Origin of the sequence: Aeribacillus composti (assembly GCF_007827555.1) — a bacterium.
Lineage (GTDB): Bacteria > Bacillota > Bacilli > Bacillales > Aeribacillaceae > Aeribacillus > Aeribacillus composti.
This window is the reverse complement of record NZ_VISS01000002.1, coordinates 1-57,671: the sequence shown is the minus strand read 5'-3', so window position 1 is coordinate 57,671 and position 57,671 is coordinate 1. Positions and strand designations below refer to the sequence as shown.

Genomic DNA, 57,671 nt, shown 5'->3' with positions numbered 1-57,671 from the left:
GTCTTTGTTAATATCCGGATGATATTTTTTGGACAGCTTGCGATAGGCTTTTTTAATCTCCTCTTTTGTTGCGTTCTTACTAACTCCAAGCACCTCATAGTAATCACGCTTCGCCATATATTCACACTCCCGATTTCTCACATAGAGTAAATTTTAACATTGACAAACGGAAGAAAGCAACTGTTAACCGCCTTTACTGAAAAAAGTCAAAGTCAAGACATGCCTGACTTTGACTTATCCATTTTCAGATTAAAACATTTTATTTGTCATCTACTTCTTTATATTCAGCGTCAATGACATCATCGTCATTTTTATTTTTGTTTTCAGAATTATTTTGTTGATTATTTGTCTGTGCTTGTTTAGCCGCTTCCTCATAAAGTTTTACAGAAAGGTTTTGAACGATTTCTTGAAGTTCTTCTTTTTTCGCTTTTATTTGATCGAAATCATTTTTATCAATCGCTTCTTTTAATGCGTCTTTTATTTCGTTTGCTTTTTTCACTTCTGCTTCGTCAACTTTTCCTTGCAGCTCTTTTAATGTTTTTTCTGTCGTAAAGACAAGCTGGTCAGCTTCATTTCTCAATTCTGCCTGTTCTTTTCGTTTTTTGTCAGCTTCAGCGTTTTCTTCCGCTTCCTTAATCATGCGCTCAATTTCTTCTTCGGATAATCCCGTGGATGATTTAATTGTAATTTTTTGTTCTTTTCCAGTTCCTAAATCCTTAGCACTTACGTTCACAATTCCGTTTTTGTCGATATCAAACGTTACCTCGATTTGCGGCACTCCTCGCGGCGCAGGCGGGATATCTGTTAATTGGAAGCGTCCTAATGTTTTATTGTCAGCAGCCATCGGACGTTCCCCTTGCAGAACGTGAATATCGACCGCAGTTTGGTTGTCAGCAGCAGTTGAAAAGATTTGCGACTTGCTCGTTGGGATCGTAGTGTTCCGTTCAATCAGTTTTGTAAACACTCCGCCCATCGTTTCAATTCCAAGCGATAATGGAGTAACGTCTAGGAGCACAACGTCCTTCACATCACCTGTGATGACACCGCCTTGAATTGCAGCACCTAACGCAACGACTTCGTCCGGGTTAACGCCTTTATGAGGCTCTTTGCCAATTTCCTTTTTAATCGCTTCTTGAACAGCAGGAATCCGAGTGGAGCCTCCGACTAAAATTACTTTATCGATATCGTTTTTCGTTAAACCAGCGTCGCTCAATGCTTGGCGAACAGGACCCATAGTTTTTTCTACAAGATGCGCAGACAATTCTTCAAATTTTGCCCGCGTTAATGTCACTTCCAGATGAAGCGGTCCTTGTTCACCTGCAGTAATAAACGGCAAAGAAATTTGTGTTGATGTTACGCCTGATAAGTCTTTTTTCGCCTTTTCCGCAGCATCCTTCAATCTTTGCAGAGCCATTTTGTCTTTGGAAAGATCAATGCCATTTTCTTTTTTAAATTGATCTACTAAATAGTCAATAATGACTTGGTCAAAGTCATCACCGCCGAGATGGTTGTCGCCCGCTGTTGCTCTTACTTCAAAAACACCGTCCCCAAGTTCAAGAATGGACACATCAAATGTACCGCCGCCCAAGTCATAAACTAAAATGGTTTGATCTTCATCCATTTTGTCAAGACCGTAAGCTAAAGCAGCTGCAGTCGGCTCATTGATAATCCGTTCAACTTCAAGACCGGCTATTCTTCCTGCATCTTTTGTTGCTTGGCGCTGAGCATCGTTAAAATAGGCAGGAACAGTAATGACAGCTTTTTCTACTTTTTCCCCTAAATAATCTTCTGCATACGATTTTAAATGCTGCAAAATAATAGCAGAAATTTCCTGCGGCGTATATTTTTTTCCGTCAATCTCCACTTTGTAGTCAGTTCCCATGTGGCGTTTAATAGAAATAATTGTATTTGGATTCGTGATCGCTTGGCGTTTTGCAATTTCACCTACTTGACGCTCGCCGTTTTTAAATGCAACAACCGACGGTGTCGTCCGGTTTCCTTCTGGGTTTGGAATCACTTTCGGTTCGCCGCCCTCCAGAACCGCTACACAAGAGTTCGTTGTTCCTAAGTCAATACCGATGATTTTACCCATATATCACAACCTCCTGCTAATTATCATATGTAATTACTCATTAACCTTTACCATAGATGGTCGAATAACCCGGTCTTTCAGTTTGTAGCCTTTTTGCAGCTCTTCCACAACAACATTGGATTCGAAATTTTCGTCTTTCACTTGCATTACCGCTTGATGAAGGTGCGGATCAAACGGTTTCCCAACCGCTTCGATCACTTCAACTCCTTCATTTTCAAGTGCTTGAAGGATCTGACGGTAAACCATTTCCATGCCCTGCAAAACGGATTTTGTTTTTTCATCCTCTGCCTCAATTTTCAACGCCCGTTCAAAATTATCAATTGCAGGCAAAAGATCTGATATTAAACTTTGCGCACGATATTTTTGCTGTGCTTCCATATCAAGCCTGCTGCGCCGGCGAAAATTTTCAAAATCGGCCTGAGCTCTAAGCATGCGATTTTCCATTTCCTCCAGCTTTGCCTCAAGCTCAGCGATCTTTTCATTCGCTTTCACCAATTCCTCTTCAGCATTTGAAGAAGATTGGTCTTCACCATTTTCCTCTTGGCTGCCCTCTTGGCGCAATTCTTCTTGATCAGGCATTTCTTCTTTCTCGTTTTCGGCTTTCTCGTTATTGTATTCAACTTCTTCTTGGATTGTTTGTTCTTTTTCAGTCTGATCGTTTGCCATCATTTCACCTCCCTTAAAGTGCAAAGGAAAAGGGATGGAGAATTCCCCCATCCTATCCTTGATATAGCTTTGTTAAAACTTGTGATAAATCTTTCGAGAAAAATTTTAAAAGGCTGATGACCCTTGAATAATCCATTCGTTTCGGGCCAAGCACCGCGACTGTGCCGATTTGCTTCTCGCCAATTGAATAGGTGGCAGTAATTAAGCTGCAGTTTTCCATAGCAGATATTTTATTTTCCGTGCCAATTTTCACCGTAATGCCTGACGGGTTTGTCTTTAGCAAATCATACAGTTCATCTTCTTGTTCTATGAAATCTAAAAATGTTTGAATTTGAGAGACATCGCGGAACTCCGGCTGGCTCAAAATATTCGTTTTTCCTCCGAAATATATTTTTTCGTGACCTACATTCAGCGTGCCAGTAATCAATTTTAATAAAATATCATAATTTCTAATATGCTTCCGTAAAATGTTTGCAATTTCCTTGTATATTTTATCCTTTAATTCGCTTAGAGGCACGCCGGCAAGCTTTTCATTTAAAATATTTACGATTTTTTCCAGTTCGCTCATGTCTATTTTTTCGGGAAAAGTAATCATTTTATTCTCAACATGGCCTGTGTTAGTTACAAATATGGCAACCGCCTTATCTTCGTTAATTGGAACGATTTGCAAACGTTTGAGTCGGTTCTCCGAAACTTTCGGACCTAAAACAATCGCTGTATAGCTTGTAAGCTCAGATAAAATTTGAGCTGATTTTTGAACAAGCGTTTCTAATTCATATATTTTCTCGGCGAAAATGGATCTTATCGCCATAATTTCTTTTTTCGTTAATTTTTTTGGTGACAATAAATGGTCGACATAGTATCTATACCCTTTTTCGGACGGCACTCTGCCTGATGACGTATGGGTCTTTTCAATCAATCCTAATTCTTCCAAGTCCGCCATTTCATTTCGGATTGTAGCCGAGCTGAACGTAATCGATTCCTTTTTCGATAAAGAACGGGAGCCAACCGGCTGAGCATATTGAATAAAATCATCAATTATAATTTGCAAAATTAATAATTGACGATCTGTCAGCAAGGAACATCACCTCTGTTAGCACTCATATTACTCGAGTGCTAATTCTATGATAAAGTTATCAAATGAAAGAAGAATTGTCAATTAACTAACTGCGAGAAATGCTTGAAATACTTCATTGCCTAAAAGCATTCCTTTTCTTGTTAAAAAAAGATGTGATGCACTTTCAGATAAAAGACCTTTTCTTAATTGTTCTTCAATTTGCGGGCCAAATACTTCCCCAACATCTAATCCGTATTTATCTTGGAACCGTTTTTTGGAAACCCCTCTGATCGTCCGCAATCCAAGAAACATTTCTTCCTCCATCATTTCTTCTTTTGTCAGCATATTCTCCGAAACAAAAGCCGTTCCATTATTTTTATAAATCATTTCAATATATTTTTTCAGCGGTCGAGCGTTTTCCCGCCGGATCCCGTCCAAATAGCTGTGTGCTCCAGCTCCAAATCCATAGTAATGGTTATTATGCCAATACGTTAAATTATGTTTGCTTTCAAAGCCTTTGCGTGCGAAATTGCTTAATTCATACTGATGGTATCCGTGCCGTTCCATTTCATTCATAACGGTCTCATACATAAACGCCTCTTCCTCTTGAGAAGGAAGCAAAAGCTTTCCTTTTCGCATTAAATTATAAAACACCGTTTTCGGTTCTACGATTAGCGAATAAGCAGACATATGCTGGACCTCTAATGAAAATGCAACGGAAAGAGTTTCTTTCCATTCTTCTATCATTTGGCCGGGAAGACCGTACATAAGATCTATGCTAATATTTTCAAAGCCTAGCGATCTTGCCCGTTCAACTGCTTGAAATACTGTTTCTTTATTATGAGTCCTTCCAATTTTTTTCAGCAATGAATCTTGAAAGGCTTGCACTCCGATGGATAGGCGATTGACTCCGGCGTTTTTCAATACAGACAGCTTTTCCATCGTTAATTGATCTGGATTGCATTCAACTGTAAATTCAACTACGGATTGCATCGGCAAAGTTTGATGTATGCTCTCCATTAAATGATCGAGCTGTTTGGCTGACAGGGAAGTAGGCGTACCGCCGCCGATAAATATCGTTTTTAATTCTTCATTTAATACTTGATCCTCCATTGCCTTTATCATTTCCAAACGCAGTGCTTGCAAATAGTCATCAACAGGCTGGTTTTGTAAAAAAAATTTATTGAAATCACAGTAGTGGCATATTTGTTCGCAAAACGGGATATGAATATACGCGGCTTCAGCCATTTTTCATTCTCCTGCCTTTCCAAAGCGCTAATGCCGCAGCAATGGCTGCGGCACTCGTCAACATCATTTTTGGTTTTCATCCATTTTCAGCACAGCCATGAAGGCTTCTTGCGGCACTTCGACAGAGCCGACTTGTTTCATTCGTTTTTTTCCTTCTTTTTGTTTTTCAAGAAGCTTCCGTTTACGCGACACATCTCCACCGTAACATTTTGACAACACATTTTTACGTAAAGCTTTAATCGTTGAACGTGCGATGACCTTGTTTCCAATTGCAGCCTGAACAGGAACTTCAAATTGCTGCCTTGGAATAAGCTCTTTTAATTTTTCAACGATAGCTTTGCCGCGTTCATAGGCGCTGTCACGATGAACAATGAAGGATAAAGCATCGATTTTCTCCCCGTTTAAAAGAATATCCATTTTCACAAGTTTTGAAGGTTTGTAGCCAATGAGTTCGTAGTCAAACGAAGCATACCCTTTTGTGCTTGATTTCAACTGATCAAAAAAATCATAAACGATTTCCGAAAGGGGGATTTCATAAACAATATTGACTCTCGTTTCATCCAAATATTGCATATCTATGAATTGGCCGCGTTTTCCTTGGCAAAGCTCCATCACCGCACCAACATAGTCGTTTGGAGCCATAATCCCGGCTTTCACATAAGGCTCTTCTATTCGGTCAATTTTTTGCGGATCCGGCATGTTCGAAGGGTTATCAACTTGAACCATGCTGCCGTCTGTTAAATAAACATGATAAATAACGCTAGGCGCCGTCGTAATTAAATCAATATGAAATTCCCTTTCAATTCTCTCTTGGATGATTTCCATATGCAGCAGACCTAAAAAGCCGCAGCGAAATCCAAAGCCCAGCGCTTGCGATGTTTCAGGTTCAAATTGCAATGCGGAGTCATTCAGCTGCAATTTTTCAAGAGCATCACGTAAATCGTTGTATTTTGCCGTATCTATTGGATACATCCCGCAAAAGACCATCGGATTTAATTTTCGGTACCCCGGCAGAGGCTCGGCAGCCGGATTGACAGCGCTAGTGATCGTATCACCAACTCGTGTGTCACTAACATTTTTAATGGAAGCCGTTAAATAACCGACGTCGCCAACCGTGAGCTCCTGTACAGGATGCGCTTTTGGCTTGAAAACACCGACTTCCGTTACTTCAAATTCTTTCCCCGTCGCCATCATTTTTATACGGTCTCCGACTTTTACCGTACCATCAAAAATGCGTATATAAGCAACAACTCCACGGTATGCATCATACAGAGAATCAAATATAAGCGCTTTGAGCGGTGCGTCTGGGTCACCTTGCGGAGCTGGGACTTTTTGAACAATTTGTTCTAAAATTTCTTCGATGCCGATTCCTGCTTTTGCTGATGCCAACACAGCCTCAGAAGCATCAAGCCCAATCACGTCTTCAATTTCTTGTCGCACTCGTTCAGGCTCAGCGCTCGGCAAGTCAATCTTATTAATAACAGGCAAAATTTCTAAGTCGTTGTCAATCGCTAAATAGACGTTCGCCAGCGTTTGCGCTTCGATCCCTTGCGCCGCATCCACAACTAAAATGGCGCCTTCACAGGCAGCCAAGCTTCTCGAAACCTCATACGTAAAATCAACATGTCCAGGGGTATCAATTAAATGAAAAATATATTCATTCCCGTCTTTCGCTTTATATGATAACTGAACCGCATTCAGTTTAATTGTTATACCTCTTTCGCGTTCAAGATCCATCGAATCGAGCAGCTGCTCTTTCATTTCCCTTTGGGTAACAGCAGCTGTTTTTTCCAGAATCCGGTCAGCTAGTGTTGATTTCCCGTGATCTATATGAGCAATGATGGAAAAATTGCGAATTCTCTTCTGGCGTTCTAATTTTTCTTCCCTTTTCATATTTTTGTCACCACTCCTACTAGCCAACTACACTAGCTTTGATTATATCAGTAGAAAATTGGAGATTCAATGAAAATTTATTCTGTGATTGAATACGCAAAACAGGGATCAGAATGACTGTCTGAACCCTGTTTTGAAATAGACTAGACCTGCGGATTGCTTCAAGTCTTTCTTTTAAATTTGTTTAGGTGTATGCTTCAATCAGCTCCAATATTCCTTCAATGATCGCTGATGTTCCTTTTTGCACTAGATTCGCAAGCGATTTTCCAATTTGAGAGAAGAAATTGAATGCCTCTATTTTTTCAAGCTGCTCCTGCTTTTTTTGTAAATCGTGGCTTGTCACTTGATTTCCCAAAATCGTGGCTTCCAGTTTTCCGTCGTCCTTTTGCTTTAGTTGAACGGCTTCGACTGTCTCTTCCGTCTCATAGCCTCTCATTTGTTGAATGCCATGGCTCGCTTGCTGTATGCCAATTATTACTCCTAAAAACATAATGAAGGTTAGAAGCAGACTTTTGGCCATAAACTTCGCCATCAAACATTCCTCCTTTCAAGCCGTCACTCGTTCTGAACGCTCCCGCTCACCTTTTCTGCCTGCCAATAATATTCGCTAAATATGTTTGCAACAGCTTCGACAGTTCTGCTGAGTTCTTCCATGTTATTATCAACTCCCCCGAATTCAATCAGCAGCGAATTCTCTGATAAGTCTTGATTGTAAACGCCGTTAACTCCTTCGCCTTTTTTGGAAAACACACCACGGCTTAAGCCCGGATATTTCTTTTCAAACAATTTGTGCAAATTTTGTGCAATTTTTTTATTTTTATCAGCATTTGGATTATTCCCACCAATCACAAATGCAATTTTGGCATAACTCTTTCCATTAATCGTAATGGTTGTTTTATCCCTTTTTTGTGAATCACGGTGGATGTCGAAAATGTATTGAAGATCTCGATTCGATGCCAATGCTTCTTGAACAACAGGTCTTGATGCATCATATGATTTGTAATATTTCCATTTTTTCTCATTTAATACAGTTTGAAAATTCGTTTTGTCCACAACCGCTCCTATTCCTCTTTCTTCAAGCTCCTGTCCAAACTTTTCTCCGACTAATGTGACATTCGCCTTTGAATGAAAAGGAGATTTTGCCCCATTTAATAAAGGATAATAAGATTCGGTCGTGTGAGTATGATAAATAAATACGACTTTTTTTCCATTTGTTGTTAAGTTAGGAGACTGTTTTGGCTTTTCCTCGCCTTCCACATCTTCAAGCTTGTCAATCGAAGCTTCCCTTTCCTCTAAAAGCACTTCTGTCGGGGGAGCGGATTCAATCGGCATGTTCGTATAATTCGTCCCTTCTCCAGCCACAATGATGTCGCCATCGAACAAAGTAAACCCTGGAAGCTCCCGTCCGAGCAAGCTGCGCGGATCATCAGGATTTATGCTTGTCGTTAATTGAAAAAGGACGGAAGAAACTGAAAAATCCGGTTTACTTTCTTCTAATCCTTGAGAAAAATAATGGTTTTCAAAGTTTAATAAATGAAGAAACATTCTGCCGTTTATATTTCCCGTGATTTCATGAATAGAACTAGAGGCGGGACGATATTCAATCTTAATCGACGTCAAAAGCCCTGTAATGAAAAACATAAAAATGATTAAAAAAAATCCCGCTAAGATGATTTTTTTTAAGCTTGTCCTATCAACTGTTACGACCATTCTGCGATGCTTCATGAAAATCCTCCTCCAAGGCTTGTCTACAAAATATGTATGACAGCACTGGGAGGAATAGAACTTTTACTTTGTTTTTAATGTGTGTAAGCCCCGGTATTTTCCTCATTCACCGCGGAATGGAGCGCCATGTTTAAACCGCTCGCAAGCACATTCGCCATATCTTCAATAAACATATCTACTTCTTTTGGTGTTACCATTAAATTATGTCCAAGTGGACTCAGCACTTCATGAATCAGCATTCTCTTTTCATTTTCTTCCAGGGTACCGATTATCCCTAAAAACTGCTTTCTCTCTTTTTCCTCAGGCAAATCTTCATCCGTCAGCTTCTTTTTTTCAGCAAAGCTAAACCAAGACGGAGCCAACGCATTTTTTGGGCGATTTCCTTCCCGCATTTCTCTGCCGAGATGCTTTAATATAAAATCAATCGTATCACTAGTTATCGTTACAGCATCAACTACTGTCGGAATTCCGATTGATATAACCGGAACGCCTATCGTGTCCACACTCAATTCTTTTCTTTTGTTTCCTACGCCGGATCCAGGATGGATGCCGGAATCGGCAATTTGTATTGTGCTGTTTACACGCTCTATTGATCTTGCAGCTAATGCATCAACGGCAATAATGAAGTCAGGTTTTGATTGTTTTACAACTCCCGTTATAATATCAGATGTTTCAATTCCCGTTAGCCCCATCACTCCTGGTGCAAGGGCGCTGACAGGTCGATAGCCTTCTTTGACGTTTTCTGGTTCAAGCTGAAACAAATGTCTTGTGACCAATAAATTTTCACATGTTAAAGGGCCTAAAGCATCTGGAGTGACATTCCAATTGCCAAGACCGACCACTAAGCAGCTTGCATCTTTAGAAATTTGCAGCTGTTCCAAAAAAGAACTGAAATGCTTTGCAAACATTTTGATTACTTTTTCCTGCAGTTCGGTATCTTTATTGCGGATTCCCTGCACTTCCAGCGTTAAATATTTGCCTTTCTTTTTGCCGATTGTCTCAGCACCTTTATCCGTAATGTCCATATGGACAATTTTCATACCGTCTTCCTCTTCTTCTTGAACGATGACCCCTTCCATTTCTTTCTTTTTTTCAAGAGCCAAATCTCTCGCTTCAAGCGCCAAATCCGTTCTGATTGAATATTTGCTTAAATCAAGCGCGTTGTTCATCATTGTCACCCCAAGTTCATTTTTATCTATTTTTTCCAAAGTCATTTCATTTCATCCCATTTCTTAGCTTCAAAGGGGGAATTTCATTTACATTAGTATTGCAAAAGAAAAAACCGTTTGATAGAATAACTTTTGTTCTATATCCAAAAAAGAATGCGGCAGCTTTGATTTTATATAGTCAGTAGGAGGTGAAACAATGGCTAACATTAAATCCGCTATTAAACGAATGAAAACAAATGAAACACGCCGTGCCCGCAATACATCAATGAAATCGGCTATGCGTACAGCAATTAAAAAGTTTGAAGCGTACGTTGTAAATAAAGATGTTGAACAAGCAAAAGAAGCGTTTAAAGTAGCTGCGAAAAAAATTGATAAAGCTGCTTCCAAAGGAATCATTCATAAAAATGCAGCCGCTCGTTTCAAATCACGCTTAGCTAAAAAATTAAACAGCTTATCAGCATAAAAATAAAAGCAATCATCAAGCTTTTATCCCGCTTGTTGATTGCTTTTTTTCTTGCTGAAACAGCTTCAGCAGCAAAAACTCTAACGCTAATTGTCTATCTTTTTTTCCTGTTTTTATTTCAAAATCTGTCTCCGCAAGAGCTTTTATGATGCTCTGCAATTCACTGGCAGAAAACTGCTTCTCCTGTTTTAAAGCCAGCTTAATGCGAAACGGATGAACCTTTAAGGATGACGCCATCCGATCCTGTCCGTAACCGGATTTCGAAAGCTGCTTCACTTGATATAATAGACGGAATTGTTGTGTAAGGAGGCTTAAAATTTTAATCGGTTCTTCGTTTATTTTTAACAAATCATAAAAAATTTTAAAGGCTTCTTCTGTTTTCTTTTTGACGACGGCATCAATTAAATCAAAAACATTTTGTTCAAGCGAGCGTGCAACGAGCTGCTTGACCATTTCTGCAGTCAACTTATTTCCGCTTCCAACATATGCACATAATTTTTCCATCTCTTTATCTATGATCATTAAGTTGCCAGATGTTTTTTCCATAAGCTCATCGATCGCTTCTTTTTCCATCGCCACATTTTCTGCTTCCGCTTTTTCCTTTATCCATTTGACTGTTTCCTCTTCTGAAAAGGAATTCATTTCAACTACTGTTGCCGCTTTCTTTATTTGTTTTGTCAGCTTTTTTCTTTCATCAATTTTTTCATGTGGAAGCAAAAAGACAAAAACAGTAAACGGGGCAGGATTTTCTACATATTGTTCAAGTTTTTTAAGATTATGCTCCACTTTTTCTTTTTTCTTTTCGCTCGTCAAAAAATAAGGATTTTTCACAACAACCATCCTGCGTTCACCTAAAAACGGCATCGTTTCCCCATCTTCAACAGCCGTTTCTATATTTGTTTCTTCCATATCATAGACGGAATAATTAAATTCCCGTTCGTCTTCACTAATTGCCTCGGTTAACAATTTGCGAATTGTTTCATTTAATAAAAATGATTCTTTTCCATAAAATAAATAAAGAGACTGAAATTGTTTCTTTTTAAATGAATTCCATAAATCGACAATCATCTTAAGATTCCCCTAAAAAATGAAGTGTGCTTCATTCATCATATATGGAAAAAAATTTTTTCGCAACACTTCAACATAATGGAGAATTGGCAGCGAAGCCAATCCTCCGATTTATATGAACGTTTTTTGTAAGCCCCGGGACACTTACAAAAAAACGATTACCCATTCATATATTCTCCCTTTCGAAAAAGAATATAGTTGTTAATCGTTAACATGAATCATTTTTAAGAATGTAGATTTTTTTGCTGAAATCGCTTATACTACTTATGACGATGAGGAGGGGTATAGATGAACGAATTTGAACAAAATGTAAGCAAACGTAATGATGCTGTTGATTCTGCCGTCGGTTTTATTGTTTCTTTTGGCTTTTTTGCCACATTGTTTATCATTGCAACAGCGATTAAATTGATCGGCTCGTAAAGAGAGAGGCTGCAAACGGCAGTCTCTTTCTTTTTGCTCCTTGTACAATCCGGACCCAGCCGTCCAATCATCTCTCCATTTTCAAGCTGTCAAAACTGCCCTATTTTGTTAATGTATCGTATGGCGGGTAGAATAAAAAGGTTCCTTGAGACTTTCGATATTTGTATTGGACAGCACCCATTTGATCTGTACGAAAAATGGATACGTTTTGTTTTTTTAATCGATTCAATACTTCTTGATGAGGATGTCCGAAACGATTGTTTCTTCCTGCTGAAATGACCCCGATCTTCGGATCAATTGTTTGTAAAAATATATCGCTAGTCGAAGTTCTGCTTCCATGATGCCCGATTTTGACCACATCCGCAGTCATTTTTGGATATTGTTTAATCATGTGCCGCTCTCCGCTTTCTTCAAGATCACCGGTAAACAGCCAGCGCAACCCGCCTATTTTTGCCATTAGGACGAGAGAATCATTATTTTTAGAATCCGATTTTGTGAAAGGAGAGAGAACGTGGAAAGCTGTTCTGCCTGTGATCCGATCTCCTGCTTCTAATTCAAATATTTCAATTCCTCGATTTTTCGCTTCTTTTACTATTTGCTTTTCAAGCTCTTCTCTGGAAAAATATTTTGGAATAACCAATTTGTTTACTCGAAATTGTTTGATTAAGGTTAATGACTCGCCGATATGGTCATAGTCTCCATGAGTTAAAAACAAAATTTCAATTTCCTCTACCCCTTTCGACTGAAAATAAGGGATCAGGACGTCCAATGCGATGGAAAACGGTTTTTTTCGCATCTGCCAGCTTTCTTTTTCAAATACAGCCATTCCTCCTGTATCAATTAAATAACTGTTACCTAAGCCGGGCTCTCTAATAAAAATGCTGTCTCCTTGTCCGACATCAAGAACTGTTACTTCTCCCGGCATGGTCATTTTTCCTGCTATCAAAAGCAATGCAGTGAGCAAGCTGCTGCACAATATCGGTTTTCCCCATTTTTTCATCGGCTTATGCTCCATTTGAAAGAAAACAGCAATAAAAATGACGCATTGCAGCAAAAATAAATAAACAGTCGGTTTTCCAGTTGTTATCATGAAAAAAGGCAAATTACTGAAAAATAATGCTGTTTTGGACGACAAAGTAAAAGAAGTGTGAAGAAGGGAAACAAATATTGAACCGATGGAAGAAGAAATTACGGTTAAAATGAGGGTGATCATGGTAAGCGGCAGCAAAAAGAACGTGTATAGCGGCACAAACATAATATTCATGATAAAGCTCAATAGAGAAAATTGATAAAAATAGTAGCATATAATCGGCAGTGAAGCAGTTTGGGCAACAAATGAAACTGCTGCCAACAATTGCAATGAATTCCTGCATTTTTGGAAGATTTGTCTTGATAAAATTAGTGAAAATGTGACTGCGTAAGAAAGCTGAAATCCAAGATGAAAAACTTCATACGGGTCAAGAAATGTCATGAGAAGAAAGCTGAATGAGATTGAATCAGAAAGGGGCATATTTTGTTTAAAAAGTGTTCCTCCCATGATCAGTGCTGCCATAAGAGAGGCGCGGACGACAGGCGGAGCTCCTCCTGTTAACAATGCATAAAAGGGGAGGAAGCAAATCAAAATCATAATGGTTTGTTCTTTTGAAATGCCCAGCCGCAAAAGGAAGAAGTAAAGTGAGGCGATTAATATGCTTACGTGAAGACCTGAAATCGAAAGAATATGAACAATCCCTAGCTTTCGATAAGCGGCAAGATCTTCTTCTGGAATATTGTTCTGATAGCCTACCGTCAAAGCAAGGACGAAGCCGGCTGTTTTTTCTGGAAATTTATGATGAATCCATTCAATCATTTTTTGCCGGTAATTTTCCAAATGATCTTTCCATGACGGCTTATATGTACAATGCCCGATTTTGTCGAGCTTATACAGCCAGTGAATTTGCTGAAAATACAAATAGCGCTTATAATTAAACGCATTTTCATTTGTGTTATTTTTCGGTTTTTCAAGCTTTCCTGAAAAATTGCATATATCACCTGGCCGTATATTATTTGTATTTTTCATCTCTTGTTTTGTTTTCAATGTATAACGGGCCGTCAGCTTTTCTCCCTGATTCGTCTCGACCGCAAATGTCATCAGATCCCCGTCGATTTCAGGAGAGGAGATTACCTTTCCTTTTGCTGATAACATGCCTTCGTGATAATTTGTTTTATTTTGTTGATCATACCAATGAAAATATGGAAGCATGAACAAAAACGAGCAAGAAACGATGAAAGCTAATTTCCTTTTATGTTGAAGCCATAAGAAAAAAAGAAGTGCAGCAAAAATGAAAAAAGGAAGAAGGGAAGGAAAAGAGGTAGCGGAAACAATCGCCAACAATGCGGAAATCGCGACATATGCCCACTGGCCTCTCAAAAAAATAACCTCCTTTTCGATTAGATCAGCCGAAAAGTTGACGGGCTTGTTCATTCCATTTTTTCAAGTCCGTTTCTGATACGCCGAGATGTTTTAAAGCATTTAAAAGCTGCTCAACATATTCGCGCTTTTCTTCATTTTTTAAATCCAAAGTCGTTTCATCGAATGCGACTTTTTCTATATGAACACCTGCTTGTTCAAATAATTCCATTGCATATGGATGATTTTTGTAATCTTTTGCATAGTATACACTTTGAATACCCGCTTGAATAATCGCTTTTGTGCAAGCTAAGCATGGAAAATGCGTGACGTAAATTTCCGCTCCTGCTGTTGCCACTCCAAATTTGGCGCATTGCAATATCGCATTCATCTCCGCATGGATCGTTCGAACACAATGGTTATCAATCACATAGCAGCCTTCATCAATACAGTGAACTCCTCCTGCGATCGAGCCGTTATATCCCCCCGCAATAATCCGTTTATCGCGGACAATCGTAGCACCGACAGCAAGTCTTGTACATGTGCTTCTCAGCGCAAGCAAATGGCTTTGCGCCATGAAATAATGATTCCAAGAAATTCGATCCACTTTTACCCCTCCGAATTTTGTAAACATTCTTTTTCAGTTTATCGACAAGTCTTCATGTTCGTCAACGCTAATCTCATTTTTGATCTTTTCAAACGTTTTTTCTCCTATACCGGTAACCTCCAGTAAATCCTCTTCTTTTTGAAACGGCCCGTTTTCTTCACGGTGTGCGATAATTGCTTCCGCTTTTGCAGGGCCGATTCCCGTTAATTTTTGCAGCTCTTCCTTTGTCGCCGTATTAATATTGATTTTTTCTTTCTCTTGCGGTCTTTGTAAAGCATCAGCATTTGCGCCGCTTTCATCGATAAGAGCATTTTCGTCAATTTTTTCGCCTAGCTTTGGCACATAAACAACCATACCGTCTGTTAGCTTTCTGGCCAGATTCACACGATTTCCGTCTGCCTGGTCATTCATTCCTCCAGCTTTTTCGATTGCTTCAAACACCCTGCTGGATGACGGCAATTCATAAACACCAGGCTTACGAACAGCCCCCTTTACATCAATAAAAATCATCGTCGTCTGTTCGTTACGGCGCTCATTCTCTTCTTCGTCATCATCTTCTCTGCTTTTTTGCATCGGCGTTCGTTCATCCGTTTCCAGCAATGGTTCATCGGAAACTTCGATCTCGTTTGAATCACGCCAGTTGTTGATGATAAAAAACAAAATGGCAGCGAAAATGATTAACAAAAAAACCCCATACTTTTTTATAAAAAGGAAATGGTTCATACACATGAATTCCCCTTTCTAAATATTCATTCATAAAATAAGGCAGCAGAACATATCGTGTAGGAGAACAATGTTAAAAAAAGGAGGGGTGAAAAGTGAAAATAGGGTTTATAGGAACCGGCAATATGGGGCGTATTCTCATTGAAGCTTTTTGCGAGGCAAAAGTATCAACACCCTCATCGTTGTTTATAACGAATAGAACGATTCAAAAGGCATATGCCATCAAACGGAAATATCCTGAAATACATGTTTGTACATCAAGTATAGAGGTCGTTCATCAAAGCGATTTCATATTTCTATGCGTTAAGCCTTTAGATATACACCCCCTTTTAAAGGAACTGAAAACTGGTTTACAAGAACATCAATGTTTAATTTCCATTACGAGCCCGATTTCAGTCGAGCAAATCGAATCGGCTGTTCCATGCCAAGTAGCCCGAGTCATACCAAGCATAACAAACAGGGCTAAAGCGGGAGCTGCTTTGCTGACATTTGGAAATAGATGCAGCGAACATACAAGAAATATCATTCTTTCCATGTTTGAAAAAATATCAAAGCCAATCTTAATAGAAAATAACATTACCCGTGTTGCATCTGATATCATCAGCTGCGGACCGGCTTTTTTCAGCTTTTTGCTACAAAAATTTATTGAAGCTGCTGAGGCGGAAACAGACATTTCGAAAGAGGATGCGGTTCAATTAGCAAACGAGATGATGATCGGCATAGGCAAGCTGCTTGAAAGCGGGTATTACACGCTTCCGACATTGCAGGAAAAAGTGCACGTAAAAGGGGGAGTTACCGGAGAGGGGATTAAAGTGCTTGAAAATGAACTAGGCGACATGTTTCATCATTTATTTCAAAGCACCCATGCAAAATTTGATGAAGATTTACAAAAAGTGAGGCATCAATTTGACAATGAATAATATTCTGCAGGGCTCATGAAAATTCCTGCTAAAATGAAAAAAACCATCGAAAAAAAATTACATTCGATGGTTTCAACTTTTTTTCGCAATATAAAATATTCGTTCCGCCTGCTCGATGTCCGGGCTTTGAAAAATTCCATCCGTTATGTCAACGATCGTAAAGCCGCACTTTTCCAACATATGTCGGTACTCAGAAATTGAAAAAGTTCTTTGATAATGGTCTTCATCCAACCGTACATAATCCGTTCCATTGTTCACAAAGAAGGTTAATTCATGAATGACACTGTTTGGATATTCACCGTCAAAGCATTTCCAAATATAGCTGACATCCTCATCATTATCAGCGAATACAGCATGTTTAAATATTTTCTCCATTTTATGAACAGAATGGGCATCAAACAGAAATAAGCCGTTTCGGTTCAAGTGGTCGTATACGGCTTGAAACGTTTTGACCACATCCTCTTCCTTCAACAAGTAGTTGATGGAATCGCAATTTAATAACACCGCATCAAAAGGCTTGTAGCCTTTAAGCTCCCTCATATCTTGTTCAATAAAGAGCGCATCAAACCCTTTTTTCATCATCTTTTCCTGGGCAACGGCGAGCATTTCTCCGGAGAGATCGACACCTGTTAGCTCATACCCAAGCTCTGCCATCCTATACGATATTTCTCCTGTTCCACAAGCTAAATCTAGCACCCGGTTCCCGCCGTTTCCATATCGTTGAATCGCTTGATGCAAAAATTGCGCCCATTCATCATAAGGAACATCTTTCATTAATCGGTCGTACACAGATGCAAAATGCTTATAAATCAAGCTAACCACTCGCTCACTTCTTCGCGCGGAGCATCTCCCCATAATTTTTCTAAATTATAATAGCTTCTTTCATCCCTATGGAAAACATGAGCAACGACATCTCCTAAATCAATGAGAACCCATTTTGCCTCGTCAAACCCTTCGAGACGCTTGACGGGAATTCCGTTTTCCTCTGCTTTCTCTTTCATTTCTCTGGCAATTGCTTGCACATTTTTTTCGTTATTCGCATGGCATATCATAAAATAATCAGCTATTAGAGAAATTCCTTGCATGTTTAATACTACGATATCTTCTGCTTTTTTATCGCTGCCTGCTTTAACAGTTAAAGCTAGAATATCACGCGAATTCATCCACTTCACTCCTTCAATTTTTCATTACGAGCGCATTATAAGTTTTAAACGTTTCAGGGTAAATCGGCTGCTTTTTCTTCATTAAAAATGCAATCGTATTGGATATCGACTGAACGAGCGCTTCATTTAAATCTTTTTGTGCCAATTCCCTGACTTCATCGACTCCGGGGAAGCTTCTACCCGGTTCAATATAATCAGCTAAATAAATCACTTTTTCAAGAAGAGTCATGTTTTCTCTTCCGGATGTATGGTAGCGGATCGCATCTAAAATTTCTTTATCAGAAATGCCGACTTCCTTCTCGACTAAATAGGCGCCAACAGGTGCATGCCAAAGTTCTGTATTATATTCCAGCAAGTCCTTCGGCATATTTTGTTCAATAATAATTTTTCTCATTTCATCTTTTGGCCGAAATTTGGCATAATCATGAAAAATAGCTGCTAATTCTGCCTTTTTCACATCGGCGCCGTACCGCTTTGCCAAACTGATGGCTGTCTCCATTACGCCTAAAGTATGTTGATAACGCTGTTTCGTTATCGCCTTTTCCACAACTGCTAACGCTTTTTCACGTTCCATATAATCGATTCTCCCCTATATATTGAATAACTTTTTTGGGCAGAAGATAGTCCACCGCTTGTCCGTTTTTCAATCGCTCTCTGATCATTGTAGAGGAAACATCAAACTGAGGAACTTCCACCTCTTTTACGAAAAATGTGCTCTCATTCGAGTATCCGTTACGTTTCACGCCGACAAATTGCACCATATCCATCAATTCCTCTATTCGATGCCAATGAGGCAAATTTTCAATCATATCTGATCCAATAATAAAATAAAATTCTTCGTTTGGATATCTTTCTTTCAATATTTTCACTGTGTCATACGTAAAAGACGGACCCTCTCTTTCAAGTTCAATTAATTGGACTTGAAAAAATGGATTTCCTTCAATTGCTCTTTTCAGCATATTTACCCGGTGGTGTGTTTCTGTCACCGGCTCCTTTTGTTTATGGGGTGGAATATTGTTCGGCATAAACCATATTTTGTCCAGATTAAGAGAATGAAGAACCTCATTGGCCATTAATAAATGTCCGTTATGGGGCGGGTCAAATGTCCCCCCAAAAATTCCGATTTTACCCAATTTTTCCGCACCATCCGTTCGTTTATTCAGGCAAAATGATTTGTTTTTTTTCTTTTGATTCTTTATATAAAACAATGACATTTCCGATGATTTGGACGAGATGGGCATTTGTCCCATCAACAAGTGCTTGAGCAACTGCTGCTTTGTCTTCATCACAATTTTTCAGCACGTTCACTTTTATGAGCTCTCTTGCTTCTAAACAATCGTTCACCTGCTGAAGCAAATTTGAATTTACTCCGCCCTTTCCAATTTGGAAAATCGGGTTCAGATGATGTGCAAGAGAGCGTAAAAAACGTTTTTGTTTTCCAGTTAAAGTCATGATTTTCCTCCTAATTTTTCATATACGAGCTTTTTCATTCGACTGACATCAGGTTCCACATTCGTCCATATTTGAAACGCACATGCCCCTTGATAAACAAACATTCCTACTCCGTCAACAGTTTTAAGGCCCAGCTTTTCAGCCTCTTTTAATAACATCGTTTTCAGCGGATTATAAATGATATCAGCAACGACAGTTCCGCCATGAACGCGTCCGGTTAATTCAATCGGCTTTTCTTCGATATTCGGCTTCATCCCGATGGATGTCGTTTGAATGATGACATCATATTCATTGGACGTTTGATCGAGTTGTTGGAATGAATAAACGTTTCCTTTTGTCTCATAGCTGCAGTTTTCCTTTAACAGATGAGCCCGCTCTGCTGTTCTGTTTACAATATCAATGAACGCAAAGCCTTCTTTCGCCAGCGTTGTATAGATCGCCCGAGCGGCTCCGCCCGCCCCGATCAGCAGCACTTTTAAATCTCGGGGATTGGTATTGTCAATATGCTCTTTCAATGACAGGTAAAATCCGTATCCGTCTGTGTTAAAACCGATTAATCTCCCGTCTTCGTTTTTTACTGTATTTACCGCGTGAAGCAATTGAGCCGATTCATCCAACTCATCAAGAAAAGGAATGATTGACACTTTATGCGGAACCGTTACATTAAACCCCTTTATGCCAAGAGCCTTCATCCCTTTTACCGCTTGTTCAAGCTCTTCCCCTTTTACTTGAAATGCGTGATAGCGGGCATTCATATTTAAGTAATCGAAAGCATCGTTATGAATGAGAGGGGAAAGCGAATGACCGATCGGGTCGCCTATTACTCCGTAAACTTGCTCCATTTGAAATCCTCTCCACCTTTTTGTTTTTATATTAATGAATGACGGACGCCCACATGTACATCTTTAGGTGCATAAGCAACAACTCTTTTCGGTCCATCGTGGATCGTTACCCATCCAAGACCTGAAAACACGATATCTTTCTTTTTTCCATTTATAGTGAATTCGTGCGGGACAAGTTCTGGAAAGGATTCGACTGCTTCTTTTCTAGGAGGGGTTAAAAGCTCCCCTAAATGTGTTGCATATAAATGATCCGCCTTCTCCAGTTTTGTTCGATGAATGTCAATGCTGTTCGGAATATAGCACACAATGGAGGAACGTCCTCCCTTTATATAATCCAGTCTTGCCAATCCGCCGAAGTATAAAGTTTGCCTTTCATTTAACTGGAACACTCTAGGCTTAATTTCTTTTTTCGGCGATAGAAGCTTTAGGTCGCGCTTATCAATAAAGTGCGCCATCTGATGATCATTGATAATGCCTGGTGTATCGTATAAAACTGCGCCGTCATCTAACGGAATTTCAATTAGATTGAGCGTTGTGCCGGGATAATGGGAAGTTGTAATGATATCCCCTTCTCCCGTAACCTCCTTCAAGATTCGATTAATAAAAGTTGATTTCCCAACATTTGTACATCCAACAACATACACGTTTTCTCCGTTGCGATAATGATCTATTTGCTCTGCCGCTTCTTTAATGCCATGTCCCTTTTCTGAGCTGATTAAAAGCACATCCAATGGCGTTAATCCATACTCTTTTGCTTCTCTCTTCATCCAACGAATAACCTTTTCTTTTTTCACCGATTTTGGAAGGAGATCAGCTTTATTGCCGATTAAAATGACTGGATTGTAGCCGATAAAACGCTGTATGCCGTTGATCCAGCTTCCGTTAAAGTCAAAAATGTCGACAACCTTCACAACAAGAGCTTTCGTATTGCCAATGCCGTGCAAAATTTTTAAAAAGTCCTCATTTGTTAACGAGACATCTTGAATTTCGTTATAATGTTTCAGCCGAAAACACCTTTGGCAGATCGGCTGTTCTTTCTCAAGAGCAGCTTTTGGAGCATATCCAATTTCAGATGGATCTTCCGTTTGAATTTTTACTCCGCACCCGACGCAAACCTTCTCATCCAAACTCATCACTCCTCCCAATGCAGCATGCCTTTCTGTTTTAACAATTTTAAAATTTTCCTTTCAATTTTCCTGTTGATCCGGGTCCAAAAGCCGTCAGTAGACGATACAGGCACAACTAAAATCGTATGAAAACCGCAGAGATTCCCTCCGAGAACATCTGTCAGCAGCTGGTCGCCGATCACAACAACTTCTTCTTTTTTCAGCCCCATCTGCTCAGCCGCTTTTTTAAACGCTTTTGCACGGGGTTTTCCCGCTTTCGAAATGAACGGAATATTCAGCGGTTCAGAAAACGAACGGACGCGTTTTTCGTTATTATTTGAAACAATTGTCACTTTAATCCCGTTCTGTTCCATCATTTCAAACCAATTTTTCAATTTCGGAGTTGCGTTCGGCCTGTCCCATTCTACTAAAGTATTATCTAAATCGGTAATAATACCTTTTATACCTTTTTCCTTTAAAAAATGAGGATAAATATGAAAAACGCTTTTCGCATATTCTCCGGGTAAAAACCTTTTCAGCAAATTGAACACCTCTTAATTCAATAAATAGACTACTGTTAAACTATTTTTCATCATACCGAATTTCGAGTTTACTTTCAAAACAATATTGTTTTCACAAAAAAATTCGACAATTTTTTAACATATTCAACAGCTGTGGATAATTTTATACACAATATCCACCTATTCATATCAATCTTTAGTAAAGTATATAAACAAACTACCCACAGCTTTTCCACCGAAGGCTGTGGATAACAGAACGGTTGTTCTCTATTAAAAAACATGGTAAATTTATGGTAATAAATAAAGGAGGTGCTTTCTCCATAACATGATCGCTTCTATGAAAAATTTATCGGACGAATTTTTAATTGAATCTTACTATAAAGCAACCGAAATGAGGCTTAGCAAAGAATTCATCGAATTAATAGAATTGGAAATAAAGCGCCGCTCGCTCTCTCACTTATTAAAAGCATCATCTTAGCGGTGTCTTTTTTTTTTGCTTAAAATACCTACCCCTGAGGCGCATGGCTGCATGTTCCACAGCCGCTAAACTCCTTTAACAGATAATCGTTGATGTCAATCCACAATGACTTAATACCTTTCAACTGATGATCTCCGATACCAATCCATTTTTCTTCACTGTCTCATTATAACTAAAACTCAGCTGTTTTCCATACTCTTTCCCCCTTTTTCATGAAGGACATACAAGGACAAAGCCGCAATCACATACAATTTAATAATACGTAATGCGGGGGTGAAAAACATGTCTGGAATTTTGACTGCACTAAGCTATTTTATAAAAGAATTGGTTTTTCTCGTTTCATATGTAAAAAACAATGCTTTCCCTCAACCGCTTTCCCCAAATGAAGAAAAAAAATATCTCCGCCTGATGGCCGAAGGAAATGACGAAGCAAGAAATATATTAATTGAACATAATTTGCGCCTTGTCGCTCATATTGTCAAAAAATTTGAAAATACAGGTGAAGACTCGGAAGATCTCATATCCATCGGCACAATTGGTTTAATTAAAGCGATTGAAAGCTATTCCGAAAACAAAGGGACAAAGCTTGCTACATATGCCGCAAGATGCATTGAAAACGAAATTTTAATGCATCTCCGTTCCTTAAAAAAAACAAAAAAAGATGTTTCCCTACACGATCCTATTGGCCAAGATAAAGAAGGAAACGAAATCAGTTTAATAGATGTGCTAAAATCAGAAAATGAAGATATTATCGACACGATTCAATTGAATATGGAGCTGGAAAAAATTAAGAAATATTTATCGATTCTAGACGAAAGAGAAAAAGAAGTCATTATCGGGCGGTTTGGATTGAATACGCAGCAGGAAAAAACGCAGCGTGAAATTGCGAAAGAGCTCGGCATTTCGAGGAGTTATGTTTCCAGAATCGAAAAAAGGGCACTTATGAAAATGTTTCATGAGTTTTACCGAAATGAAAAAGAAAAAAAGATGTCAAAAGAATAAAAGGAAAAGCATTTTCAACGAGATTTTGTGCGAAATTTGCGAGAGTTCCTGAATGATTTACTCGCGTAAAACTGCAAAATTCATTTTAAAGTGGTGGCTTTCCGATATGTGACATCCCATAAAAACTCAAAATTAACCTTGTTGCAGGTTTTCCAGCGCATTGGCGCAAATCGAGATATAAAAACGAATCTCAAAATTGACCGATTAATAAAAATCGCAGAAAGCGAATCCTCTGTTTGACGTAAAATGGTGGTAACATGATTTGACAGGATGCGAACGTTACGGTTGAGAGCCCATTACAACTGCTTTCAATCTGTAAAAAGGCAACCTTTATTGCAGCGCTAGTTGCTGTTTTCATATGAAACAGAACAATGCCGCCTTCATTCACCTAATGTTTTATCAAAAAAGAGGGGCTCAAAAGAGTCAGCTATACTGACTTTTTTGAGCCCTTTTTCAAGAAATGATTAAGATTGCAACTTATCAAGCTTTTTTTGATATTTCGATGACAATTTAAAAAATAGAATAGAGCTGGCTAACATCATCGTTGAAGTTCCGATTAGCATTATTTCTTGTATATTTGTCCGAGGTGAATGATTAGGAATCCATATTCCGATGTATAAAAAGGTTCCGACAGCTAGCAGAACGAGAGCAAAATGCTTATAGTCTTCTATTAATTCTTTTAATTTTTTCTCCTCCATGATATCACCTAATCGAATTAGTTATTCTATATTATAAAAGAATAACATATCGATTCGGGCTAATAGGCTTGTAATAGTTTCCATTTACATTCAACTTAGTTCTTCAATCATTTTCAGAACCAATTCCGATGAATTGAAAGCCGCTTTGTCTAAAAATTGTTCAAAGGAAATGTTCGACTCTTTTCCGGCGATATCTGAGAGCGCCCGGATGATGACAAAAGGTGTTTGAAATTTGTAGCACACTTGCGCGACAGCAGCAGCTTCCATCTCAACAGCGTACAAATGGCTGAATTTAGACCGGACAAAAGCTACTTTATCGGGGTCGTTCATAAAAGAATCCCCCGTTGCGATCGCCCCTTTTACCGTCTGAATTCCTGAAATGTCTTTTGCTTTTCTTTCAGCGATTTCAATCAGTTTTTCATCGGCCTTAAAGGATGGAGGAAGCCCGGGAACTTGACCATATTCATACCCAAAAGCCGTCACATCTACATCATGATGGCGAACCTCTGTGGATATGACAACATCCCCTACGTTTAAAGACTCATGAAATCCTCCGGCGGAGCCGGTATTGATCACATAATCCGGCTGATATCGCTCCAGCAGCAAAGTGGTGCTTACGGCTGCATTCACTTTTCCAATTCCTGATTTTAATAAAATCGTATCAGTTTGATTGTATTTCCCAATCATAAAACTGCAGCCTGCAATCTCCTCTTCTTTTGTACAATCCAATTTCTCGCGCAGGATGCGAACTTCTTCTTCCATTGCACCAATGATTGCAATTTTCATATTCCAACATTCCTTTCTATCATGAATAGCTATAAAAATCATAAAAAAAGATCCCTCAAGTGTTTGACAGTCAGCTTTTTACACATGAGGGTCTTTTTTGCTTTTCAGTCTATTTTAATACTTCAACTCTAGTCGGTTTCCAGCCCTCTCCGTCTATCCATGTAATGGATACTCTATATTTTTTTCCGTCTGCTTTGTTTTGAATCGTTCCTTTCGCATCATTCGGGCTTCCGTTATTGCCGATCCAAAGGGTCTGCATATTTTCAAGAGAAACACCTGTTGCATAGCTTAATGCTTTCTCCATTTCCTTCCAATCTACAGATGACTTTTTATAAGTCGTAACGTGCTCACCTGTCTGGACTGTTCCGATCGGTTTCCAATTTGGATTTTCAATGATTTGTTCAACATCGGAACCCGCTTCTCCTTCAGTTACTGTTGCACCTTCAAAAGGATCATCGCTCGATTCCTTTTCTTCATTTGCTGATTGTGTATTTTCGTCCTCTTCCTCCTTAATTTCATTACTTTCATTCTGTTCAGCTGCTTTTTCTTCTTCCCGCTGATCGTTAGATTGTTCAGCTGTCTCTTCTTCGATATTTTTAGATGAGCTTGATTGCTCTTTTTGTTGTTCACTGTTGGAATTCGCTTGTTCAGTACCGCCTCCCAAAAAAAGCTGAGAAGCAATAACGAGGATGAGTAAGGCGACAATTCCAATTAAAATATTTAAAATCAAATTCGTTTTTCGTTTTTTATCCCGAATTTCATAACGAGAACCCGCCATTCCCCGTCAACTCCTTTGTTTCTCCAATCTTTGAGTTATTATTTTAACATACTTTATTCTTCATTAACATTATAAATCTGTTCAACCATTTCGTAAAAAACATCATTTGTCTTTGCTCTACCGCTCGTTTTGTTCATATCAACAACAACTAAGGCATATTTCGGATGTTCCGCAGGAAAAAAACCGGCAAACCATTTATGATATAATTTTTTTCCATTGTCGTTCAATGTTCCCGTTTCGGCAGTGCCTGATTTGCCGGCTACTTTAACAGGCAAGCTTTGAAACGCTCTGCCGGTTCCATCAGGATGAGCGACTACTTGAAGCAGGAGATCCGTTAATTTTGATGATGTTGCAGGGGAAATTTTTTCTCCTTTCATCAAATGGTTCTTGAATGTATACATCGTTTCTCCGTTTTTATATAAAATTTTATCCACGACTTTCACTTCTCTTTTTTCTCCTCCGCGAGCAATTGTAGCCATCATATTCGCGACAGCTAGAGGAGTAACCTTTACATTTTTTTGTCCGATGGAGGTTTGTGCGATGGCCTTTGCTGACTTTTTGTCGCTGTCATCTCCCCAAATCGTTCCTCTTTGCTCCCTTGGAAATTGTTTAAATTGATCGTAATGGTATACTTTTCCCGACCAGCCTGAGAAGCTGAGAAGGCCAAGCTTTTCTGCGTATTCTTCAATTATATTGCTCTTTTTTTGTATTAATTCCTGACCGATCGTAGCAAACGCATAATTGCAGCTTTTCGCAAAGCTTTCTTCAAACGTAAGCGTTCCAGCCCGCTTTTCTTCCTCTTTTTCTGTTTGGCCGTAGACATTCCGGTCACAATTAAATGTTCTTTCCGGTTTGATCATGTTTGTGTCGATCGCTGCTGCAGCGATAACGGTTTTAAAAACAGAACCAGGAAACATTGCCGAAAGCATTTTATTTTCATATGTTTTTGGATCATTCCGGTCCAGATCCGGTTTGGAGGCCATTGCAACTACTTCGCTGTTTTCAATGTCTAACAGAACGAGGCCGCCTTCATTTATTTGATGTTTTGTTAAAATTTGTTCAGCTTTTTCTTGCAAATGTTTGTCAATTGTTGTTTGAACGGCAATTGGGTAAAATGGATTGGAATCGGCAATATATTTTACATTGACGCCGAAAAGAGGCCTGCCGAGACCATCAACATGATATAAAAGTCTTGACGCATCTTCCGGCTGCAAAAATTCATCAAACGCCTCCTCCAGTCCAGTCACGCCTACTTCAGGACTTAATGACGTGATCTCTTTGTCAGGGTATCTTTTTTTCCATTCTGTTTCATTTTCGCTTGTCATCCCAATAAGATGGGAAGCAATATTGTCTGATTGCTCTGTTTTCATAAAGATGCCGAATACTCCCGGAATTTTTAACTTATTGATGGCTTTTATATCCTGTTCATCAAGTTGAAATCCTTTTTCTTTATTCAACAAAATAGGTTCATTTTTCGTTCCTTTCAATAATTGTTCGATTTCATCCTTGCGAACAGAAATGGCTGCCGCCAATTGATCGATCGGCCATTGATAATTTTTCAGAAATGGAAATAAAACGAGCGTAGGCAAATATGTTTCGTTCAAAGGTTTATTTTCACGATCAATAAATCGACCCCGCCCATCATCTATAATTACTTCTTGTGTCCTCTGTTTGACGCTTTCTTTCATCAAATTGACATCTTGTTCTGAAAATGACTCGGTTTCAAGCAGTTGAATTTGCGCAAGTCTATATATGAGAACACCCATTAACAAAATGATGAAGACGCCTATATATTTTATTCGCTTATTCATAAAAAAACACCTCGTCTTATATTTTCGACGAGGTGCGCACATCTTAAACTATATTAAAGGCTATCAACATTAATCAACACGTACAATTTTGACTGTCATATCGCCGCCAGGCGTCTGAACTACAACTTCTTCCCCTACTTGACGGCCGAGCAGGCTTTTAGCCATCGGAGAATCATTGGAAATTTTCCCTTCGAAAGGATCTGCTTCTGCACTTCCGACAATTGTATAAGTTTCTTCTTCTCCATCAGGCAATTCAATAAACGTAACAGATTTTCCAAGTGAAACAGTTGTTTTATTTTCTGTGTCTTCTTCAATAATTTTCGCATTGCGAATCATATTTTCGAGCGTTGTAATGCGTCCTTCTACAAAAGCTTGCTCTTCTTTTGCTGAATCATATTCAGAGTTTTCTGATAGGTCGCCAAATGATCTTGCCACTTTTATTCGTTCTACAACTTCTTTTCGCTTTACCGTTTTTAAATACTCAAGTTCTTGTTCAAGTTTTTCTTTCCCAGCTTTCGTCATAGGAAATACCTTTTCTTCCGCCATAATAGTCCTCCTTTTCTTTATATCCCCCTAATGGTTCCTAAAAAATGAAAGAACTTTTCTGCCGTTCTTTCGACAGAAAAGAATCTTTTATAACATAGTTATAGAAGGAAATATTTATCTATGATATGTTATTACAAAATAATCGGCAGTTCAAGAAACGTTTTGCTTTTTTATAAAAAAATCCAGATTCTTCCCCTATCTTGTCTCTTTTCTCATCATATTATACGGATATAGCGGATGCTCGCACTTGAAGCGGATTATTTGCAAAGGATGTCTTGCTGCATCCAATTCATTTCCGTCTTCATCCCAAATTTTATCGATGACAATGCGAAAATTGTCAATTTGCGGACCGAAAAATTCTACTTCGTCACCGGGTCTGAAATGGTTTCTTTGCTGCAATGTCACCATTTTCGTTTCTGGATTCCAGTCAAGCACAAGCCCGACAAAGTCGTATGCTGTTTTTTTGCTGTGAGTGCCAAATAATTGCTCTTGATAACCAGGCACTCCTTCAAAAAAGGCAGGAGCCGTTTCTCTGTTCGCGCATTTATCCAATTCTTCCAGCCATTCCTGTTTCATGACAAAATGATCGGGATCGGCGCAGTATGCATCAATGACTTTGCGATATACACTGACAACAGTTGCAACATAGTGAATGGATTTCATGCGGCCTTCAATTTTCAAGCTGTCGATCCCCATTTCAATCATTTTCGGAATCGACTCAACCAATTTTAAGTCTTTAGCGCTCATTGCAAATGGCGAGTCTTGCTCATCAAACATAGGCACTTCTTTGCCTTTATAATATTCATATAAATCATAATCCCATCGGCAGGACTGACAGCATCCTCCTCTGTTTGAATCTCGCGCTGTCATATGATTGCTTAATGTGCAGCGGCCTGAATAGGCAATGCACATCGCGCCGTGAATAAACGTTTCGATTTCAATATCTACTTTTTCTTTTATTTCTCTAATTTCTTCAGCGCTCGTTTCCCGTGCTAGGACGACCCGCTCCAAACCTTCCTCCTTCCAAAATTGGACAGCTTTCCAATTCGAAAGGGATTGCTGAGTGCTTAAGTGGACTTCCAATTTTGGGGCTACCTTTCTGCACGTTTCAATAATGAGGGGATCTGCGACAATGACCCCTGACACTCCTGCATCTTCGAGCGCTTTTAAATATTGATCGAGTCCAGGAATGTTTTCATTATGTGCATAAATGTTTGTCGTCACATATATTTTTGCCCCGTACTGATTAGCAAATTGAACTCCTTCTTTAATTTCCTCAATGGAGAAATTATCGGCATTGGAACGCAAGCCGTACTCTTGTCCGCCAATGAAGACGGCATCAGCACCGTACATGACGGCGATTTTTAATTTCTCCAAATTTCCGGCAGGTGCAAGAAGTTCAGGTTTTTTCGTTATGACCCTTTTGCCGTTGATAATTGTTGAAATTTTATCTTTCACAACCGGCATGCGAACTCCTCCTTTAACGTTTTTTTAATAAACGGTCTCTTTAAAGAAAAATCCTGTATCCAACGGGCGGTTTGGCGGCTGTATTTCCTCAATTTCAGCGTACAGCTTGTCTTTAACATTTTCATATTGCTCTCGATCCTCAGCGCATAAATCGATCGCCTTCCGATACTTTTTCGTCACTTCTACAATATATTCCGGAGTTTTCAGCACGCCATCTATTTTAAAAGAATCAATTCCTGCATCAACCAGTTCCTCCAGCTCGTCAATGATGCAAATATCATTCGGACTCATAATATGGGTTCCATTTTCATCCTCAAAAATTGGATATTTGTTATTTCTCTCTTTATCATGTAAAAACATATTTTTGCCGTATTTATAATTGTGAATTTCCATCGCTTTCCCACGATATTCAAAATAATTGCCGATAAGAGATCTTTTGGACTGAAACATGCACGTCATTCCGTGGACTTGGACTTCTATTTCCACTTCTGCATGCTCTTTCGTTTCAATGACAGCTTCCATGCTTAACTCCCGAGCTAGTACTGCACGCTTGGCGCCTTTCCTTCCCCAATAGTTGCATGCATACCAGTTGGTCGCGGTTGTTTCCGTATTCCAATGGAGCTTCATCTCCGGAGCAACTTCCCTAACAGTCATTAACACTGCTGGATCACCGAATACAATCGCATCTGCCTTCGCATTATGAACAAATTTTACATAATCTGCAAGCTCGTCTACTTTATCATTATGAAAAATTGCATTCATTGCAACGTATACTTTTTTTCCATATTGATGGGCAAGGTCAATCGCATCTAATACATCTTTTCGACGAAATTCCCCTGCAAGCCTTAAGCCATAACGCTGTTCGCCGATGATAAAAGCATCTGCGCCAGCTTTGCAAAGGCTCTCAATATTTTTGACATTTACAGGTGTGACGAGCAGTTCGGGTTTTTTCATTCCCCTTCACCCCTTTTTATACTGAAGGCTAATCCGTCGCCTATCGGAATAATAACGGTATCCCAATCGGGCTGATTCATTAGCCATTCATTATATTCTTTAATTTTCTTCGCTAAAGATTTTAACCTTTTTGATTCTATCATTTCTTCAGCGACTAGTCCTTTAAAAAGAACATTATCCGAAAAAACGACCGCTCTTTTTGACAGCAAAGGTTCATATGCTTGAAAAAAACGTTTATATTGCCCTTTGCTCGCATCGATAAAGAGCGCATCAAACGGACCGTCAAGCTTGACTTCCTGTACGATTTCTAGAGCATCACCGTGATAAATGGTAATTTGATTTTCAAGACCGCAAGCTCGAATATTTTGTTCCGCTAGTTCAAATCGATGAGGATCTATTTCAGTCGTTACAATTTTTGTGTTCGGCAGCGCTTTTGCCATCCGAATCGCCGAATAGCCGATCGCCGCCCCAATTTCCAATATTTTGTTCGGCTGATGGAGCTTTAAAATATGAAGCATGACAGACAGCGCCCGCTCTTCCATAATCGGCACCTTCTGCTCTTTTGCATATGCTTCTAATTGAACTAATTTTTCATCTTTGTTAGTAGAAAAATTTGCTAAATATTCCTCAATTTTTTTGTTTGGCAAAATGGACACTCCTAAAAAACTCCCTTAATCAAAGAAGAGTTCTGTTCGAACTCTTCAAGTTTGTTTTTTTAGCTCGATATATTTTAACATAAAAGAAAAAGGAATGCGAATCGCAAACCTTTAATCCTTTTCCGTAATATGCTTAGCTTTTTCTTTGTTATGCTCATCCAGCGTCTTCGTAAATATAACTTCCCCTTCTTTCGTTGCGAGAAAATAAAAATAGTTTGTATCGGCAGGATTTGCTACAGCATCTAGTGACTGCTTGCCAGCATTGGCAATCGGCCCCGGCGGAAGTCCTTTATTTTTATATGTGTTATAGGGAGAATTGACTTCTAAATCTTTATAGTATACGCGCTCCTTATGCTTTCCTAATGAATATAAAACGGTTGGATCTGTCTGGAGAGGCATGTTCTTTTCTAAACGATTGTAAAAAACGCTGGCTATTTTTTCCCTGTCGGCTTTTTCCGTCGCTTCCTCCTCCACTAAAGACGCTAATGTTAAAAATTGATGAGTGGAAAGACTCAGCTCTTTCATTTTGTTTCTATAAGGAACAAGCATTTCATCTGTCTTTTTAATCATTGTTTCAATGATTTCCGACAACGGAGGAGATTCCTCATAAAACGAATAAGTAGCCGGATACAAATATCCTTCCAATGCATATTTTATACGTCCGTTGAAAATGTCATCTGTTATTGTATTAGGATACTTTTTTTGCATTTGTTTGATAAACTTTTGGTTTGTTAATTGGTTCATAATTTCTTTTTTTGAATAGGGAGTATGTTTGGCGATGATGTCAGCAATTTCTGATAGTTGCAATCCTTCCGGGATCGTCAATTTAATAGCTGCTTCTCCCATTAATTCGCCTTTTTTTAAGCGTTCAACGATTTCTTGAATCGTCATCGATTGATTAAATTGATAATTTCCTGCTTGAAACCCTGATTCATTTTTAAATTTCACGTAATATTTAAACACGATCGCACTTTTAATGATGTCATTTTTTTCTAAAATAGAAGCAATTTGCGATACGGAAGATCCAATCGGAATTTGTACCTTTACAGGTTCCTTATTATCCGGATCAACAGGCTTTAATGCAGATCGCACATATAAATACCCGCCGCCAATCACTCCAGCAAATATAACAACAAAGGCAATCAGGACAGTTAACACAGTTTTTCGAACAATTTTCGCTATATGCAGTTTTTCTTGGAGTTTCTTATCCAAAAATTCCTTATTCGAATCCGAATCCGCCATCAATTCATCCTCCTTCCGTCCCGATTATTATACTACATACACGCATTTATTCGTCAAAAATCTCCATTTTTTTATAGGAAGAAATTGTTTTTTTCATTTGGATGTAAATCACCTCAACAAAAAAAGCACCGCAAAACGGTGCTTATTCCTCTTCTAAAAATGTATTTAAAACGGCCTCGATCATTTCCCATTCTTCATCGGTTTCCACAGGCTCCAGCTTCCCGCCTTCACCGTCTTCATTGGGAATGTAGCTTGCTGCATGAATTTCTATTCCATCTTCGTCTTCCTCATCATCGATGCCGATCGGATAATAAAGAACGTAAGATTTGTCAAATTCGTCCGAATTAAACGTAAACAAAATTTCATATAGTTGTTCATTACCGTTTTCATCAATAACGGTAATATGTTTTTCACCTTCCACTTATTTCACCTCAATTTATTGTTGACTGTCCAAATAACTTTGCAAAATAATCACCGCAGCCATTTTATCAATGACTTGCCGTCTTTTTCGCCGGCTTACATCCGCCTCAATGAGAAATCTTTCGGCTTCCATCGTCGAAAGGCGCTCATCCCATAAAATGACCGGAAGCTGAAACTGCTCTTTCAAAAGCGCGGCAAAGCGCTCGCTTGCTTCTCCCCTTGGTCCAACGGTGCCGTTCATATTTTTCGGATACCCGACTACTATTTTTTCTACCTCGTATTTCTTTATCAGTTCAGAGAGTCTTTGAATCCCGAACTCGCCTTCATCTTCATTTATGCTGATCGTTTCCACACCTTGAGCAGTCCATCCCAGCTCATCGCTTACCGCAACTCCTAATGTTTTTGAACCTAAGTCTAACCCAATGATTCGCATTTTATTCCTCACGGTTGTTTTTCAAATAAAATTTTACAAGCTCTTCAATTAATTCATCTCGTTCAATTTTTCTAATCAGATTGCGTGCGCCGTTATGTCTAGGAATGTAAGCAGGATCTCCGGACAACAAATAGCCGACGATTTGATTGATCGGATTATAACCCTTTTCTTCCAGTGCATTGTATACGGCACTTAGAACTTCCTTGACATTTGTCTCAACAGGTTCTTCTGAAAAATTAAACTTCATCGTTTTATCGAAGGAACTCAATTTTTGCACCTCTTTCCTAGACTAAAAAGCGAATCTGCTTGTCTACATCCATTTTACACTATGACTGGAATTTATGAAACGGATTTCACCCAGTCTTCGACAAAACGAAGAGCTTCAGCTAACCGTTCAGGATTTTTTCCTCCCGCTTGAGCCATGTCAGGTCTTCCGCCGCCTCCTCCTCCACAGCGGCTTGCAATTTCCTTAATTAATTTTCCAGCATGGAACCCTTTGTCAACTAAGTCTTTTGTGATGCCGGCTGCTAAATTTACTTTTCCGTCTGATACCGTTGCTAGCACAACAATTGCCGAGCCGAGCTTTTGCTTCAGTTCATCGACCATGCCGCGCAATCTGTTCATATCTTTCACTTGAACTTTTTCCGCAAGAACTGTTACACCGTTGATCGTTACCGCTTTTTCAGCGATGTTCTCCGCTTCCAGATTGCTAAGCTTCATCGTAAGAGATTCATTTTCCCGCTGTAGTTCTTTTATTTCTTGCTGCAGACTGTCAATTCTCTCCGGCAGATTTTTTACATTCGCTTTCAGTTTTGCCCCAATTTCCTTTAACAATAAATATTGTTCATTCATAAACCGGTACGCTTCTTTTCCTGTCACCGCTTCAATTCGGCGGGTTCCTGCACCAATTCCAGTTTCGGAAACAATCTTAAACAGTCCGATTTCCGCTGTATTTGTTACATGGCATCCGCCGCAAAGCTCAAGCGAATAATCGCCTACTTGAACAACGCGAACAATTTTCCCGTATTTTTCTCCAAATAAAGCCATCGCGCCCATCGCTTTCGCTTCGTCAAGAGGCATGTGCTCGATAGAGACTGGAATGCTTTCCCAAATTTTTTCATTTACAATTCGTTCAATTTCTTCCAGCTCTTCTGTTAAAACTTGTCCAAAATGTGAAAAGTCAAAACGGAGACGGTCGGAAGCAACAAGCGATCCAGCTTGGTTGACATGTACGCCCAGCACGTCCTTCAGCGCTTGGTGCAGCAAATGTGTCGCTGTATGATTTTTCACGATTGATTTTCTAGACTCTGCACAAACGGAAGCGTAAACTGCTGCTCCTTTTGTCAAAACGCCTTTTTCGATGACAGCCCGGTGCAAGTGTTGGCCGTTCGGCGCTTTTTGCACATCTTTTACGTTTAAGACCACATCATCATTTTTGATGATTCCTTTGTCTGCAATTTGACCTCCGCTTTCAGCATAAAAAGGCGTCTCGTCCAATATAATTTGGACCTCTTCCCCGCTCTCGGCTTGATCGACTAATTCCCCATCTTTTATGATCACAAGCACCCGTGCATTTGCTTCTAGGGTATTGTAGCCGACAAATTTGCTTTCCTCTTTTAATTCCACAAGAATTCCGCTTTGCACTTGCATCGAGTCGACATCCTGTCTGGCTTTTCTTGCACGTTCTTTTTGATGCTCCATTTCTCGTTCAAAGCCTTCATAATCCAGCTCCATGCCTTCATCTTGTGCGTATTCCTCCGTCAATTCCACTGGAAAACCATATGTGTCGTAAAGCCGAAACACATCTTCGCCTGGAATTATTCGGCTACCCTGTTCTTTCTGCTTTTTGATTACATCCGCTAAAATGGCAAGCCCTTCATGGAGAGTCTCATGGAAACGCTCTTCCTCATTTTTAATTACCTTTTGAACAAAGGATGCTTTTTCTTTTACTTCCGGATAGTAATCGTTCATAATTTCCGCTACAACCGGAACTAATTCATACATAAACGGGCGGTCTATGTTGATCGTTTTTGCATACCTAACCGCTCTGCGGATAAGACGGCGAAGTACATACCCTCTGCCTTCATTAGAAGGTAGCGCGCCGTCTGCAACAGCAAATGTAACCGTGCGGATATGGTCGGCAATCACTTTAAAAGCGACATCTTTCTCTTTGTCGGTTCGATAAGCTTCCCCCGAAATCTTTTCGGTAGCTTGAATGATCGGTAAAAAGAGATCTGTGTCAAAGTTGGTCGGCGCATTTTGAATGACAGAAACCATTCGCTCTAAGCCCATGCCTGTATCAATATTCTTTTTTGGAAGCGGAGTGTAAGTTCCATCAGGATTATGATTAAATTGAGAAAAAACAAGATTCCAAACTTCCAAATAGCGTTCGTTTTCACCGCCGGGATAAAGTTCCGGATCATTTGGATCGTTTCCAAATTCTTCTCCACGATCATAAAATATTTCAGTATTTGGTCCGCTTGGCCCTTCACCAATATCCCAAAAATTTCCTTCCAAACGGATAATTCGTTCTTCCGGCAACCCGATTTTATTTTTCCAAATGTCATACGCCTCTTCATCTTCCGGATGAATAGTAACTGATAATCTATTTGGGTCGAAGCCAATCCATTTTTCGCTTGTTAAAAATTCCCATGCCCATTCAATCGCTTCTTCTTTAAAATAGTCGCCGATTGAGAAATTTCCGAGCATTTCGAAAAATGTATGATGGCGCGCTGTTTTTCCGACATTTTCAATATCGTTTGTTCGGATTGATTTTTGTGCGTTAGTAATTCTCGGATTTTCAGGAACAACCCTTCCGTCAAAATATTTTTTCAATGTTGCGACACCGCTGTTGATCCACAATAGTGACGGATCATCAACCGGAATTAAAGAAGCGCTCGGTTCAACCGAATGTCCTTTTTCCTTAAAAAAATCTAAAAACATTTGACGAACTTGTGCTGAAGTGAGCTTTTTCATGGCATTCCTCCTAAAATGTCTTCATTTTTCTCGCAAAATAAAAACTCTCGCCTATGTAAATGCTCTGATTTACACAGGGACGAGAGTTACTCGCGGTACCACCCTGATTATGAGCCAATTGCTCATCACCTTCATTTGCCGTAACGTGGCATTTTCGTCAGGTTTTGCCTGCACTCAGAATTAGCGTTCTGTTGCCCTTCATCTAGAGCTTCTTTCAGCCTCGGAAGCCCCTCTCTTTTAAGATGGACTGCAACATACTCGATTCGTCATCGCTTTCATGCACTTATTCCATGTCTATCACGAATTATAGACAAGGAAAAATCGCTTGTCAATGCGCTTTCCTTAGACGGATGATATGCAGCAATATCTCTTTCAGAACAGTGATAAAAGGCACAGCTAAAATTAAACCGATCACTCCGCCGATTTCTCCGCCCGCCAAGAGCGCCATAATAATCACCATCGGATGCATATGCAGGCTTTTCCCAACGATGAAAGGGCCAAGAATATTACTTTCAATAAATTGCAGCCCAAAAATGATGAAAAGCACTACAATTATTTTGTTAATGGAGAGCGTTGCAGCGACCATCAAAGCAGGAACCGCACCGATAAATGGACCGAAATAAGGAATAATATTGGTCATTCCGATAATCGTCCCTAAAATTAACGGATATTTAATTTTAAACAGCCAAAACAAAATCGAAGCCGCCAGCCCGATCAGAAAACAAACAAATAGTTGCCCCCGCAAATAACTTCCGAGCGACTCATCGACGTTTTCTAAAAAACGTCTCCCTTCACGTCTCCATTTCTTCGGGGTGAAGTACCAAATGGCTTTTTTCATTTTCTCATAATCTTTCAACATATAAAAAACGAGAAAGGGAATGGCACCAATAATAACAGCATAATCAATAATTGACTTCATGCTTGAAAGCATCCGTTCAAGAAAGGCAGCGACGGATGTTTCCATTCCAGCAATAAAAGATTCAATTCGATGATGAATTTCTCCAGGTAAATTGGTTGTTCCGTCATGAATTTTATCCGTCCAGCTTTGGTAATATTTTGTAAACATAGGGATATTTTCGGAAAGGTCTTTCATTTGTTCAACAAAAATTGGGACACCTTTATAAAAGCTAAAACCGACTCCTCCGAAAAAAATAAAATAGATGATGAGAATCGAACATGTTCTTGGAACACCTGAACGGTAAAGTTTTTCCACTACGGGATGAAGCAAGTAGGTAATGAAGCCGGAAAGCATAAAAGGAATTAAAACAGCTTTTAACATTTTGAAAATAGGAAACCAAATGACTTTTAGCTGAAGAACCATATATACAAACAATGATAAAATGAGAAAAAAAATGATTCGGAAAAGCCATTTCCGCTCTCGCTCATTCATCCCGCATCCCTCCTCTTATTATTTTGAGGAATGCTCACGAAAATATGCATGAAGGCGCCCATTTTAGGCGCCTCAAATCGCACGATCTTCTTCAGGAAACAAGTCATCTAAAGAACTTAGTGTTCCGTCTTCTTCTACTTGATGTGTGTGAATAATGCCTTTTGTAACGGTAAGCTCAATAAAACAATGCCAACAATAATACTGATTGACTCCGATTTTTCCAATATCTTTGCTTTTACAATTCGGACATGTAAACAAACAGGGACACCTTCTTTATTCATTTATTTAATTATTTATTAATCCGGTATGTTCTCGCTATGCACACTACTATTTGTTACCATTTTCAAAAAAATTATACGTCTCTATAAAGCATGCTTTTTTATGCTTAAACAATTTGTCCCCTGTTTGTAGCATCATCTGTCAATCGTTATCGATCTTATGGAAAGGAACAAATTTATTATCCTTCGCCCTCTTCCATAAAATCATATGGAGTGATGTTCTCCATCCCAATGTTGGCATCTTCTAGTGGAAAAGGAAGCTCCTCTTTCAGCTCGGCAAGTTCAGACGTTTTCAGCCTCTCTTTTAAGGTTGTCTGCCTCATTGACTCCTGATTGTTGTATACTCCCATTTTTAACGCTTCCCATTCTCCGCACATAATTAAAAATTGCTTGCTCCTTGTAACAGCTGTATAAATCAAATTTCTTCTCAACATCCGAAAGTAGCCTTTTACTACCGGCAAAATGACAATCGGAAATTCGCTTCCCTGCGCTTTATGGATGGAGCAGCAGTAAGCATGAGTAAACTGATTAAAATCTTGCTTCGTATAGGTTACTTCGATACCGTCGTAAGAAATGACCACCATATCTTCTTTTTCGACATTTTCTTTTGCGTAAAAAATAGAAACAATCTCCCCAATATCGCCATTAAACACGTTTTGATCAGGCTGATTGACGAGCTGCAGCACTTTGTCCCCGATTCGGTAAATAACGTTGCCATGCTTGATCTCTCTTTTTTCTTTTGAAGGGGGGTTTAACATTTCCTGAAGCATTTCATTCAACTGATCAATGCCGGCAATCCCTCTGTACATCGGTGCCAACACCTGTATATCCTTCGCAGAATATCCTTTTTTCAAAGCGTTCTCAATTACTCTCGTTATAACTTCTTTTATTTGTGATGTTGTACAAGGAATAAACGATCTGTCTTGTGTCGTTTGCAAAAGGTTCGCTGGAAGAGTTCCTTGGCGGATTGAATGGGCCAAATCAATAATTGTAGATCCTTCTGCCTGTCTATAAATATCTGTCAGTGTAACAACTGGGATTCGTCCGGATTGAATCAAATCGCGAAGCACTTGGCCGGGTCCAACGGATGGAAGCTGGTGTTCGTCTCCGACAAGAACAATTTGTATGTCCGAAGGAAGCGATTTAAACAATTGATGCATGAGCCAAATATCAACCATTGATACTTCATCAACAATCAGAAGCTTTCCAGAAATCGGATGATCCTCATTGTGTTCAAATCCTTCTGAACCATTCCATCCTAAAAGGCGGTGGATTGTGACGGCAGGAAGACCGGTTGCTTCTGCCATTCTTTTTGCAGCTCGTCCGGTAGGTGCCACCAGTACAATGGGAAACGGCTCTTCCTTCTTTTGATATTCTTTTGGGTTCAATGAAAGGCCGTGGAGGTTCGCATAAATTTCAACGATGCCTTTGATAACGGTTGTTTTTCCCGTTCCAGGCCCGCCGGTCAGCAAAAGAATCGGCGAATGAATAGCCCGCTGAATGGCTTCTTTTTGAGAGGGGGCATACTGAACATTCATTTTTTCTTCCAGTTTTCCTAACTCCAGCAAAAATTCTGATTCAGGAAACATATCTTGAAATTGGTTTTGGGTTAAAATTTCTTCAATATTATTGGCAAGTCCCACTTCAGCATAGTAAAGAGAGGGTAAATAAATTCGATCTTCCTCGACGATAATTTTTCGATCTTCTTCCAATTCAAGAATGATTCTTTCAATATCCTGATCAGATATGTCTTCTCCATTTTGGGTGAGCAATTTTTTCGCTTTTTCCATCAGCTGAACTTTTGTAACATATACATGTCCTTCTTTTACAGCATCTTGTTCAATAGTGAACAAACAAGCCGCCTTCAGCCGGTCGGGATGATTGCCGGAGATCCCAAGCTCTCTTCCAATTTCATCCGCTCGAATAAAGCCGATCCCTTCAATATCTTCCACCAATTGATATGGGTTTTTTTGAATGATTTTAAGCGTATCCTCCCGATACAGCTGATAAATTTTCATCCCAAGTGCAGGCCCAATGCCAAGCTGATTTAATCCGATTAAAACCCCTTCTAAACCTTGATGTTCCTTCAGTGTTTCAGCCAGTATTTTGGCTTTTTCCTTTGAAAGCTTCTTCACTCTTTTTAATGAATCGGGATCCTCCAAAATAATCGAAATCGCATGTTCCCCCAGTTCATTCACGATCGCTTCCGCTGTTTTTTTGCCGATTCCTTTAAAAAGCCCGCTTGATAAATATTGAATAACTCCTTCTTTCGTAGTTGGAAGCTCCTTTTGAAAACGCTCAGCTTGAAATTGTACGCCGAATTTTGGATGGTATTTTTTCGCGCCAAAAAACGTATAGCTGTCATGTAATTGGAGAAGAGGAAAAAAACCCGTCACGGTCACTTGATCTTGCTCAAACTGTTCATTCGTCTCTTCAATTTTCACTTTAATAACAGTATAAAAATTTTGCTCATTCTGGAACACAATATGTTTAATGACTCCGCGAACAAAAGGAGTACTTTCCTCATGAAACAAACTCTCCTGTTGACCGCCCATCCTCTTTCCTCCTAATTTCGTTTAAATCATTTCTTCTAACAGCCTTTTCCCGTTGCCCGCAAGCAAATGATCCGGTTGAATGGAAAGCGCCATATCAAACATTTTTAAAGCTTCTTCCCTATTTTCTTCAAATGCGTACGCAACACCTAAATTATAATAAGCATCTGCGTGATGTTGATCGAGGTCGATCGTTTTTTCAAACTCTTTTTTTGCTTCTTGAATGTGGCCTGCTTGTGCTAAACATAAACCATATTGAAAGTGAGCGCTGGCGTCTTGTTCATCCAGCTCAACCGCCCGCAAAAAATACGGAAGTGCAAGACGGGGCTGTTCAAGCTGGTAAAGAGACATTCCAAGCATAAAATAGACATCTTTATGAGCAAGCCCATACTTTTCCGCCTGATCAAAAAATGTTTTCGCTTTATGATAATCTCCCGCATTATAATGAACGGTTCCAATGCCGTAATACGCAGTAGCCGTCCCTTTATCAATCTCAATCGCCTTTTCATAAAATTTCAATGCTCTTTCTGCATCACCTGAAGAGGCAAGCAAATTCCCAAAATTTACGTATAACACAGGATCGTTTGGATTTTCTTCCAATGCTTCTGCAAAATATTTCGCTGCTTCTTCCCATTTCCCTTCTTTTATTGCTTCTAAAGCCAGTTGATTTTTATGCATCCATTTCATCCTTTCACATCCAAAGGCAAAGAGGCTGCGCCAAGTTAACAAATCTCATTCCGATCGGTACAGCTTATCTCTTTAACCGACATACCACAGTTTTTCGCCGTTGCGAAATACTTTATCGATAATGCCGCCTCCCAGACATTCCTCTCCATTATAAAAAACGACAGCTTGTCCTGGTGTAACGGCACGGACCGGCTGTTCAAACGAAATTTGTGCAGTTTGATCACCGATCATTTTCACTTTTACCGGCTGATCAGGCTGGCGGTAGCGAAATTTTGCGGTGCAAACAAGCTCATCTGTTGGTTTTACACCGGTTATCCAGTTTACATTTGTTGCGATAATGGAGTCTGAATATAAATGTTCATTATGAAATCCTTGTTCAACATATAAAATATTATTTTTTAAATTTTTTCCAACCACAAACCAAGGATCGCCATTTCCTCCTATTCCGAGTCCATGGCGTTGACCGATCGTATAATACATAAGCCCGTCATGCTTCCCTTTTACCTCACCAGACAACGTCTCCATTTTGCCGGGTTGAGCAGGTAAATACTGGCTTAAAAATTCTTTAAAGTTCCGCTCGCCAATAAAGCAGATGCCTGTTGAATCTTTTTTCTTTGCTGTTGCCAAGTTTGCTTTTTCCGCAATTTCTCTAACTTCTTTTTTTTCAAGATGCCCGATGGGGAACATGACCTTTGACAGTTGCTTCTGATTCAGCTGATTCAAAAAATACGTTTGATCTTTGTTTGGATCCTTTCCTCTGAGCAATTTGTACACACCATCGCGGTATTTTACCCGTGCATAATGACCTGTTGCGATATAGTCCGCGCCTAAGTCAGCTGCATGCTCCAAAAAAGCTTTAAATTTAATTTCTTTATTGCACATGACATCGGGATTTGGCGTTCTTCCAGCTTTATATTCCTCTAAAAAGTAAGTGAACACTTTATCCCAATACTCTTTTTCGAAATTCACTGCATAATAAGGAATCCCAAGCTGATTGCATACACGGATTACATCATCATAATCTTGCGTTGCCGTACATACGCCGTTTTCATCCGTATCATCCCAATTTTTCATAAAGACCCCGATGACTTCGTACCCTTGTTCTTTTAGGAGCAAAGCAGTTACAGATGAATCTACTCCGCCAGACATCCCGACTACGACTCTTGTTTCATGCGGCGCCTTTTCCATCTCTCTCACCTCTTTCTATTTTGACGTTAACCTTTTAACAATCTCGGCTGTTTTTTTGGCAGCCGATTCAATTTGTGCCTCCGTATTTCCTAAGCCGAAGCTGAATCGAACCGATGAAGTTATTTCTTTTGAATTTTTGCCAAACATTGAAACGAGCACATGCGACGGTTCAACTGATCCTGCTGTACAAGCTGAGCCGCTTGATGCCGCAATTCCCGCCAAATCGAGGTTGACAAGAAGCGATTCAACATTTGTTCCCGGAAAGAAAACGTTTAATATATGAGGCAGGCTGTTGTCAATCGAGCCGTTCACAGCGAAGGAAATGCCCTCTTGTTCAAACACATCGATCATGATTTGTTTAAAATGCACATATTGCTCTGTTTTTTCCTTTCTTGTTTGTTCTGCAATTTTTGCGCTTTCTGCAAACCCGATAATCGCTGGAACATTTTCCGTTCCGGCTCTTCTCTTCAATTCCTGCTCACCGCCATGCATGCGCGGAGTGAATTTCACCCCAGCTTTTGCATATAAAAAACCGATCCCTTTCGGCCCATTTATTTTATGACCGGAAACCGACAGCAGATCGACATTCAGCTCGCGAACATCAATTGGAACGAGTCCGTATGCTTGAACTGCATCGGTATGAAAATACGCTTGATGGTTTTGTAATAAGCTTCCTATTTCTGAAATAGGCTGTAAGGCACCTACTTCATTATTTCCATACATGACTGTGACAAGAATCGTTTCATCTTTTAAAGCTTTTTTAAGATCATCGACAGAAATAACTCCCGATTGATTGACAGGCAAATACGTAACGTGAAATCCGTTTTTTTCTAGATAGCGGCAAGATTGGAGGACAGCCGGATGCTCAATTTCTGTTGTGATAATATGGTTTCCTTTTTCTTTATTAGCAAGCGCTGTTCCAATCACCGCTAAATTATCTGCTTCTGTTCCTCCGCTTGTAAATATGATTTCTTTTGGATCGGCATGAATACTTTTGGCAAGGAGCTCTCGAGCCTCATCCACTTCTCGTCTGCTTTCTCTGCCAAAAGAATGGATGCTAGACGGATTGCCGAAATAATCCTTCATAAAGGTTGTCATTTTATCCAAAACTGCGGGATGGACTGGCGATGTTGCCGCATGATCCAAATATATCCGTTCCAAAGTTAATTCCTCCCGACTTTAAATGTAAAACATGTAAGCGTCCTGCTCATTATCTCCTGTATGGCTTGCTAAATCATCAAGTGTCGTGTTGTCAAGAACGTCCTTCACCGCATCGCGGATTTTTAACCATAGATGCCTTTGAGCAGGCGGTTCATCTTCAATTCCTTCAACAGGGGTGATCGGTCCTTCCAACACACGGATAACGTCACCAGCCGTTATTTTGGACGGATCGTTCGCTAAAATATATCCGCCATAAGCTCCGCGAATGCTTTTGACAAGTCCGGCATTGCGGAGAGGAGCAATTAATTGTTCCAAATAATGCTCTGATAAATCATGAGATTGTGCAATACTTTTCAAAGATGTCGGTCCTTCTCCGTACTTTCGCGCCAATTCAATCATAATCGTTAAACCATAGCGTCCTTTCGTTGAAATTCTCACGTTTCTACACTCCTATTTTTTAGTTTTTTTCAAGATTTTCACCATCTTGGTTCTACTTTAAACTTTAGACATTATAGCATATTATTTTATTAGTGGGTAAATGAGATGATATGATTTTTATTTGGGAGCGATAAAATGGAACCTTTAGCGTATAGAATGCGTCCAACCAAAATAGAAGATATTATTGGACAAGAACATTTAGTTGGAAAAGGAAAGATTATTGAACGAATGGTGCGAGCTAAATATTTAAGCTCGATGATTTTATACGGACCTCCTGGAATCGGAAAAACATCTATTGCAACTGCAATAGCAGGCAGCACTAACACGCCTTTTCGAAAGCTGAATGCGGTTGTCCACAATAAAAAAGATATGGAAATTGTTGTAGAAGAAGCAAAAATGTCAGGGCAAATCATTCTCATTTTAGATGAAGTGCACAGACTTGATAAAGGGAAACAAGATTTTTTGCTTCCATATTTAGAAAACGGCATGATTATTTTAATCGGTGCAACGACAAGCAATCCGTATCATGCCATTAACCCGGCGATTCGGAGCCGCTGTCAAATTTTCGAATTGCACCCTCTTTCTCCAGATGACATTATGATTGCCCTGAAAAGAGCTCTTACAGACCCAAGAGGACTGAGCGACTTTCCTGTTCAAATCAGCGACGAAGCTCTAAGACATTTTGCCGAAAGCTCCGGCGGAGATGTGCGTGCGGCGTTAAATGGATTGGAACTCGCCGTTTTATCAACAAAGGAAGATGAGAATGGGAACATTTGCATTACGGTTGAAATTGCTGAAGAGTGCATGCAAAAAAAGAGCTTTTCCCACGATAAAGACGGAGATCATCATTACGATGTTTTATCTGCTTTTCAAAAGTCTATTCGCGGGTCCGATGTAAACGCAGCGCTTCACTATTTGGCCAGATTAATTGAGGCAGGGGATCTTTCTTCGATTGCAAGGCGTTTAACGGTCATCGCCTATGAAGATATTGGTCTTGCAAATCCGCAAGCGGGACCTAGAACTCTTTCGGCTATAGAAGCAGCTGAGCGCATCGGTTTTCCCGAAGCACGCATCCCTTTGGCCAATGCGGTGATTGAACTATGTTTATCCCCTAAATCAAACTCTGCTTATAAAGCGATTGATGCAGCTTTAGCCGACATTCGCTCAGGAGTGACAGGCGAGGTCCCTTCCCACTTGCGCGATGCTCATTATAAAGGAGCAAAGCAGCTTGGCAGAGGAGTGAACTATTTATATCCGCACGATTATGAATCAGGCTGGGTAAACCAGCAATATTTGCCTGACCCCATCAAGCATAAAAAATATTACAAGCCAAAAAGAACGGGCAAATTCGAGCAGGCTTTAGCGCAAATATATGAAAATATCGAGAAAAAGAAAAAAGAAAAGGACGAATAGGAAGCTTCGGTCATGTCCGCGTCATCTTGAAAATATAAATAGGATTGTCCAAAATGTCAAAACCCCATGGAAAACGTAAATAAAAGGGGGCGTCAATAAGCCGAAAAACGGCTTATTTGACACCCCCATTTTTTAATCGTCGTCGCCGACACGATAAATTTTTATATCCTTCAGCAATTCATTAATCACATGACCAGCCATAATCAATCCGGCTACGGATGGCACAAAGGCATTTGATGACGGGGGCATTTTTGCTTTGCGGATCGTTGATTCGTTATTGCCGACTTCTTTTCTGACATCTTCTCTAATAACAACAGGGCGTTCATCAGAAAATACGACTTGAATTCCCTTTCGGATCCCTTCTTTTCGCAGTTTCGTTCGAATCACTTTGGCAATCGGATCTGTATGTGTTTTTGAAATATCTGCTACTCGGAAACGGGTTGGATCCGTTTTGTTGGCTGCCCCCATGCTTGAAATAATAGGAATATTCCGTTTCAGGCATTCCTTCATTAAATGAATTTTATAGCTGATCGTATCGCTGGCGTCAATCACATAGTCAGGGTTTAGCTTAAAAAAGTCTTCATACGTCTCTTCCGTGTAAAACATTTTTAATGCAATTACTTCACAATCCGGATTAATGTCAGCAATTCTTGCTTTCATTAAATCCACTTTCGGTTTTCCAACCGTCGACAAAAGCGCATGGATTTGCCGGTTAATATTCGTAATATCGACATCATCTTTATCGATCAAAATCAATCGCCCGATGCCTGATCGTGCAAGAGCTTCGACGGCAAAAGATCCAACTCCGCCAACCCCTAAAACGGCTACGGAGCTGTTTTTCAATTTATGTAAACCTTCTTTTCCAATCGCTAGTTCATTCCGGGAAAACTGATGAAGCAAAAAAATCACTCCAATTTGACAAAATTCAGTGTACAAACTAAAAAAGTCCCAATTGTGCCGTCGCCGTTTCCTTCGTTTTGAACCCGCTCTCAGCAGGTGGGTGCCCTGTTCTAAAGCTTTGTAAGTCCTCGTGCCATATGCATTTGAGGCATTTACTCACTTTAGAAACTCCGGGCTCCCATTTAAATCGTTGTTCGGTCAAAACTAGGTGTACGACGCACACATCAGGACTTAAATTTTGAATAAAGAATATCATAATTAGCATGAGATTTCAAGATAAAAAACAAATAATGGAAATTATTACCTTGAGCTATGTTTCACTTCAAGATGCAGTTCATCCAATTGCTCTTTGCTTACTTGGCTTGGTGCCTCCGTTAACAAACAGCTCGCACTTGCTGTTTTCGGAAAGGCAATCGTATCCCGTAAATTTGTTCTTCCTGCCAAAAGCATTACAATCCGATCCAATCCTAGTGCAATTCCACCATGCGGCGGCGTACCGTATTCGAAGGCTTCCAGCAAAAATCCGAACTGTTCTCTTGCTTGTTCCTCTGTAAAACCAAGAAGTTTGAACATCTTTTCTTGAACGTCTTTTTCAAAAATCCGAATCGACCCTCCGCCAAGTTCATATCCATTTAACACTAAGTCATATGCTTGAGCCCGCATTTTGAGAGGGTCTTTCTCAAAGTACTCCAAGTCCTCACGAAACGGCATAGTAAACGGATGATGCAATGCATAATAGCGGCCGTCTTCTTCATTATATTCAACGAGCGGCCAATCCGTAATCCATAAAAATTCAAGTTTATCTTCTTCGATCAGCCCTAAATCTTTTCCTAGTTTTAGTCTGAGAGCCCCCAACGAATCCGCAACAACATTCGGCTTGTCGGCAACAAACAGAAGCAAGTCTCCATTCTGTCCTTCAGCTGCTTGCAAAATACTATTTTGTTCATTTTCTGATAGAAATTTTGCAATTGGGCCTTTTACTTCATTTTCTTCTACTTTAAGCCAAGCCAAACCTTTCGCTCCATAATTGTGAACATACTCTTGGAGAGCATCTAGATCTTTGCGTGAAAATTCGTCTTTTTTTCCTTTTACATTGATTAGCTTTACTTGCCCTCCACCTGCAACTGCTTGACTGAAAACTTTGAAAGCGGAGTTTTTCACAATTTCAGATACATCAACAAGCTCCAGGCCGAATCGAACGTCCGGCTTGTCCGACCCAAAGCGCGCCATCGCCTCATCATATGGCATGCGTTGGAATGGAAGAGTAAGCTCGATTCCTTTCACTTCTTTTAACACATGAGCCATCATCTTTTCGGTTAGATTCATAATATCTTCTTGGCTCATAAAAGAAGTTTCTATATCTATTTGGGTAAATTCCGGCTGTCTGTCTGCACGCAAATCCTCATCGCGGAAGCATCTTGCAATTTGATAATATTTATCAAATCCTGAAACCATTAGAAGCTGTTTGAATATTTGCGGCGATTGCGGGAGCGCATAAAATTCCCCCTCATGGACGCGAGAAGGGACAAGATAGTCCCGTGCTCCTTCCGGTGTGCTTTTTGTTAAAATGGGGGTTTCCACATCAATAAATCCATTTTCATCCAAAAAGTTGCGAATCGCTCTCGTAATTTGATGCCGCATTTTTAACGTTTCAAACATGACTGGACGGCGCAAATCTAAATAACGGTATTTTAAACGAACCTCTTCCGAAATGTCCGCTTTTTGATCCGCAAGTGAAAAAGGAGGAGTTTTGGCGCTGTTTAAAATGGTTACCGATTGAACAACCACTTCCACTTTTCCTGTTCGAATGTTCGGATTAATCGTCTCTTCCGATCTTTTCACCACTTCGCCTTCAATGTCCAATACATACTCGCTGCGGATTTTCTCAGCTATTTCTAACGCTTCCTTTGAAACTTCAGGATTAAAAACAATTTGGACAACTCCTGTCCGGTCGCGCAAGTCGATAAAAATAAGTCCTCCTAAATCGCGGCGTCTTTGCACCCATCCTTTTAAAACGACCTTTTCGCCGATTGCTTTTTCGGAAATTTCTCCACAATAATACGAACGTCCAAACATCCTACATACTCTCCTTTACTTTCTCTCTTTTATATACTCTGCAAGTCGTTCAAATGCCACCGCATCTTGTTCGCCTGTTGCCATGTTTTTTACGTTCGCCACCCCTTTTTCTAATTCCTCATCACCTATGATGATGACAAATTTGGCTTGAAGCCTGTCCGCTTGCTTCAGTTGTGCTTTCATTTTCTTATTTTCATAATCTTTGTCTGCAGAAATGCCGGCTTTCCGCATTTCCTGCAATAGAGATACCGACCGTTCCTTCGCCCGATCTCCCAGTGCCACAATATAACAATCTAGACCTTTTTCAATCGGAAGAGCGATGTTTTCAGCATCAATTGCTGCTAACAGGCGTTCAATGCTTAAAGCAAAGCCGATCCCCGGCGTGCTTGGCCCTCCGGCTTCTTCGACCAAGCCGTTATATCTTCCGCCGCCGCATAAAGTCGTAATCGCCCCAAACCCTTCCGCATTGCTCATGATTTCAAATGCTGTATGGTTATAATAATCCAATCCGCGGACGAGATTTGGATCGATTTCATACTCAATGCCAAGCTCCGTTAAATATTTTAACACTTGATCAAAATATTGCTTTGATTCATCGTTTAAAAAGTCAATGATGGAAGGGGCGCTTTTCATCAATTCATGCTCGCGGTCTTGTTTACAATCAAGTATTCTTAACGGATTTTGCTCAAGCCGCTTTTGGCAATCAGAGCAAAATTCTCCAATTCTCGGCTTAAAATGGTTGACTAAAGCAGCACGATGTGCAGCTCTGCTCTCTTGATCTCCCAAACTGTTAATGACAAGCTTCAATTTTTTTAAGCCGAGCGATTGATAAAACGCCATCGCCAAAGAAATAACTTCAGCATCCAGCGCAGGGTCGTCCGAGCCGAGAGCCTCCACACCGAATTGAACAAATTGCCGAAAACGCCCTGATTGCGGTCTTTCATACCGAAACATCGGACCGATGTAAAAAAGCTTTACAGGCTGGTTCGGATCTGCGTACATTTTCTTTTCAACAAAAGCGCGGACGACTGCTGCCGTTCCTTCCGGTCTTAATGTTAAACTTCTTCCTTTCCTGTCGGAAAAAGTGTACATTTCTTTTTGGACAATATCGGTTGATTCGCCTACACCCCTTTGAAATAATTCCGTATGTTCAAAAATGGGGGTTCGAATTTCTTGAAAGCGATAAAGACGGCATATTTCCCTAGCTTTTTTCTCAACATATTGCCATCTTGAAGCCTCCGACGGCAAAATATCCTGTGTACCTCGCGGGATTTGAAAAGCCATTGTCGATTCTCCTCCACTTATAAAATAAATTCCATAAAAAAACCCGTCCCCTGACGATTCCCGTAGGGACGGGAGAGTCTCCCGTGGTGCCACCCTAATTGAAGCAATGCTTCCACTTAAAAGTTAACGCCTATTTACGTTTCCTCCTACTTTTACACCTTTCAGAGGAAAACCTCCGGAGTGTTCTTCACTAAGCGATCATGGGGAAAGGCTTTCAGCCTAAGGCCTTTCCTCTCTGTCCATGTGCATCCCAGCTACTTGTCTCCGTCATCGGTTGTTTATGTACGTTATTTTTAAATCTAGAATTTTATATTATCATACGAACAATACTGTGTCATGTCAAGAACGGCTGAGCCGATCACGGAGCTTTTTCGCCTCCTCTTGATTTAAACCATGCTCAAACGAAACCTCTATTAAAATATCCTGCATCGTACGATCACTGAAAGAAATACCAAACTGGTCATGAAAAATTGATGCGGAGAAAGAATGTTTTTCACTGGACCGCATATTTTTCCCCTTTCTTTTTCATCAGAATTTGCGTCTTAGTCTTCCCGCAAAAAAATGAAAAAATACTCAATGTAAAAAAGGAAATGCCGAAATAAAAATAGAAATAGTTTTTTGCATGAATGTGAAAGGAGCATGGCCATTGCGAAAAAAATGCTTTTTAATCGTTCTGTTGCTTTCACTGCTTTTTACTTCTACCGCTCCAGTTTTTCATTCAGCCCAAGCGGATACGCAATATGCAGTCATTAAGCAAGATAAAGTAAATGTCCGGACAGGTCCCGGTTTAAGCTATCCCGTAATGAAAAGCGTTCGGTACGGTGAAAAATACCCGATTGTCGCAAGAAAAGGAGATTGGGTGAAAATTCAATTAAAACAGGGCTCTTCCGGGTGGGTAGCCGATTGGCTTCTTTCAGTAGAAACCGAGCTTCAAAAAAAGGATTATGTCGTTTCTACGACTACCGGGTTAAGAATCCGTTCTGGCCCCGGGACAAACTATAAAGTTGTTGGACAGTTTCCTAAAGGGGAAAAAGCGCATGTGTTGATGAAACAGGGGAAATGGGTGAAAATTTCCTATAATGGCCGGCAAGGATGGGTCTCTTCGGCATATGTAGCTCCAGCAGCCAGCAAAGCCCCTTCGAATCAGAAGCATAGCCTCGGTACGGTTACAGCCACTATATTAAATGTTCGTTCAAAACCAAATGCACAATCATCAATTACCGGCAAGCTGACAAAAAACATGAAAGTTGAAATCATTTCGGAACAAGGCAATTGGTATAAAATTCGCTACAACAATGTGACGGGGTGGGTGTCGAAGCAATATATTACCAAAGCAGCAGATAAAAGCAGCAGCACTTCCCCGCAAAAAGGAAGGATTACAGCCAGTTCGTTAAATGTTAGAAGCGGTCCGTCTTTACACTCAAAAATTGTCGGTACCATTAAAAAAGGAACAGAGGTAGAAATCATAGGTGCAAAAGGAGATTGGTATCAAATTAGATATGCGAAAAACAAAACAGGCTGGGCATCCAAAAGATATATCGAAGCTGGCTCAAAGAAAACAAACGGCGCTCAATCAGTTGTCCTTTTATACGACGGAACAAATTTGCGCAGTGCACCTTCCACTTCTGCAAAAATTGTTCAAAGAGGAAACAAAGGGCAGACTTTTCCAATTGTAGGGATTTATAATAATTGGTATAAAATTCAGCTCCGAAACGGTCAAACAGCTTATGTAGCAAGCTGGGTCGTCACAACAACAAGCGAAAACATTTCCAATAAAGGGACAAGCATACCGTCAAAAGGTAAAAAAGTCATTATCGATCCGGGCCACGGAGGCTATGACAGCGGGACGATCGGTGTCAGAGGGACGCTGGAAAAACATTTAACCTTAAAAACAGCTAAACTTGTGTACAACAAATTAAAAAGAGCAGGTGTAAATGCAGTTTTAACTAGAAGCGACGATACATATATCAGCCTGCAATCCCGTGTAGGAATTTCTGTAAAAAACAACGCAAACGCCTTTGTGAGCATCCATTATAATAGCTCAATCATTCCAAGCGCAAATGGAATCACAACTTTTTATTACAATTCTGCAAAGGATAAAGCATTAGCAAATGTAATTCACAAAGAGATGGTGAGGCATGTCAATTTAAGAAACCGCGGTGTTCAATTTGGAAATTATTTTGTGCTGCGTGAAAATAAACGTCCTGCTGCTTTGCTTGAACTAGGTTTTTTGAGCAATCCTATGGAAGAGTGGACAGTCAGCACAAACGCTTACCAAGAGAAAATCTCACAAGCGATTTATAAAGCGGTCGTCAAATATGTAAACTCATAAAAAAATCGTGAGCAGCTCGCTCACGATTTTTTATTTGCTTTCGATAATCAATGTTACTGGGCCAACATTTGTAAATTCAACAGCCATCATCGCTCCGAAAGAACCCGTTTCAACACGTACGCCTTTTTCTCTCAGTTTGTCGTTGAAAGATTCATATAGTTTTTCAGCAATATCCGGTTTGGCTGCTTGCATAAAATTTGGCCTTCTTCCTTTCCGGCAATCGCCGTACAGCGTAAATTGGGAGACGGATAAAACTTCGCCCCCAACATCTAAAAGAGATAAATTCATTTTCCCTTCTTCATCATCAAATATGCGCAAATTGGCTACTTTATCCGCTAAAAACTCTGCATCCTTTTCCGTATCCTCGTGTGTAACACCGACTAGCACCATTAAACCGAACTCAATCGAACCAACAACTTGTCCATCTACTTTGACATTTGCATTCCTTGCTCGTTGTACTACAACTTTCATCATGTATTTCCTTTCTTAATTCATAATTCTCCGCACTGAATATACATCCGGTATTTGCTTGATCCGATCCACAACTTTTTGAAGATGGCTGACATTTTGAATCGAAATTCCTAAATGGATGTTCGCTACTTTGTTACGGTCCGTTCTTCCCGAAATTGTCGTAATGTTTGTCTTCGTCTCTGTTACAGACTGGAGCACTTCATTTAATAAGCCGCGCCGGTCAAAACCTAAAATCTCAATTTCCACATTGTATTCCTTCCGGCCGTCCAGCTGATTTTCCCATTCCACTTCAATTAACCTGTCTTTTGCATCCTCTTTATTAACATTTGGACAATCAGACCGGTGAACAGATACCCCTCTTCCTTTTGTAATAAATCCGACAATATCATCGCCAGGGACTGGGTTGCAGCAGCGGGAAAGCCTGATTAACAAATTATCAACACCCTTTACAGACACTCCTGCATCACGGCGCTTCGGCCGCCTTGCACCTTGTTGAACCACCTTTTCCATCAATTTTTCCTGCTCTTCTATATCCCGCTGTTTGCGAATTTTTTCGACTAGGCGGTTTGCAACCTGTAAAGCAGTAATGCCGTTGAAGCCAACCGCCGCATACATATCGTCCTCGTTTGAAAAATTAAATTTTTCCGCGACACGTTTTATATTTTCCTGAGTAAGGACTTCTTTCACATCAAAATCCATCGCTTTAATTTCTTTTTCAATTAATTCTTTTCCTTTTTCAACATTCTCCTCTCGGCGCTGCTTTTTGAAAAATTGGCGAATTTTATTTTTCGCTTGAGAGGTCTGCGTCAATTTAAGCCAATCTTGGCTCGGACCGTAAGAATGCTTCGACGTCAATATTTCCACTATATCTCCGGTTTTTAATTTATAATCAAGAGGCACTATTTTTCCGTTTACTTTTGCTCCGATCGTCTTATTGCCTATTTCAGAATGAATTCTGTAGGCGAAATCAATCGGAATCGACCCGGCGGGAAGCTCAATGACATCTCCTTTTGGAGTAAATACAAACACCATGTCAGAGAACAGATCAACTTTCAATGCCTCCATAAATTCTTCGGCGTTGGAAGAATCGTTTTGAAACTCCAATATTTCTCTAAACCAGCTCAGTTTTTTATCAAAAGATGTAATGCTTTTTCCTTCTTTATAAGCCCAATGGGCGGCAATCCCGTATTCAGCGATCGCATGCATTTCGTATGTGCGAATTTGAACCTCAAGGGGATCCCCCTTCGGACCGATGACAGTCGTGTGAATGGATTGATACATGTTTGTTTTCGGCATTGCAATATAATCTTTAAATCTGCCAGGCATCGGCTTCCAGCATGTGTGAATGATGCCAAGCACTGCGTAGCAGTCTTTTATGCTGTTCACAATAATTCGCACAGCCAGCAAATCATAAATTTCGTTAAATTGTTTATTTTGGAGAACCATTTTACGATAAATGGAATAAATATGCTTCGGCCGACCGTACAGCTCTGCCTTTATCTTTACTTCTTCAATTCGCTTCTTTAAATCTTCAATTACCTCTTCAACATACTTTTCCCGTTCTGCACGTTTCTTTTTCATCAAATTGACAATTCGGTAGTATTGCTGCGGATTTAAATACCGCAAGGCTGTATCTTCAAGTTCCCATTTGATTTTTGAGATTCCGAGGCGATGGGCGAGAGGAGCAAATATTTCCAACGTTTCATTGGCGATTCTTCGCTGCTTTTCCTGCGGCAAATGTTTTAACGTACGCATATTGTGAAGACGGTCTGCCAGTTTAATTAAAATGACCCGAATGTCCTTCGCCATAGCGACAAACATTTTCCGGTGATTCTCCGCCTGCTGCTCTTCTTTTGATTTATATTTAATTTTTCCCAGCTTTGTTACTCCATCCACAAGCATAGCGACTTCATCGTTAAATTCTTGTCGAAGCTCGTCTAATGTCACATCCGTATCTTCCACAACATCATGTAAAAAGCCGCCTGCAATCGTTGTAGGATCCAGCTCCAAATCTACTAGAATCCCGGCAACCTGCACCGGATGCATAATATATGGTTCGCCTGATTTGCGATATTGCCCATGATGGGCGTTTTTTGCAAACTCGTATGCTTTTTTTATAAACTCTATATCGTCAGGCGGAAGATACTTCTCCGCTTTTTCGAAGATCTGTTCAGCTGTCAACATTTGTTCGTTTGCCATGGGATCACCTTTAATTGTATATACGTTATTGTTTTTATTATTAAATAAAATTAACAAACATGTAAAGAGAAGAATACGATCCTTTTGAAAAGGGGGAAAAAAAAATAGAGCTGCTGCAGCTATTTTGCGAGTGGATGGAAAATATTACAACTTCTAAAGTTTTTCATTTTATTGTTTTAAAAAAAAGCACCCATTAAGAGTGCTTCATTTATAGATTTGCGCCGATTAATATTTAATCAATGCTAATATATCATAGCCTTCAAGCCTTTTTCTGCCCTCAAGATAAGACAATTCAATTAAAAAGGCAATGCCGGCAACCTCTCCGCCAAGCTGTTCCACTAATTTAATGGTAGCTTCAATCGTCCCTCCAGTCGCCAGCAAATCATCGGTTATTAACACTCGCTGGCCAGGCTTAATCGCATCTTTATGAATGGTTAATGCATCTTTTCCGTACTCAAGCCCGTATTCCACCTTGATCGTTTCGCGCGGAAGCTTGCCTTCTTTTCGAACAGGTGCAAAACCAACTCCGAGAGAGTAAGCAACTGGACAGCCGATGATAAACCCTCTTGCTTCTGGACCGACAACAATATCAATCTTCTTTTCACGCGCATATTGAACAATTTGGTCTGTTGCATATTTAAATGCTTCCCCGTTGTCCATTAATGTTGTGATATCTTTAAAAGAAATGCCCGGTTTTGGAAAATCTTCAACAATTGTCACGTATTTTTTTAAATCCATCACTCGTCCTCCTCGGTTGTTTACCATTCATGAACTTGTAAAAATTTATCGGCATCTCGTTTCAAGACTGCCTTTTCAAACCATTCCTTCAGTTCTTGATAAGAAGAATAGAGAAGCTGCTGTTCCAGTTTCATTTGATCCAGCTTCTGCTGATATGTTCCGGATTCTGATAAATCCCGTTTTTTCACCTTTTTGTTTAATGTAATCACACCATTGTTTATTGTAACAAATTCAAGTTCAAAAAACACCTTTGTCATAAAAAAGATCGTTTCTTTTGTCCAGCCACGGTATTTGGCTAAATCTTCCCCATATTTTTTGTAATCGAAAGAATTTTTTTTCGTTAAGAATGCGTAATACCATTTAAAATGCTCTCTTGTCGGCATTGTTTGAAAAAAGTGGTCTGCATGCTGATAAAAAATAGCATAAATTCTTTCAGGCATTCCTTGCTCAAATGCTGAAACAAGAAATTCGATTGCCGGGGGCATATCGAGAAATACAACATACTTATTGGAAACATCTATATTTTTGTAATCCTTTATTTCTGATATTATATGAATTTCATGAATGTACGGTTGATCTTTATATAATTTTATAGATTCTTCATGAAAGGCGATCAGCAATCGTTTTTCAGCAGGAAGTTTAGAGAGCAAAGCCTCCGTTCCTCTTGAACCTCGCCAATCAAAAAGCTGCCACGCTGGCACGGCAAGGTCTTGAAGCAATAGCTGCGGCTTTTTTACATAATTCCATTCGTTGATCGCAAGCTCACCGACAATAGAAACGTTTGCGAAAGGAGATATTTCTTCTGCCAATTCTCCCTGTCCAAAGCCGACGACATCTAATTCAAATTCCTTCTCCTCAATCTTCATTTTCAAATGATTTCCGTTTACCCCAATTTTTCTAACATCTGCCGCATTGACATTTTCTAGTAAAAAGAGCGGCTTCGGATTATCGACTCCGAAAGGGGCAAGCTTCTCCAGCTCTTCGACTGCTTTTATTGTGACATGCTCCAATGAACAGGCACATTCAATGTTTTTTACAGGAATAAAATCTTCATCTGAAAGCTGACTATTTGCAAGATCGATCATTTTTTGGCGCAGCTCGTCAATATGCTCTGCTTTCAGCGTCATGCCAGCAGCCATCGTATGGCCTCCAAAATGAGGGAGAAGCTCCCTGCATTCCGATAAGTTTTTAAATAGATCAAACCCTTGAATGCTTCGCGCAGACCCTTTGGCAAGACCTGTCTCACGATCAATGCTCAACACGATGGCAGGACGGTAAAATTTTTCGACCAATCTGGAAGCAACGATTCCGATCACTCCAGAATTCCAGTTTTCTTTTGCGACGACTAAAACAGGATTGTCTTCGATTGGAAAATTTTTTTCAATTTCCTTAATCGCTTCGTCCGTTATCTCTTGTACAAGCTTCTGCCTTTGTTTATTTAATTGATCGATTTCCTTAGCAAGCATATCAGCTTTTTCTTCATCATCTGTCAACAACAATTCAACGGCAGGATCGGCTTCTTTCAGCCTCCCTGCCGCATTGATTCTCGGTCCTAAAACAAATCCTATCGTTTCCTCATTTACGGAAGATTTGTCCACTCCAGCAATGGAAAGAAGCGAATTTATGCCAGGTCTTGTCGTCGTTTTTAATTTTTCAATCCCTTTTTTCGCAAGAAGCCGATTTTCTCCGTATAGAGGTACTAAATCAGCAATTGTTCCAATGGCTGCGATCTCTATCAGAGATTCTGGAACCTTGCCATAAAGGGCATGGGCCATTTTAAAAGCAACGCCTACACCTGCCAGCTCCTTAAAAGGATATGTTGAATTTGGCAATTTCGGATGAATGATCGCATACGCATCAGGCAAAACAGGCCCCGGTTCATGATGGTCTGTGATAATGAGGTCGATTCCAAGCCTTTTGGCTAAATCCGCTTCATTGATTGCCGCGATGCCGGTATCAACTGTTATAATCAGCCTGCATCCTTTTTCATGAATCATTCGGAAAGCATGTTCGTTTGGCCCGTATCCTTCTGAAAATCGATTCGGTATGTAAAAATCGACGTTTGCCCCCAATTCCTTTAATGCCGTCAACAGGACGGCAGTGCTGGAAACGCCGTCCGCATCATAATCACCGTATACGACAATCTTTTCACCAGCGCGGATTGCTGCAAAAATACGCTCACATGCCCGCTCCATCCCATCCAACAAAAAAGGATCATGAAATGAAGGTTCCTTTATATGTAAAAACTCTTTTGCTTCTTCAACATTTTGAATGCCGCGATTCACAAGTAATCGAGCAGTCAAATATGTAATATTCAAAGAGTCGATTAATGCTCGAACAGCCTCTTCGTTGGACTCATCCCTATATAAACGATTCCAACGAAATTTAGATCTCAGCATGATTTCACCCCTCAACTTCTCCTATTATACAGAACGAAATGAAATGTTTTCAAACACTATTTTTAAGGTTATGTTTCTTCATAAGAAAGAGAGGGGCTGTCCGATGAGTTCCTAAAATGAAGGAGTTTGGAGAAATACATTGTGAAGGACAAAAATAATCGAATAAAATTTGTAAATGTCCTTCATAGAAGCAATGAAGTCCAACTGGAATAAATTGTATGCACTGAATGTCCGTCATAAAACTTTTGGAGAACGTAATGAAGAAAGAGAGCATAAGAAAAACATACTAACATTAGTAGTGTAAATTATCATTTTATCTCCGCATAAAAAGCCTTCTTTTTTGCAAATTCCTTCGGGATGTTCTTCTCCCCTTTTCTGAAAGAGTGTGCTAAAT

General features: G+C 39.8%; 56 protein-coding genes, 1 other RNA gene and 2 other annotated features (1 of these 59 running past the window's edge). Of the genes, 7 read left to right on the top strand and 50 right to left on the bottom strand.

The genetic code is table 11. The features are described from left to right. The 9 genes from dnaJ to gpr form a co-directional block, all read right to left on the bottom strand. Window positions 1-117, bottom strand: the 5' end (the start) of a protein-coding gene (dnaJ, locus tag FB379_RS01325; RefSeq protein WP_063388026.1) for a molecular chaperone DnaJ. It extends 1,014 nt beyond the left edge of the window; only the first 117 of its 1,131 coding nucleotides appear in the window; its start codon is at window positions 115-117; the stop codon falls past the left edge of the window. A 142-nt stretch (window positions 118-259) separates the two neighbouring features. Beyond that, the gene (gene dnaK, locus FB379_RS01320; RefSeq protein ID WP_063388025.1) at window positions 260-2,092 is read right to left on the bottom strand and encodes a molecular chaperone DnaK; all 1,833 of its coding nucleotides are present in this window, start codon (window positions 2,090-2,092) and stop codon (window positions 260-262) included. A gap of 33 nt (window positions 2,093-2,125) precedes the next feature. Then, window positions 2,126-2,758: a nucleotide exchange factor GrpE gene (grpE, locus tag FB379_RS01315; RefSeq protein WP_277874773.1), complete on the bottom strand. Its 633-nt coding sequence runs from the start codon at window positions 2,756-2,758 to the stop codon at window positions 2,126-2,128. Between the two features lie 52 nt (window positions 2,759-2,810). Continuing rightward, window positions 2,811-3,836: a heat-inducible transcriptional repressor HrcA gene (gene hrcA, locus FB379_RS01310; protein WP_063388023.1), complete on the bottom strand. Its 1,026-nt coding sequence runs from the start codon at window positions 3,834-3,836 to the stop codon at window positions 2,811-2,813. A gap of 81 nt (window positions 3,837-3,917) precedes the next feature. Beyond that, a complete protein-coding gene (gene hemW, locus FB379_RS01305) occupies window positions 3,918-5,063 on the bottom strand; it encodes a radical SAM family heme chaperone HemW (RefSeq protein ID WP_144596751.1) in 1,146 nt (381 codons plus the stop codon). A gap of 63 nt (window positions 5,064-5,126) precedes the next feature. Then, window positions 5,127-6,956: a translation elongation factor 4 gene (gene lepA / locus FB379_RS01300; RefSeq protein ID WP_144596749.1), complete on the bottom strand. Its 1,830-nt coding sequence runs from the start codon at window positions 6,954-6,956 to the stop codon at window positions 5,127-5,129. A 184-nt stretch (window positions 6,957-7,140) separates the two neighbouring features. Beyond that, on the bottom strand, window positions 7,141-7,488 hold the full coding sequence (locus FB379_RS01295) for a DUF3679 domain-containing protein (protein WP_063388020.1): 348 nt from the start codon (window positions 7,486-7,488) through the stop codon (window positions 7,141-7,143). A 23-nt stretch (window positions 7,489-7,511) separates the two neighbouring features. Then, complete coding sequence (spoIIP, locus tag FB379_RS01290; protein ID WP_063388019.1) at window positions 7,512-8,681, bottom strand: stage II sporulation protein P; 1,170 nt, start codon at window positions 8,679-8,681, stop codon at window positions 7,512-7,514. Window positions 8,682-8,755: 74 nt separating this feature from the next. After that, a complete protein-coding gene (gene gpr, locus FB379_RS01285; protein ID WP_063388171.1) occupies window positions 8,756-9,850 on the bottom strand; it encodes a GPR endopeptidase in 1,095 nt (364 codons plus the stop codon). A gap of 196 nt (window positions 9,851-10,046) precedes the next feature. Between gpr and rpsT the strand changes: the two genes are divergently transcribed. After that, on the top strand, window positions 10,047-10,313 hold the full coding sequence (gene rpsT / locus FB379_RS01280) for a 30S ribosomal protein S20 (protein WP_063388018.1): 267 nt from the start codon (window positions 10,047-10,049) through the stop codon (window positions 10,311-10,313). Between the two features lie 15 nt (window positions 10,314-10,328). On the opposite strand, the gene holA is transcribed toward rpsT, so the two are convergent. Then, entirely contained in the window at window positions 10,329-11,381 is a 1,053-nt protein-coding gene (gene holA, locus FB379_RS01275; protein WP_063388017.1) for a DNA polymerase III subunit delta, read from the bottom strand. A gap of 288 nt (window positions 11,382-11,669) precedes the next feature. Between holA and FB379_RS01270 the strand changes: the two genes are divergently transcribed. Then, complete coding sequence (locus FB379_RS01270; protein ID WP_065095531.1) at window positions 11,670-11,801, top strand: YqzM family protein; 132 nt, start codon at window positions 11,670-11,672, stop codon at window positions 11,799-11,801. Window positions 11,802-11,901: 100 nt separating this feature from the next. On the opposite strand, the gene FB379_RS01265 is transcribed toward FB379_RS01270, so the two are convergent. From FB379_RS01265 to FB379_RS01255, 3 genes are read right to left on the bottom strand one after another with little or no spacing between them, the layout of a single operon-like run. Next, on the bottom strand, window positions 11,902-14,211 hold the full coding sequence (locus FB379_RS01265) for a DNA internalization-related competence protein ComEC/Rec2 (protein ID WP_158640148.1): 2,310 nt from the start codon (window positions 14,209-14,211) through the stop codon (window positions 11,902-11,904). A gap of 25 nt (window positions 14,212-14,236) precedes the next feature. Next, entirely contained in the window at window positions 14,237-14,797 is a 561-nt protein-coding gene (locus tag FB379_RS01260; protein ID WP_063388016.1) for a ComE operon protein 2, read from the bottom strand. A 33-nt stretch (window positions 14,798-14,830) separates the two neighbouring features. Then, the gene (locus FB379_RS01255) at window positions 14,831-15,520 is read right to left on the bottom strand and encodes a helix-hairpin-helix domain-containing protein (protein ID WP_144596745.1); all 690 of its coding nucleotides are present in this window, start codon (window positions 15,518-15,520) and stop codon (window positions 14,831-14,833) included. Between the two features lie 95 nt (window positions 15,521-15,615). Between FB379_RS01255 and comER the strand changes: the two genes are divergently transcribed. Further along, the gene (comER, locus tag FB379_RS01250) at window positions 15,616-16,440 is read left to right on the top strand and encodes a late competence protein ComER (protein WP_144596743.1); all 825 of its coding nucleotides are present in this window, start codon (window positions 15,616-15,618) and stop codon (window positions 16,438-16,440) included. 72 nt (window positions 16,441-16,512) lie between these two features. Here comER and FB379_RS01245 read toward each other — a convergent pair whose 3' ends face one another. Genes FB379_RS01245 through FB379_RS01210 form a run of 8 tightly spaced genes read right to left on the bottom strand, consistent with a single transcriptional unit; the run spans window position 16,513 to window position 21,545 of the window. Next, entirely contained in the window at window positions 16,513-17,262 is a 750-nt protein-coding gene (locus tag FB379_RS01245; protein ID WP_235600443.1) for a class I SAM-dependent DNA methyltransferase, read from the bottom strand. Then, entirely contained in the window at window positions 17,250-17,603 is a 354-nt protein-coding gene (gene rsfS, locus FB379_RS01240) for a ribosome silencing factor (protein ID WP_063388012.1), read from the bottom strand. The genes FB379_RS01245 and rsfS overlap by 13 nt, the downstream gene beginning before the upstream one ends. Window positions 17,604-17,616: 13 nt before the next feature. Further along, a complete protein-coding gene (gene yqeK / locus FB379_RS01235; RefSeq protein WP_063388011.1) occupies window positions 17,617-18,177 on the bottom strand; it encodes a bis(5'-nucleosyl)-tetraphosphatase (symmetrical) YqeK in 561 nt (186 codons plus the stop codon). Next, window positions 18,167-18,736: a nicotinate-nucleotide adenylyltransferase gene (locus FB379_RS01230; RefSeq protein WP_066250550.1), complete on the bottom strand. Its 570-nt coding sequence runs from the start codon at window positions 18,734-18,736 to the stop codon at window positions 18,167-18,169. Before FB379_RS01230 ends, yqeK begins: the two co-directional genes overlap by 11 nt. 22 nt (window positions 18,737-18,758) lie before the next feature. After that, complete coding sequence (gene yhbY, locus FB379_RS01225) at window positions 18,759-19,055, bottom strand: ribosome assembly RNA-binding protein YhbY (RefSeq protein WP_063388009.1); 297 nt, start codon at window positions 19,053-19,055, stop codon at window positions 18,759-18,761. Continuing rightward, the gene (gene aroE, locus FB379_RS01220) at window positions 19,052-19,897 is read right to left on the bottom strand and encodes a shikimate dehydrogenase (RefSeq protein WP_066250548.1); all 846 of its coding nucleotides are present in this window, start codon (window positions 19,895-19,897) and stop codon (window positions 19,052-19,054) included. Before aroE ends, yhbY begins: the two co-directional genes overlap by 4 nt. A 26-nt stretch (window positions 19,898-19,923) precedes the next feature. After that, entirely contained in the window at window positions 19,924-21,030 is a 1,107-nt protein-coding gene (yqeH, locus tag FB379_RS01215; protein WP_066250545.1) for a ribosome biogenesis GTPase YqeH, read from the bottom strand. Continuing rightward, complete coding sequence (locus FB379_RS01210; RefSeq protein WP_063388006.1) at window positions 21,030-21,545, bottom strand: YqeG family HAD IIIA-type phosphatase; 516 nt, start codon at window positions 21,543-21,545, stop codon at window positions 21,030-21,032. The genes yqeH and FB379_RS01210 overlap by 1 nt, the downstream gene beginning before the upstream one ends. Before the next feature lie 316 nt (window positions 21,546-21,861). On the opposite strand from FB379_RS01210, the gene sda reads away from it, so the two are divergent. Then, window positions 21,862-22,002, top strand: coding sequence for a sporulation histidine kinase inhibitor Sda (sda, locus tag FB379_RS01205; RefSeq protein WP_063388169.1), 141 nt, complete (start codon window positions 21,862-21,864; stop codon window positions 22,000-22,002). A 282-nt stretch (window positions 22,003-22,284) separates the two neighbouring features. Further along, entirely contained in the window at window positions 22,285-23,004 is a 720-nt protein-coding gene (sigK, locus tag FB379_RS01200; protein ID WP_063388005.1) for an RNA polymerase sporulation sigma factor SigK, read from the top strand. A 464-nt stretch (window positions 23,005-23,468) separates the two neighbouring features. Here sigK and FB379_RS01195 read toward each other — a convergent pair whose 3' ends face one another. The 20 genes from FB379_RS01195 to cymR all read right to left on the bottom strand — a co-directional run bounded on the left by FB379_RS01195 (window position 23,469) and on the right by cymR (window position 43,465). Beyond that, entirely contained in the window at window positions 23,469-23,702 is a 234-nt protein-coding gene (locus FB379_RS01195; RefSeq protein WP_063388004.1) for a YrhC family protein, read from the bottom strand. 90 nt (window positions 23,703-23,792) lie between these two features. Beyond that, a complete protein-coding gene (gene mtnN / locus FB379_RS01190) occupies window positions 23,793-24,488 on the bottom strand; it encodes a 5'-methylthioadenosine/S-adenosylhomocysteine nucleosidase (RefSeq protein ID WP_063388168.1) in 696 nt (231 codons plus the stop codon). 109 nt (window positions 24,489-24,597) lie between these two features. Next, a complete protein-coding gene (locus tag FB379_RS01185; protein WP_063388003.1) occupies window positions 24,598-25,266 on the bottom strand; it encodes a YrrS family protein in 669 nt (222 codons plus the stop codon). A 53-nt stretch (window positions 25,267-25,319) separates the two neighbouring features. Then, window positions 25,320-27,077, bottom strand: coding sequence for a peptidoglycan D,D-transpeptidase FtsI family protein (locus FB379_RS01180; protein ID WP_144596741.1), 1,758 nt, complete (start codon window positions 27,075-27,077; stop codon window positions 25,320-25,322). A gap of 69 nt (window positions 27,078-27,146) precedes the next feature. Continuing rightward, window positions 27,147-27,623 carry a transcription elongation factor GreA gene (gene greA / locus FB379_RS01175; protein WP_063388001.1) on the bottom strand — a complete coding sequence of 159 codons (477 nt, stop codon included), beginning with the start codon at window positions 27,621-27,623 and terminating at the stop codon, window positions 27,147-27,149. A 195-nt stretch (window positions 27,624-27,818) separates the two neighbouring features. Beyond that, entirely contained in the window at window positions 27,819-29,090 is a 1,272-nt protein-coding gene (locus tag FB379_RS01170) for a peptidase U32 family protein (RefSeq protein ID WP_063388000.1), read from the bottom strand. 24 nt (window positions 29,091-29,114) lie between these two features. Further along, a complete protein-coding gene (locus FB379_RS01165; protein WP_144596739.1) occupies window positions 29,115-30,044 on the bottom strand; it encodes a peptidase U32 family protein in 930 nt (309 codons plus the stop codon). After that, window positions 30,041-30,691 carry an O-methyltransferase gene (locus tag FB379_RS01160; RefSeq protein ID WP_144596737.1) on the bottom strand — a complete coding sequence of 217 codons (651 nt, stop codon included), beginning with the start codon at window positions 30,689-30,691 and terminating at the stop codon, window positions 30,041-30,043. The genes FB379_RS01165 and FB379_RS01160 overlap by 4 nt, the downstream gene beginning before the upstream one ends. A gap of 120 nt (window positions 30,692-30,811) precedes the next feature. After that, window positions 30,812-31,942 carry an endolytic transglycosylase MltG gene (gene mltG, locus FB379_RS01155; protein ID WP_144596735.1) on the bottom strand — a complete coding sequence of 377 codons (1,131 nt, stop codon included), beginning with the start codon at window positions 31,940-31,942 and terminating at the stop codon, window positions 30,812-30,814. A gap of 142 nt (window positions 31,943-32,084) precedes the next feature. Then, window positions 32,085-32,363 (bottom strand): DUF1292 domain-containing protein, encoded by a 279-nt coding sequence (locus FB379_RS01150; protein WP_063387996.1) that lies wholly within the window; start codon window positions 32,361-32,363, stop codon window positions 32,085-32,087. Window positions 32,364-32,378: 15 nt separating this feature from the next. Next, the gene (gene ruvX / locus FB379_RS01145) at window positions 32,379-32,795 is read right to left on the bottom strand and encodes a Holliday junction resolvase RuvX (RefSeq protein WP_063387995.1); all 417 of its coding nucleotides are present in this window, start codon (window positions 32,793-32,795) and stop codon (window positions 32,379-32,381) included. Between the two features lies 1 nt (window position 32,796). After that, on the bottom strand, window positions 32,797-33,063 hold the full coding sequence (locus tag FB379_RS01140; protein ID WP_063387994.1) for an IreB family regulatory phosphoprotein: 267 nt from the start codon (window positions 33,061-33,063) through the stop codon (window positions 32,797-32,799). A 71-nt stretch (window positions 33,064-33,134) separates the two neighbouring features. Next, complete coding sequence (alaS, locus tag FB379_RS01135; RefSeq protein ID WP_144596733.1) at window positions 33,135-35,771, bottom strand: alanine--tRNA ligase; 2,637 nt, start codon at window positions 35,769-35,771, stop codon at window positions 33,135-33,137. Between the two features lie 72 nt (window positions 35,772-35,843). Continuing rightward, window positions 35,844-36,050: a binding site (T-box leader), on the bottom strand. A 49-nt stretch (window positions 36,051-36,099) separates the two neighbouring features. Beyond that, window positions 36,100-37,161 carry an AI-2E family transporter gene (locus tag FB379_RS01130; RefSeq protein WP_144596731.1) on the bottom strand — a complete coding sequence of 354 codons (1,062 nt, stop codon included), beginning with the start codon at window positions 37,159-37,161 and terminating at the stop codon, window positions 36,100-36,102. A 72-nt stretch (window positions 37,162-37,233) separates the two neighbouring features. Then, complete coding sequence (locus FB379_RS01125; RefSeq protein WP_063387991.1) at window positions 37,234-37,419, bottom strand: hypothetical protein; 186 nt, start codon at window positions 37,417-37,419, stop codon at window positions 37,234-37,236. A gap of 199 nt (window positions 37,420-37,618) precedes the next feature. Further along, window positions 37,619-39,994, bottom strand: coding sequence for an SF1B family DNA helicase RecD2 (gene recD2 / locus FB379_RS01120; protein ID WP_130158151.1), 2,376 nt, complete (start codon window positions 39,992-39,994; stop codon window positions 37,619-37,621). 21 nt (window positions 39,995-40,015) lie between these two features. Beyond that, window positions 40,016-40,669: a tetratricopeptide repeat protein gene (locus tag FB379_RS01115; RefSeq protein ID WP_063388167.1), complete on the bottom strand. Its 654-nt coding sequence runs from the start codon at window positions 40,667-40,669 to the stop codon at window positions 40,016-40,018. Window positions 40,670-40,750: 81 nt separating this feature from the next. After that, window positions 40,751-41,866 (bottom strand): tRNA 2-thiouridine(34) synthase MnmA, encoded by a 1,116-nt coding sequence (gene mnmA, locus FB379_RS01110; protein WP_063387989.1) that lies wholly within the window; start codon window positions 41,864-41,866, stop codon window positions 40,751-40,753. Window positions 41,867-41,881: 15 nt separating this feature from the next. Next, entirely contained in the window at window positions 41,882-43,027 is a 1,146-nt protein-coding gene (locus tag FB379_RS01105) for a cysteine desulfurase family protein (RefSeq protein WP_130158149.1), read from the bottom strand. An 18-nt stretch (window positions 43,028-43,045) separates the two neighbouring features. Further along, a complete protein-coding gene (gene cymR, locus FB379_RS01100; protein WP_063387987.1) occupies window positions 43,046-43,465 on the bottom strand; it encodes a cysteine metabolism transcriptional regulator CymR in 420 nt (139 codons plus the stop codon). Window positions 43,466-43,600: 135 nt separating this feature from the next. On the opposite strand from cymR, the gene FB379_RS01095 reads away from it, so the two are divergent. Beyond that, a complete protein-coding gene (locus tag FB379_RS01095) occupies window positions 43,601-44,878 on the top strand; it encodes a replication-associated recombination protein A (protein ID WP_063387986.1) in 1,278 nt (425 codons plus the stop codon). A 132-nt stretch (window positions 44,879-45,010) separates the two neighbouring features. Here the strand turns inward: FB379_RS01095 and FB379_RS01090 are convergent, their stop codons facing one another. The 5 genes from FB379_RS01090 to FB379_RS18395 all read right to left on the bottom strand — a co-directional run bounded on the left by FB379_RS01090 (window position 45,011) and on the right by FB379_RS18395 (window position 49,645). Next, on the bottom strand, window positions 45,011-45,778 hold the full coding sequence (locus FB379_RS01090) for a tRNA threonylcarbamoyladenosine dehydratase (protein WP_063387985.1): 768 nt from the start codon (window positions 45,776-45,778) through the stop codon (window positions 45,011-45,013). A gap of 41 nt (window positions 45,779-45,819) precedes the next feature. After that, window positions 45,820-46,012: non-coding RNA, 6S RNA (ssrS, locus tag FB379_RS01085), on the bottom strand. 66 nt (window positions 46,013-46,078) lie between these two features. Beyond that, on the bottom strand, window positions 46,079-47,854 hold the full coding sequence (aspS, locus tag FB379_RS01080) for an aspartate--tRNA ligase (protein WP_066250519.1): 1,776 nt from the start codon (window positions 47,852-47,854) through the stop codon (window positions 46,079-46,081). 15 nt (window positions 47,855-47,869) lie between these two features. Then, window positions 47,870-49,138, bottom strand: coding sequence for a histidine--tRNA ligase (hisS, locus tag FB379_RS01075; protein ID WP_144596729.1), 1,269 nt, complete (start codon window positions 49,136-49,138; stop codon window positions 47,870-47,872). 61 nt (window positions 49,139-49,199) lie between these two features. After that, window positions 49,200-49,418, bottom strand: a binding site (T-box leader). 59 nt (window positions 49,419-49,477) lie between these two features. Further along, complete coding sequence (locus FB379_RS18395; RefSeq protein ID WP_158640147.1) at window positions 49,478-49,645, bottom strand: hypothetical protein; 168 nt, start codon at window positions 49,643-49,645, stop codon at window positions 49,478-49,480. A gap of 139 nt (window positions 49,646-49,784) precedes the next feature. Here FB379_RS18395 and FB379_RS01070 point away from each other — a divergent pair, with 139 nt between their 5' ends. After that, the gene (locus FB379_RS01070) at window positions 49,785-51,470 is read left to right on the top strand and encodes an N-acetylmuramoyl-L-alanine amidase family protein (protein ID WP_158640146.1); all 1,686 of its coding nucleotides are present in this window, start codon (window positions 49,785-49,787) and stop codon (window positions 51,468-51,470) included. A gap of 30 nt (window positions 51,471-51,500) precedes the next feature. Here FB379_RS01070 and dtd read toward each other — a convergent pair whose 3' ends face one another. The 4 genes from dtd to recJ form a co-directional block, all read right to left on the bottom strand. Further along, entirely contained in the window at window positions 51,501-51,941 is a 441-nt protein-coding gene (gene dtd / locus FB379_RS01065) for a D-aminoacyl-tRNA deacylase (protein WP_066250512.1), read from the bottom strand. A gap of 15 nt (window positions 51,942-51,956) precedes the next feature. Continuing rightward, on the bottom strand, window positions 51,957-54,140 hold the full coding sequence (locus FB379_RS01060) for a RelA/SpoT family protein (RefSeq protein ID WP_144596724.1): 2,184 nt from the start codon (window positions 54,138-54,140) through the stop codon (window positions 51,957-51,959). 225 nt (window positions 54,141-54,365) lie between these two features. Further along, window positions 54,366-54,878: an adenine phosphoribosyltransferase gene (locus tag FB379_RS01055; RefSeq protein ID WP_063387979.1), complete on the bottom strand. Its 513-nt coding sequence runs from the start codon at window positions 54,876-54,878 to the stop codon at window positions 54,366-54,368. Between the two features lie 20 nt (window positions 54,879-54,898). Continuing rightward, window positions 54,899-57,277 carry a single-stranded-DNA-specific exonuclease RecJ gene (gene recJ, locus FB379_RS01050; RefSeq protein ID WP_094246271.1) on the bottom strand — a complete coding sequence of 793 codons (2,379 nt, stop codon included), beginning with the start codon at window positions 57,275-57,277 and terminating at the stop codon, window positions 54,899-54,901. Window positions 57,278-57,671 lie beyond the last annotated feature (394 nt).

Coding starts and splice junctions, on each gene's coding strand:
- aroE (WP_066250548.1), bottom strand. CDS start 19,897: ATGGAGCAAGTTTACGGAGTAATAGGCGACCCGATCGGTCATTCGCTT.
- FB379_RS01055 (WP_063387979.1), bottom strand. CDS start 54,878: ATGGATTTAAAAAAATACGTGACAATTGTTGAAGATTTTCCAAAACCG.
- grpE (WP_277874773.1), bottom strand. CDS start 2,758: ATGGCAAACGATCAGACTGAAAAAGAACAAACAATCCAAGAAGAAGTT.
- yqeK (WP_063388011.1), bottom strand. CDS start 18,177: ATGGAACGTGAAAAAGCGTTAGCAGTTGTGGAAAAGGCGATAACGAAA.
- mltG (WP_144596735.1), bottom strand. CDS start 31,942: ATGGCGGATTCGGATTCGAATAAGGAATTTTTGGATAAGAAACTCCAA.
- FB379_RS01165 (WP_144596739.1), bottom strand. CDS start 30,044: ATGAAAAAACCCGAACTGCTCGTCACACCTGTAAATGTCAAAAATATT.
- greA (WP_063388001.1), bottom strand. CDS start 27,623: ATGGCGGAAGAAAAGGTATTTCCTATGACGAAAGCTGGGAAAGAAAAA.
- hemW (WP_144596751.1), bottom strand. CDS start 5,063: ATGGCTGAAGCCGCGTATATTCATATCCCGTTTTGCGAACAAATATGC.
- dnaK (WP_063388025.1), bottom strand. CDS start 2,092: ATGGGTAAAATCATCGGTATTGACTTAGGAACAACGAACTCTTGTGTA.
- FB379_RS01180 (WP_144596741.1), bottom strand. CDS start 27,077: ATGAATAAGCGAATAAAATATATAGGCGTCTTCATCATTTTGTTAATG.
- mnmA (WP_063387989.1), bottom strand. CDS start 41,866: ATGGAAAAGGCGCCGCATGAAACAAGAGTCGTAGTCGGGATGTCTGGC.
- FB379_RS01170 (WP_063388000.1), bottom strand. CDS start 29,090: ATGCCGGTTGTGAAAGATAAAATTTCAACAATTATCAACGGCAAAAGG.
- gpr (WP_063388171.1), bottom strand. CDS start 9,850: ATGAACAACGCGCTTGATTTAAGCAAATATTCAATCAGAACGGATTTG.
- recD2 (WP_130158151.1), bottom strand. CDS start 39,994: ATGGGCGGTCAACAGGAGAGTTTGTTTCATGAGGAAAGTACTCCTTTT.
- rpsT (WP_063388018.1), top strand. CDS start 10,047: ATGGCTAACATTAAATCCGCTATTAAACGAATGAAAACAAATGAAACA.
- FB379_RS01270 (WP_065095531.1), top strand. CDS start 11,670: ATGAACGAATTTGAACAAAATGTAAGCAAACGTAATGATGCTGTTGAT.
- FB379_RS01130 (WP_144596731.1), bottom strand. CDS start 37,161: ATGAATGAGCGAGAGCGGAAATGGCTTTTCCGAATCATTTTTTTTCTC.
- alaS (WP_144596733.1), bottom strand. CDS start 35,771: ATGAAAAAGCTCACTTCAGCACAAGTTCGTCAAATGTTTTTAGATTTT.
- sigK (WP_063388005.1), top strand. CDS start 22,285: ATGTCTGGAATTTTGACTGCACTAAGCTATTTTATAAAAGAATTGGTT.
- FB379_RS01295 (WP_063388020.1), bottom strand. CDS start 7,488: ATGGCGAAGTTTATGGCCAAAAGTCTGCTTCTAACCTTCATTATGTTT.
- aspS (WP_066250519.1), bottom strand. CDS start 47,854: ATGTTTGGACGTTCGTATTATTGTGGAGAAATTTCCGAAAAAGCAATC.
- dtd (WP_066250512.1), bottom strand. CDS start 51,941: ATGAAAGTTGTAGTACAACGAGCAAGGAATGCAAATGTCAAAGTAGAT.
- yqeH (WP_066250545.1), bottom strand. CDS start 21,030: ATGAGTTTGGATGAGAAGGTTTGCGTCGGGTGCGGAGTAAAAATTCAA.
- holA (WP_063388017.1), bottom strand. CDS start 11,381: ATGATTGTCGATTTATGGAATTCATTTAAAAAGAAACAATTTCAGTCT.
- FB379_RS01095 (WP_063387986.1), top strand. CDS start 43,601: ATGGAACCTTTAGCGTATAGAATGCGTCCAACCAAAATAGAAGATATT.
- hisS (WP_144596729.1), bottom strand. CDS start 49,138: ATGGCTTTTCAAATCCCGCGAGGTACACAGGATATTTTGCCGTCGGAG.
- rsfS (WP_063388012.1), bottom strand. CDS start 17,603: ATGAATTCGCGTGATATTCTAGCTTTAACTGTTAAAGCAGGCAGCGAT.
- FB379_RS01195 (WP_063388004.1), bottom strand. CDS start 23,702: ATGGAGGAGAAAAAATTAAAAGAATTAATAGAAGACTATAAGCATTTT.
- ruvX (WP_063387995.1), bottom strand. CDS start 32,795: ATGCGAATCATTGGGTTAGACTTAGGTTCAAAAACATTAGGAGTTGCG.
- FB379_RS18395 (WP_158640147.1), bottom strand. CDS start 49,645: ATGCGGTCCAGTGAAAAACATTCTTTCTCCGCATCAATTTTTCATGAC.
- mtnN (WP_063388168.1), bottom strand. CDS start 24,488: ATGAAAATTGCAATCATTGGTGCAATGGAAGAAGAAGTTCGCATCCTG.
- FB379_RS01060 (WP_144596724.1), bottom strand. CDS start 54,140: ATGGCAAACGAACAAATGTTGACAGCTGAACAGATCTTCGAAAAAGCG.
- yhbY (WP_063388009.1), bottom strand. CDS start 19,055: ATGACTTTAACTGGAAAACAAAAACGTTTTTTACGCTCTCTTGCACAT.
- sda (WP_063388169.1), top strand. CDS start 21,862: ATGAAAAATTTATCGGACGAATTTTTAATTGAATCTTACTATAAAGCA.
- FB379_RS01115 (WP_063388167.1), bottom strand. CDS start 40,669: ATGCATAAAAATCAACTGGCTTTAGAAGCAATAAAAGAAGGGAAATGG.
- spoIIP (WP_063388019.1), bottom strand. CDS start 8,681: ATGAAGCATCGCAGAATGGTCGTAACAGTTGATAGGACAAGCTTAAAA.
- FB379_RS01255 (WP_144596745.1), bottom strand. CDS start 15,520: ATGAACCATTTCCTTTTTATAAAAAAGTATGGGGTTTTTTTGTTAATC.
- recJ (WP_094246271.1), bottom strand. CDS start 57,277: ATGCTGAGATCTAAATTTCGTTGGAATCGTTTATATAGGGATGAGTCC.
- FB379_RS01185 (WP_063388003.1), bottom strand. CDS start 25,266: ATGGCGGGTTCTCGTTATGAAATTCGGGATAAAAAACGAAAAACGAAT.
- lepA (WP_144596749.1), bottom strand. CDS start 6,956: ATGAAAAGGGAAGAAAAATTAGAACGCCAGAAGAGAATTCGCAATTTT.